Origin of the sequence: Herbidospora yilanensis, from assembly GCF_001570565.1 — a bacterium.
Classification (GTDB): domain Bacteria; phylum Actinomycetota; class Actinomycetes; order Streptosporangiales; family Streptosporangiaceae; genus Herbidospora; species Herbidospora yilanensis.
Genome location: NZ_BBXE01000021.1, coordinates 1 through 54,432 on the forward strand (window position 1 = coordinate 1; position 54,432 = coordinate 54,432).

Sequence of the window (54,432 nt, forward strand, 5' to 3'; positions counted from 1 at the left end):
AGTCGAGGCCGTCCTTGCCCCGGTATTCGGCGCGGTCCCACGATGCGGTGCGGCGGGCGGCGAGTTCGGCGTTGACGTCGATGGTCTTCGTTCCCTCCCGTGGAATCAGCCAGAGGAGGACCGGGCAGTCAGGGGTCCAGCGCATTGCGTTGTTGCCGTGGTGGCCGGACTCGTCCATGTCGGCGATCTCGGTCCTGATGCGAGCGAGGGCAGCGCGCTCCCGGGCGTCCTCACTCGGGACGGCGCGGAAGGCCTCAGGCAGGACCGCCAAGGATCGACGCGGTCGACGGACGCTGGCGTGCCCCAGGCGGGGGATGTCCTTGATCGGGACTCCCAAGTCGGAGAGCGGCGAGACGAAGCTGTGCCATCTCGCGCGGCGACCAGTCGCGTTCCGGGAGACTGATGACCCTGCGGAAGTCGCGCCTCACGTTGTGCGCTGTGAGGGCGTTTCCCGTCTTCGTGCGGAACGAGATCCGAGGCGCCGGATGGCCGGCCTGTTCCTCGTGGAGAGCCTTGAGGGCCTCCACGCACAGGCGCGGTCTTGGTGTCTCCTTATCCCGGACGGACTGCCGGACGTAGATGGCGAGCTGCTCGTACCCCCGCCGGATTCGGCTCGGCACCCGGCCGAAGGCCACTTCGCCGAGACGACCAGCGGACGCGAATGCGGCCCTCGCCCAACGAGGCGAGGGCCGCGAATCAGGGCTGACTAGTGCTTCTTGTCCTTGTAGGACGGCTGCGTCTGCACGTTGAAGTCGTCCATCTTCACGCTGTTGGCCTGGTTCGTACGGGGGTCGTTGATCTTGAGCACATCGAAGCCCCGGGTGAACTCGGAACCGTAGATGTAACCGTTGTAGTAGTAGGCCGACCAGTAACCGTCACCGAGGTTCTCACCGGGACCGCGCTCGAAGTAGCCGATCTCGTGCGGGTTGGCGGAGTCGGTGAAGTCCCAGATCGAGACACCTCCCTGGTACCAAGCCTGAACCATGATGTCGCGGCCCTTGACCGGGATCAGCGAGCCGTTGTGGGCCACGCAGTTCTCGGTGTCGGCCTGGTGGCGGGCGATCTTGTAGTAGCTGCGGAAGGTCATCTGACCGTCCGCGATGTCGAAGATGGCGTTCGCGCCGCGGTTCGGTCCGATCGCCTCGTTGCAGGTGGCGGCGCTGCCGCCGCCCAGCTCGTCGGTGAAGATGACCTTGTCGCCCTCGTTGTTGAACGTGGCGGAGTGCCAGAAGGCGAAGTTCTCGTCGTCACGAACGACGTCGAGAACGGCGGGGGCCTCCGGGTTGCGGATGTCCAGCAGGATGCCCTCGCCCATGCACGCGCCCGCCGCGACACCCTTCTCCGGGTACGCGGTGATGTCGTGGCAGCCGCTGGTGGCCGACGTGCGGTAGGGGTAGGGGAGGCTCTCGCCCGGGTTGCCACCGTCCGGGAACAGATTCGGCGTGGCGACGACCGAGGCGGCGGTCGGGTCGTTCAGCGGCACCTTGACGATCGAGATCAGGTCATGGGGCGGCTGGCAGTCCGGGAACGACGCCGACGGGCTGTAGGAGGAGACGTACAGGTAGACGCTCGCCTTGTCCGTGCCGGGGACGAGCGTGTGGGTGTGCGAACCGCAGTTGGTCTCGATCGACTTGACGTAGCGCGGGTTGGCCTTGTCGCTGATGTCGAAGACCCGGATACCCTCCCACGACGCCTTGTTCGCGGCCGACTGGCTCACGCTGGTGCAGGAGTCGTCGCTGCGGGAGGAGTCAACGGAACCGAACAGCAGGTTGCCGTAGACGGAGATGTCCATCTGCGACCCGGGACACAGCACCGAACTGACCAGCTTCGGCTTCTTCGGGTGCTTGATGTCGTAGATGGAGAAGCCGCCGTAGTTTCCGACGTAGGCGTAGTCGCCCTGGAAGGCAATGTCGGTGTTGATGGTGGTGAGCAGGGAGTCGGGTCGCGGCAGGTTCGCGACGTGCTGAACGTTATCGCTCATGTCGATAGCGCCAGGGGGCAGGATGTCAGCGGCCTGAGCCGGTGTCGTGGAGAGCGTAAGCGCTCCGGCGGCACCGAGCACGGCGAGTAAACGCCCAACTCTGCGGAGGGGGGACATTGAGGGAACCTCCGGGTAAAAGGTTGCAAACACCCCTGATGGTTTCTTGACCCGGGCTCCCAAGCAAGTCGTCAATATGTCACATATTTCCTACGATCCGTCTCCTTTACTGTCACAAGCCCAGGCCATAGGTTCCTCAGGAGGACCGAAAGGGGGACGGGTGCGCACATCTCCCCTCATCATGACCAGGCACAATCGCTCCGCGACCACAGCCGAAAGGACCGAAATGCGCAGAGCTCCCGCCGTCATCACGAGCCGCGTTCCCGCCCCGGGCGCCGATCCCCATGTGCTCAGAGCTCTCCCGCTCCGCCAGGCCGGGACCACCGCGGTCAAGGCTCTCCTGAGCATCGCGGGGGCCACCCTGCTCTTGACTGCCTGCTCGTCTCCCACCGACCCGCCCAAGGTCATCACCGACGCCCCGGTCATCGTCCCCGGCAAACCGGGCGAGGTCGCCGCCACCCTCACCCCCGGCCAGACCTTCGCCCCCCTGCCCTCCCCCACGATCAACGCCACCGACGTCCGCTACGTCCAAGACATGATCGTCCACCACCGCCAAGCCCTCGAAATGGCCGCGCTGGCCCCCGACCGCGCCCAATCCCCCCGCCTGAAGTCCCTGGCCGACCGCATCTACGACGCCCAGGGCCCCGAAATCAATGCCATGACCACCTGGCTCGAAGAAGAGGGTCTGCGCGAACCCGACCACCACGCCGACCACGCCACGATGCCCGGCATGGCCACCCCCGCCCAGCTCACCGACCTCCGCAACGCCAAGGGGGAATCCTTCGACACCCTCTTCCTCACCCTGATGATCGCCCACCACAAGGGCGCCATCACCATGGCCGAAACCCAATTGATCAACGGCTCCCACGACCGCGTCCTCACCTGGGCCCAGGACGTCGTCGCCGAACAAAGCGCCGAAATCACCCGCCTCCAACGCCTACTCGGCTAGAAGGCCGCTGAAGATCTTGTCGGCGTGTGGCGCCCTGCACCTGTGCTGACCTCGGTTCCTCAGACGGGTGCCCGAGGGGCTTTCGGTTTCTCCCGCCTTGCACAGCTCAGTGAGTCCTCGCCTTCGACCTTTCTGAACTGGTCAGGTTCTCCGAGGTCTGAGGTGCCTTGACCGAACGCTCGCGAGCCGGAGATCAGGTCCGACAGGATGCAGGAATACGGCATGTCCGCAGGTCAGCGACCCAACAATCTGGTCTCCCAGGATGGCCGAGGTAACCCGGCGAAGCGCACCATCCGTCACAGGAACGTTCCGACTTCCCGATCTCCGGAGCCGCCGATGACTCAGCCGGCCCCTTCGACCCAAACCAGCCACAGCCCCAGCAGTGGCAGCAGCACTACCCGCCGCCGGGATACGGGTACCCGCCCCCTCCGCCGCCGCCCAAGCGGAGTAAGACGCCCGCCATCCTCATGGTCTCCGCCGTGGTGTTCGTGCTGCTCGTCTTTGCCAGAGAGAAGGGCGAGTGGACGATCCCGTAGACGGTCGCAGTGGCCGTCAACAGACCATCCGTACGGCTCCGCGCCGTCTCAGTGGACCTCGCGGGTCCGTCCGCCCGGGTCGAAGCGGAGCCGTATCAGGACGGGCAGGCGTTCCAGCCCCAGCGCGCTCCGCAGATCGGGCAGCGCCTCGTCGTGCAACCGGGTGATCAGGGCGTCCGGATGCGCCGGATCTCCTGACGTCACCCGCAGGTCGAGGGCGGGCGCGTCCGGCTTCCCGCGCAACGAGGCCCGCGCGTGCCGCACGCCCTCGTAGGCGCTCACCTGACCGGCCAGGGTTTCGCCGGCCTGCCTGCCGTCGATCTCGGTGACCCCGGACGGGCCGGACTCCAGCCGCATGCGACGCAGCCGGTCGAGTCGGAACTGAGCGAGCAGCCAGCTCAGCCCGATGGTGCCCACCACGACGCCCCCGACCGCGACGGCCGGCCAGAGCCAGGGGGTGGAGCCGGCGAAGGTGGAGACGGAACCGGGCAGCAGGGGCGCCCGGGCCGCGTTCGCGCCGAAGACTCCCAGGCCGCGCGCCAGGGCGGCGGCGCCCGCCGCCAGAAGGATCAGGCCGAGCAGCACCAGGCCGGTTCGGTTGCCCCACGCGATGCCCCGGCCGAAGGGCCTGCCCGATGTCATGACGCACCTCTCACCTTGGTCTTGACCGTGTAGCGGCCGACCGGCGCGAGCTTGGCCAGCTCGCCCTCCACGGCGTCCCGTACACGTTCGCGCAGTGCGGCCGTGTCGCGCAGGTCGGTGCCCGCGTGTACGGTCACCCGCCGCCCGCGTACCCGTGCCCGGGCCCGGCGCACACCGTCTACCTGAGCCGCGACCGTGCCGAGCACCCGGGCCAGCATGCGCCGTGGCGTGCTGATGATCATGTCGGGGTCGCTGCTGCGCAGTGCCACCAGCCGGGGTCGCCCGGAGACCGTCCCGATCAGGATGAGCAACAGTCCCACGATCCCCATGGCCCCGGCCCACGCCATGACCGCATTGTCCTGCCAGGTCGCGGCCCGAGCCCAGTCCGCCACCCGGTCGTACGGCACGATCCGTGCTGAGCGGCCGAACAGCGCCGAGATCGTTTCCACCGCGATCAGCAGCCCGGTGGCGAACAGGACGAGCGCCGCGATCGCCGCGGGCACCTTCCGCTTGGGGCGCAGGAAGCGCGCCGAGCCCCTCCCGCGCACGGACGCGCGGGAAGAAGCCGGTTCAGGGGTCTCCCCCTGGATTCGACGGGGTTCTGGGGATTCAGCTCCCGTGTGGAGAGTCGCCATAGCCGCTCCTCGGTTCTGACACGAGCCGGACGTCGACGTCGACGTTCTCGACGGCGATGCCGGTCAGGTCGCACACCCGGCTCATGAGCCGCTCGCGCGCCTCCGCCGCGACCTGACGCACGGGCGCCGGGTAGCGGACGGCGATGCCGAGACGCACGGCGGCGACGGTTCCGCTGACGGACGCCGCCACTCGTGGCTTTTCCGCGAGCCGGTCGTCGGCGGCGGCCACCTCTGTCGCGATCTTCACGAACGCTCGCTCCGAGACCATGGTGGCGCCGTGCCCGGCCGTGGTGGTCACTGCCGCCTTGCCCGAAGCTTGGGCACCTGGATGCCGCCTTCGAGGGCGAGCCCGACGAAGAAGCCGACGACCCCCAGGACGAGCACGATGAGGAAGGCGTTGAGGCCGCCGAAGGCGCCCACGATTCCGAGGATCGTGCCGAACACGAGTCCGACGATGGACCAAACTGGGAACTGGTTCATGATGAACCTACCTTCCTGGCTTCTTCGGTGTTGGTGACGTCTTCGACCATCACGTCCACACGCCTGTCGCCGGACAGCGGGCTTACGGCCTCGCGAACCTTGGCCACGATCTCGGGTATCGGCCTGCCGTACCGGACGGCCACATGAATCTCGATCGCCTCATCGCGCAGGCACACCCCCGGCACGGATCCGCCGGGAAGATACGTGGCGACCGTCCCGAACGGGCCGCGGGTGAGCGCGGCGACGCCGGGACACGAGGCCGCCGCCTCGGCGATCCGCCCTGCGTCCGGACGGGGCCGCGTGACCCCCGGGTTCGGCGGAGCCGCCGGATCGAACCGGGGGGCCGTACGGCCCCTGCGCCTGGTCATTGGACCCGCGCGCCTTCCCTGACGCCCGAGGACTCGTCCTGGCTCGGCAGGTAGACGTCATCCACCGCGACGTTGACCTCGGTCACTTCAAGCCCGCACATCTGCCCGACGGCCGTGATCACGTGGTCTCGGACCGCTGCCGCGAGGTCCGGAATGGCCACGCCGTAGTCGACGACCAGATCGATGTCCACGGCCGCCTGGCGCTCGCCGACCTCGACGGCGATGCCGCGGGTGACGCCGTCCTCGGCGCCGAGTCTGCCCTTGAACGCGCCGAACGCGCGGGCCGGGCCGGTGCCGAAGTCGTGCACCCCGGAGATCTCCCGGGCGGCCACGCCGGCGATCTTCGCGACGACGTCCCCCGCGATGGTGGTGCGGCCGTGGTCAGGGGCACGCTCTCGCGAGACTGGCAGGCCCTGGGACGACAGCGTATTGGTCTCCGCCATTTGAATCCCCCCTTTGACCTTTTTGACGGCCAAATCGGCTTATAGCCGTCTTCCTCCCTTAGTACCCCTTTTAATGAAGAATGGGATGAAGGCCAGGGTCAGGTTGCGTCACGGGCCTGCCTCGACTTGCCAAAACGTCTTCTTCGGCCAGACGTGCCACGGGCGATGCGGGCCGGGTGGCAGGAATCCGCGCGCTCGACAGGCAGCGGCTCGCCCGTCAACTGGGAGCCCCCCTGCCGCGTCTCCCTCACGTGTCCACTCGCTGGTTCGAGATCATGTTGCTCGCCGTAGCCGTGATCGGCCTGCTGGCCCTCGTGGCTTTGGTGGTCGCCGGACTCAGGGTCATGCTCAGCCCTCCGGCCGCCGAGCCCACCAAGCCTCACGTCGTCGTGTCCACGGCCCAACCGGATCGGGAACGCCGTTAAGAAGAGTCCCGGAAGCGACAAGACCTTGTCACCGGGGCCGCTTGCCCTTCCCCTTACGGCTGGCCGGCACGGCCCGGCGGGCGGAGCCGTTCTGGGCGGGTTTCCGCGCCTGCCGCTGTGCCGGTTTCTCCGCGGGGGCGGCGGCACGGCCCCGTGAGCTGTTCACCGTCCGGCCCCGGACGACGCCGATGAAATCCTCCACCAGGTCGGTGGTCGCGTCCGTTGGCCAGGCCAGCGCGACCTGGGACTGCGACGCGTCCCGGACCGGCCGGTAGGTGAGGTCCCTGCGGTGGTGGAGGCGGGCCAGCGACTGCGGTACCAGGAGAAGCCCGCTGCCGGCCGCGACGAGCTCGACCGCTTCCCCCGTTGTGGCCGGGCGGGTGAACGCGGGCAGCCCTGGACGGGCCGTCCACTCGATGGTGTCGTCCAGAGGATGGAACACGTCCTCGTCGGTCAGGTCGGCGACGTCCACCTCGTCGGCGGCGGCCACCGTGTGGTCCTTCGGCACGACGACCACCGTGGTCTCCATGTAGAGGGGGATCACGCTGAGCCCGTCGCGGTCGACCGGCAGCCGGACGAAACCGGCGTCGGCGCCGCCGTCGCGCAGAAGTGCCACCACCTCGGCCGCGGGGACCGCGAGCAGGGTGATCGGTACGGCCGGCATCCTCTCGGTCCAGACGTTGACCCATTTCGCGGGTGTCACCCCGGGCACGTACGCCAGCCGGAACGCCCTGCCGGTCTCCCCATCAGTCACTTCCACAGGGTATCGATGTCGGGGAGACCCGTTCCGACTGACTATTCTCAACGCCATGACCTCGTCCAAACCGAAGAACGTCCAGACGATGAAGCCCGAGACCGCGGCCAAGAAGCTGGACGTCCTGTTGTCGGCCACTCCCGCCGAGTTCCAGGAGGGCGTCGTCTCCAGGGACGAGCTGAACACGCTGCAGTCCGCACCTCCCGCCTGGCTGGTCGAGCTTCGGCGCAACGGCCCGCATCCCAAGCAGGTCGTGGCCGCCAAGCTCGGGGTCTCCATTTCCGGCCTGATCAGAAGCGGGATCACCGAGCCGCTCACCACTGCCGAGATCGATGCGCTGAAGGCGGAGAACCCGGCGTGGCTGGAGCGTGAGCGGGCCGTCCAGAAGGAGGCCCGCAAAGAGGCGCTTCGCCTCAAGCAGCGGTAGTCACCTGATCGTCCGCATCCGCGTCAGCAGGCGGTGTCGGTGGCCGGGAGTTCACCGGTGGTGAGGTAGCGGGTGACAGTGGCGTTGAGGCAGGCGTTCCCGTAGTGCGGGAACGGGGCGTGGGTGTGGGCGTCGATCGTGACCAGGCGTGACCCGCGGATGCGCGCGGCCACCGCCCTGCTCACAGACGGCGGCACCGCCACGTCCCGCAGGGCCGCGACGACCAGGGCGGCCGGCGCGCGGTTGCCGTCGAGCCGCACCGTCTCGTCCTTGGCGGGCGGCCAGAACGCGCAGGGGTTGATGTTGGCGTTGCCCGGGCCGAACAGCGGGTGGCGGTCCCGCTGGGAGGCGATGTCGCGCAGGTAGACGCGCGGGTCGCGCGGCCAGGGGGCGTCGGCGCAGCGGTAGGCGATGTTGGTGGCGGTGTGGTGGTCGGCGGGCACGCCGGGCACGCCCTCGGGCCGCGGAGGGCCGATGGGGAAGGGCAGGAACGGCTCCCGTCCGGCCGCGACGGCCGCGAAGGCCGCGGCGACGACGCCGAAGGCGCGCTCGTCGTAGATCCCGGCCACCAGCAGGGCACCCAGCTCGCCGGCGGTCCAGGCGTGACCGCCGATGACGATGGGCGCTCGGGCGGCCCGGTCGAGGATCCCGGTGAGCGTGGCGTGCACCTGTGCGGTGGTCTCCCCCAGACCGTATTCGGCGTGCCGGACGGCGGCCCAGGCGGCGAGGGCCACCGTTCCCTCTTCGAACGCGGGGGTGCGGCCGATCTCGTAGGGCCGCCAGATGGTGTCGGCGTTCACCGGGCTGTCGAGTACGAACCGGTCCACGCGGTGCGGGAACAGCGTGCCGTAGACGGTGCCGAGCAGTCCCGCGTACGAGCCTCCCAGGTAGGAGATCTTCTCCTCGCCGAGGGCCGCGCGGATGAGGTCCATGTCGCGGGCGGCATTCGCGGTGGTGGCGTGCGGCAGGGCCCAGCCGGAGGCCCGTACGCAGTCCTCTGCGTACCGCCGGGCCTCGGCGGCTTCGGCGGGGAAGCGTCCGGGGGTCGCGGGGCGTACCCAGAACCCGCCGGGCTCCTCCTCGGGCTGCCCGCAGCCGATGGGCGTGCTGCGCTCGACGAATCTCATGTCGAACCCGATCAGGTCATACCGGGCGCGGACCTCGGCGGACAGCGCCGGGGCGAGGCTCACCGGCAGCGGGACGCCCGGCCCGCCGGGTCCGCCGCCGGTCGTGAGCAGAACGCCCCGGCGCCGCGCCGGGTCGGTGGCGGGCAGCCGGGAGACGACGACGGAGATGGTGCGGCCGCGCGGGCGGCGGTGGTCGAGGGGGACGGTGACCCGTGCGCATCGCAGGTCCGGCGTGCTCACCCCGGCGCACGCCTCCCACCGCAGCCCCTTGTCACCGGTGGCGGCACCGGGTGTGGCCACCGCGGGGGCGGCCAGCGCCGCGGCGGCGACCGGTGCGAGCGCGGCGGCCGTCACGGCACGGACGAGGCGTGCGAACCGGCCCCGCCCGCGTGCCGGGTCGGCCGGGACCACGCTGCCCTGCCTGCGGCGGTCCGCCACCGAAGCCGCGGCCGCGTGGTCGGAGAGCCGTGTCACCCGGGGCGGGCGAGCGCCGTCTGGGGAGTCGCCCGTGGTGTCCGTCATGTCGTCACTCTCCGTCCTGCGTGCGTGCACGTCCCTGCCGTGAACGGGCGGTTCGCGAGCGGCACCCGGGAGGCCGGGCCCTGACGATCACCTGGCGGGCGGGCCGTGTCAAGCCGGCGGCGGCGGTCCGATCATGTCGGCCTGGTCAGGCGGATCGCCGCCCCTGATCGTTTTCAGTGGGTTTTCACGGCGGCCGCCGGTGGGCGGGGGTCGCGGTCGTACAGAGACGACCATGAGAGATGCATCCTGCGGCAACGTCATGTTGGCCTGGGGTTCAGGTGAGGCTCCAAAGCTCTTCCGGTCGGGGACACACCGCCTGGCCGTACCGCAGGAGTTACCAATGAGCATTTCTCGCCGCCAGATCTTTTCCGGAAGCGCCGCCACCGCCGTCGGCCTCGCCGTCGGGGGCGTGCTGCCGACCCTTGGCGCGACCCCGGCCTCGGCCGCGTCCAGCACGGGGACCGCCGGGCGGCCGCTGCGTCCGTTCCCGCCGCTGAAGGACGACCCCAACGGCATCCTCGCGCTGCCCGAGGGCTTCTCTTACAAGATCGTCACCCGTGAGGGGCAGACCGACATGTCGTTCGGCCAGGGCAAGACGCCCGGCATGCACGACGGCACCGGTGTCGTGGGCATGAAGCACTCCGGCCTGACGTTCATCCTGAACCACGAGTCGGCGCCGCACGCGGTCCCGCACGGCGTCCCGCACATCCCCGGCACCGTCTACGACCCGGGCGCGCCGAACGCGGGCGGCTGCACCGTCGTCACCACCGACCCCAACGGCAACCTGACCGGGCAGTGGGTCGGCATCTCCGGCACGGTCCGCAACTGCGCCGGCGGCGTCACCCCGTGGGGCACCTGGCTGACCTGCGAGGAGTCGTCGAACCGCGCGGGCAGCACCTGGTCGGGCGGCGGGCAGACCGGCACCTACCAGAAGGACCACGGTTACGTCTTCGAGGTCTACCCGGACCCCTCCGGCGCGCAGCTCCCCAAGCCGATCAAGGCGTTCGGCCGCTTCGACCACGAGGCCCTCGCCGTCGAGCCGAAGCAGCGCCGCGTATACCTCTCCGAGGACGCCAGCGGGCCCAACGGCCTCTTCTACCGGTGGACGGCCAGCCAGGGCCGCCTGGAGAAGGGCATCGCCGACCAGCTCGGCGACACCGAGGGCACCCTTGAGGCGATGCAGATCCGCCTGGACGACGGCAGCATCGTCCCCGACGTCGCCTACATCACCTCGGCGCAGCTCGGCCGTCCGTTCAACGTGACGTGGACGCCGGTCCCCGACCGTGACGCCAAGACCACGCCCACCCGCCTCCAGTTCGCCGACGGCACCGTCACCCGGGGCAAGAAGTTCGAGGGCGTCTGGAGCAACGGCGACGGCTGCTACATCGTCAACAGCTACGCCTACGCCACCGCCGACCTGCCCCCGGACGCGGCCAAGCACGACGGCATGGTCTGGTTCTACGACTACAAGGACGAGACGATCACGCTGGTCACGTACTTCCCGCACAACCCCTTCTCCGAGGGCGAGGGCGTGAACCCCAAGTACGCCGACATGACCTTCGACGGCCCCGACAACGTGACCGTCACCCCGTGGGGCACGCTGGTCCTGGCCGAGGACGGCGCCCGCGCCTCCCACGTCCTCAGCTCGATCCCGGGCGGACCCACCTACGCGATCGCCCGCAACCAGCTCCAGATCGGCACCAGCAACGGCGCGCCGACCTACTCGGAGTTCACCGGCCCGACCTTCTCCCCTGACGGCAAGGTCCTGTTCGTGAACATCCAGACCCCCGGCATCACCCTCGCCATCACCGGCCCGTGGCAGGACTACCTGCGCTGACGCGCGGCCTGACCACGGTCGAACTCGTCGGCGGCGCGGACGTCCGCGCCGTCGGCGGCCTCCGGTTATTCTGTGCGGTGACCGACGTACAGGATGAGGCCGCGATGGTGGCCGAGGTGCTGGCCGAACTGGCCGAACTCGAAGATCCGAAGACGCGAGCGGTGAACGAGCGGCACGGCGACGACCACGGCGTCAACCTCGGCAAACTGCGTGCGCTCGCGAAGCGGCTGAAGACGCGGCACGACCTCGCCTGCCGCCTGTGGGAGACCGGCGACACCGCCGCGCGGCTGCTGGCGCTGCTGATCTGCCGCCCGAAGGCGTTCGGCGCGCCCGAACTCGACACCATGCTGCGCGAGGCCCGCGCCCCCAAGGTCCACGACTGGCTCGTCAACTACGTCGTGAAGAAGAGCCCCCACGCGGAGCGACTGCGCCTGTCCTGGACGGCCGACCCCGACCCGGTCGTCGCGAGCGCCGGCTGGGCGCTCACCACCGAGAACGTGACGAAGAAGCCCGGCGTCCTCGACCTGCCCGGCCTGCTCGACACCATCGAGGCCGAGATGAAGCACGCCCCCGGCCGCCTGCAGTGGGCGATGAACCACTGCCTGGCCCAGATCGGCATCGACCACCCCGGACTCCGCACCCGCGCCGTCGACATCGGTGAGCGCCTTGAGGTGCTGAAGGACTACCCGACGCCTCCGGGCTGCACGTCGCCGTTCGCACCCATCTGGATCGCCGAGATCGTACGCAGGCAGTCCGCGCAGTAGCTCGTGTACGGCCCTGGTCGTCCCGGTGGGCGCGGGACTCGTCATGGGCCAGCGCAGCCGCGCTGGGGGCGCTGAAGACGGGAGGGGCGGCGCGCCCCGGCCAGTGCCGTGATCAAGAACGTGGCGGCCAGACCGTCGGGTCGCTCCAGACCGAGGACGCCGGAAACGGCGGCGCCGTATCCCAGCGTCGCAGCAACGCGGCAGCTATAACGAGCGTTTTTGAATCCGTCTTCTGCGGCGCCGTCACGATCGGCACCCGCTGGTTGTGCCTTCGTCGGGGAAGCGCGCATCCTGCTGGCCATGAGCAGCGGAGATTTGTTCGGGCGGTGGGGGATGTGGTGGCGTTCTCTGATCGGCATCGCGGCCGATATCGCCCGGCCGGGCGCGACCACCGGGGCCGTGGTGAGGGTCCCGGTCATTCCGGGAGTGATGGAGCTGGTCGCTCTCCAGCTCGGGTTCGAACATGGCCTGATCCGGATCGCCACCTCGGAAGAATGAAGGCCTTCCCCGCGCGGGGAAGGCCTTCGAGTGAGATCGTGATCAGGTCCGGGCCGACGCTGCCAGCCTACGCTTCGCGTCGCTGCGGCCCGACGCCCTCCGGTATGCCCGTGTGCAGGTGCGGAATGTACACGAGCTTCTGCGTGCGGCCGTCGAGCACGGTCGACTCGACGAGCTCGAGGTCGAAATCCGGGCCGTCGTGGAACAGGGACGCGTAGCCGGCCTTTCCGGTGATCGCGGGGAAGACCATCACCTCGAGGAAATCCACGAGCCCCGCCGCAAGCAGGGAGCGATTGAGAGAGATGCTGCCGTGGGATCGCATAGGCACGTCGGTCTCGCGCTTGAGCCGCTCCATCGCGGTCACGGCATCGTCCGAGATGACGGTCGAGTTCGACCATCCGAGCGGCTCGCTCAGCGTGCTCGAGAACACGATCTTCGGTAGTGCCGTGAGGCTGTCGTAGTAAGGCTCGTCGTACTCAGCGACGAACTTACGGAACTCGCGGAATGTCGTTGCTCCGTAGACCAGCACCTGGTCCTGCGCGTACTTCCGCACCAGGTAGTCCCGGAGATCGGGGCCCTCCTTGCCCCAGTACCCGGGCCAGCCGCGCGCCGAGCCGTTGCCGTCGAGGCTGCTGAAGAAGTCGACCGTCAGGGTGGCCATTAGATGCTCTCCCGTTCGCCGGTCCTGGTGGTAGTCATGTCGGTACTCCACATCCGGGTGGTCTGGTCGACCGCCGCTCAGTTAAGCCACGAAGGCCGCGACCCGTATCCGACAGGTCGCGCAGCTCCGTTACGCCTCATGTGTGCATAGTGGACGTACTGGGCGTCCTGTGGCAACAAGGCGTGCTGAAACGGCAACAGTGCGCCGCAGTTGACCGGCCTTCTCCGGATGGCCCAGAGAACGTTGATCCTGTCCGCCTGGAAAGGCATGCTGTTCTAGCAACATCGTGAGACGGAAGGGCAAGAGATCGAGCATGGGGGACGAGCTGTCCGCGGTCGGTCCCCGGTTGCGTGCGATCCGGGAGTCGCGGCGCATGACCATCAGGTCGGTGTCGGATGCCACGGGCATCTCGGCCAGCACACTCTCCCGGCTTGAGTCGGGGAACAGGCGCCCCCAGCTTGAGCTGCTGATGCCGTTAGCGAGACTCTACCGGCTGCCGCTTGACGACCTCGTCGGCGCACCTGCCCTCGGAGATCCCCGGATCCACCCGCGTCCGCGAGTCCGGGACGGGGTCGTCACGATGCCGCTGTCCAGCGGCTCCGGGGCGTGGGAGGCCTTCAAGCAGGTGCATCCGCCAGCGCCGGGGAAGCCGATCAGGCAATGGGTCCACCCGGGATGGGACTGGATCTACGTGATCGCCGGACGGATGCGGCTCCTCATCGGCGAAGACGAGTTGATCGTCGACGCCGGCGACGCCGTCGAGTTCGACACGCGCGTGCCGCACGGCTTCGGCAACCCCGGGCCCGAGGTCCTCGAAGTGCTGTGCATGTTCAACCCCGACGGAGCGAAGCTGCACAGCCGGGCAGTCGAGATGGGAGAGGAACCGGACGATGCCGGCTGAATATCCGGCCGTGCGGTCGGGCGGTCTCAGTGAGAAATAACCCCGGAGATGTGCGACACGAAGTTGCGCGTAATGAGTGAACATGCTGATGGGAGGCTCGGCTGATGTCGTAGGCGTGGCCCAGGCCAGTGTTCGAGGCCTGTCCTCATCCGACGTGCGGCCGTGCAGACAACTTCCGAATCGACAGCTCTTCAAGCTCCAATACGCTCGCCAAGCGATGCAAGGCTTACTGCGGTAGTGCGGCGATCTGCGTCTGAGCCGTCGGGCCCGGCTCGCCGATCACGTACTGGCCGGCCCCTCGCTCGGCGAGCAACTCGCGCCACGTCTTGCTCCCGCGGGGCGGGGCTTGCCCCGCCGCCGTCAACTCCTGGACCCGGGCCGCTCGCTCGTACATCTCCCGGCGGCCCACCGGATCTCTGACCGAATCGCAGGCGATCAGCCACCACGTGTGGATGAACTCGTTCAGCCGCCCGAGATCCAGGCTCGCCCGCACTTCGGTGAGGACATGGTCGAGCCCGACGTCGAAACCGTCCCGATCCTGCGGCACGACCAGAGCATGACGGATGGCGCGCAGGTTCTTCTCCGGGAGAGGGGACGACTCCTGTGGCTGGGCGCTCATGGCTCGAGTTCATGTACGCGCGGCCGGCGCGCCGGCGGCTTTGCCGAAACCGGTCCTTATGCGCTCTTAACAACTAGGCTCCTAAAGTACTAGGAGACTAGATAAATGGAGCGCTCAGTGATCGAGTTCCACCTGGACGGCAGGTCCGGCGTCTCGTCCTACCTGCAGCTCGTCCACCAGGTCCGTCAGGCCATGCGCCTCGGCCTTCTCCGCGAGGGAGACCAGCTCCCCACCGTCAAAGAGGTCGTCGCCCAGCTCGCGATCAACCCCAACACCGTCCTCAAGGCCTACCGCGAGCTCGAACACGAGGGCCTCGCGGCGGCCCGTCCGGGGGTCGGCACGTTCATCACCAGAACCCTCACCGACGCCTCCAGCCGGGCCGCGCAGGCGCCGCTCCGCCAGGACCTGCGGCGCTGGCTCACCAAGGCGCGCAAGGCGGGGCTCGACGACGAGTCGATCGAGGCCCTCTTCATGACCACGTTCCGTGCCGCGGCACAGGAGGACATCGCATGACCCCCGTCCTGCAGGCCCGGGAACTGGGCAAGAGGTACGGCAGACGCTGGGCCCTCCGCGACTGCACGCTGGAGATCCCCAAAGGCCACGTCACCGGCCTGGTCGGCCCCAACGGAGCGGGCAAGACGACGCTCCTGAAGCTGGCCGGCGGCCAGCTCACCCCGTCGGAGGGCGAGTTGCGGATCCTGGGCGAGAAGCCCGGGACCACCCTCCCCAAGGTCGGGTTCGTCGCCCAGGACACCCCCGTCTACGCCGGCCTCACCGTCGGAGACCATCTCACGCTCGGCGCCCGGCTCAACACGACCTGGGACGCCCGGCTGGCCGAGGACCGCATCGCCCGATTAGGCCTGGACCCCGGGCAGAAGGCCCGCAGGTTGTCGGGCGGCGAGCGGGCTCAACTGGCCCTCACGCTGGGCCTGGCCAAACGGCCGGAGCTGCTGATCCTCGACGAGCCGGTGGCCTCGCTCGACCCGCTGGCCCGCCGCGAGTTCCTCCAGGCCCTCATGGAGGCGACGGCGGCCGACGAGTTCGGCGTCGTCCTCTCGTCCCATCTCATCGCCGACCTGGAACGTGTCTGCGACTTCGTCATCGTGCTGGTCGACTCCCGCGTCCTGGTGGCGGGAGAGGTCGACGTGCTGCTCGGCACCCACCACCGCCTGACCGGGCCGCGCCGCGACCCGGACCGGCTGCCCTCCGATCAGTACGTCGTCTCCGCCCGGCACACCGACCGGCAGAGCACCTACGTCGTCCGTACCGAGGAGCCGATTCTCGACCCGGCCTGGGTCGTCACCCCGCTCACGCTGGAGGATCTCGTCCTCGCCTACATGGAACGGCGTCCCGTCGCCGGCCGCCGGGCCGGGCTGGAGGTGCTGCGGTGATCTGGCTGACCTGGCGGCAGTTCCGCGGCTCGGCCGCGATGACGGCGGCGCTGGTCGCCGTCTGCGCCGCGGTCCTGGCGCTGACCGGGCCCGGTCTGGCCGACCGCTACGCGCGGGGCGTCACGGCGTGTGTGGCCGACGGCACGTGTGACCGTTTCTTCGACCGCTTCTTCGACGAATACCACCTGCTGTTCGTCCTGGTCGGCTTCGTGCTGCTGGCGCTGCCGGCGTTCATCGGGCTCGTCTGGGGGGCGCCGCTGATCACCCGGGAGCTGGAGGCGGGCACCCATCTGCTGGTGTGGAGCCAGGGCGTCAGCCGGGTGCGCTGGCTGGCCGTCAAGCTGGGGCTGATCGGGCTGGTCGCGGTGGGCACCGCCTGCGTGGCGGGGCTGGTGGTCACCTGGTGGTCGCGGCCCCTCGACGGTTCGGCGGTGCCGGAGCTCGCGCAGATGACCCCGCTCGTCTTCGGCGCGCGCGGCGTGGCGCCGATGGGGTACGCCGCGTTCGCGTTCGCCCTCGGGGTGACGGTCGGCATGCTGGTGCGGCGCACCCTGCCCGCCATGGCGCTGACCCTGGTCGTCTTCGTCGCCGTGCAGGTCGCGATGCCGATGCTGGTCCGGCCTCACTTCATGGCGCCGGTCACGGCGACGCACGAGCTCGGCCGCGCCAACGTGGGCGGGCTGTCCGTCCAGCAGGGCGGCGGCGAGGTCCGGATCGCCGTGCAGGCGGCCGTGCCCGGGCAGGCCGGCGCGTGGGTCTTGTCGAGCAGGCTGCTCGATCCGTCCGGGAAGGTGGTGTCGGCCGACGGCCAGGACACGCCGGTCGCGGTGTCGGGGACGTCGGGGCCCTGTTCGCCGCAGGGCGCCGGCGCGGGCATGGACGCCTGCTGGGCCGAGCTCAACTCACTGGGCTACCGGCAGCAGGCGGTCTACCACCCGATCGGGCGGTTCTGGTCGTTCCAGTGGATCGAGACCGGCCTCTACGCCGCCCTCACCCTGGGTCTGACCTGGCTCTCCTTCTGGCTGATCCGGAGACGGCTGTCATGACCAGAGCCGTGGCTGCGGGGCTGCTGCTCCTGCTGGTGGTCGCCTGCACGACCCCCGAACCGCCCCGCGCCCAGGCGGGCGCCCCCGAGAGCACCGCCTGCGCGCCGCCCCAGGGCCCGCCCCGCGAGCAGGCCCCCACCACGATCGACGTCGTCGAGCAGGCCTACTTCTGCATCCTCGACCGGTACTACCGGGCGCCCGTCATGGACCCCCGTGACCTGCTCGTCGCCGGGTTCGCCGCGCTGACCCGGGCGATGCCCGAAGCGCCGCTGTCGCTGCCGGCGCTGACCGGCGACCGGCGGGCCGACTGGGCGGCGTTCGAGACGGCGTACCGGAAGATCACCGACCGGGAGGACCTGGCCGTGGTCACCCTGGAGGCCATCGTGGCGGCGCTCGGCGACGACCACGCCCGCTGGGCGCGCGACCCCGGCCGGCCGCCCGGCTACTACGACGGCGACGGCTACGGGCTGGGCTTCCAGGTGGCCGGCGACGATCCGCTGTTCGTCTCGGTCGTGGAGGGCGGCGCGGCGCGGAAGGCCGGGCTGCGGCCGGGCGACGTCATCGAGAACGTCGGCGACCCCGAACTGCTGCGGCCGGGATATCCCGACGCCCGGCCGGTCGAGCTGCGCCTGCGGCGCGGCGACCGCCGCTGGAGCGTCACCCTCACGCCCGGCCTCTACCCGCGTGACCCGGCCACGCTCCGGACCGTCCAGTCGCGGGTGATCGACGACGCGGTGGTCTACGTACAGGTGCGCGGCTTCTCTCCCGACGCGGCGAACCGGGTGTTCCGGGCGATCGCCCGCGCGCGGGCCGGCCGGAGCGTCAGCGGGATCGTGCTCGACCTGCGCGGGAACGGCGGCGGCAGCCCGGCGGAGGCGACCCGGCTGGTGAGCGCGTTCGTCCACGGGAAGGTCACCTCCTACCTGTGCACGGTCGACGAAAGATGCGAGCCCGGTCAGACCGACGACACGGTCCCGCTGGTCGGCCTGCCCGTCGTGGTGCTCGTCGACCGGGGCTGCGCCTCGGCGTGCGAGCACTTCAGCTCGGCGGTCAAGGACCACGGGGCCGGTTCGCTGGTCGGCACCCGGACGGCCGGGCTGATCTCCGGCCCGGCGCAGCCGTTCCTGCTCCGCGACAACACCCTGCTGAGCTTCCCCACCCGGCGTCATCTCGGCCCGAACCGGGAGGTCGTCGACCGGATCGGGGTGGCGCCCGACCATTTCGTCCCGCCGACCCCCGAAGACGCGGCGGCCGGGCACGACGCCGCGCTCGCCAAGGCCCTGACCCTGCTGGACGGATGATGAGACGAACCCTCGCGGCCCTGCTCCTCCTGACCGCCTGCTCCGCCCCCGCCCCACCCCGCTCGGCCGCCCCCTCTCCGCGCCCGCCCGGACCCGCCACGCTGGCCGCCCCCACCGGGGAGCACCCGGTCGGCACGACGGTCCTGCACCTGACCGACGCCTCCCGCCCCGACCCGTGGAACCTCGACGCGAAGGCCAGGGAACTCAGGGTCACCCTGTGGTATCCGAGCGGGCGGGGGGAGGGCGAGCGGGCGGCGTACATGAGCCCCCGCGAGTCGGAACTCACGCTGACAGGCTCCGGCGCCGGAGGTGTCCCGCCCGACCTCCTGAGCAGAACGGTCGTGCACGCCACCACGAACGCCCCCGCGAAAGGCCGCTTCCCCCTGGTGGTGCTGTCGCCCGGCTTCACCAAACCGGTCAGCACCCTGACGTCGCTGGCCGAAGACCTGGCCAGCCGGGGCTACGTCGTGGCCGGCGTCGACCACGCCTACGAGAGTTACGCCACGACCCTCGCCGACGGCGAGGTGGCCGAGTGCCTCGCCTGCGACAGCGACACCGACCCGGGCTTCGGCACGGGCGTCGTCGCCACCCGCGCGGCGGACGTCTCCTTCGTCCTGGACGAACTCCTGGCCCGCGAACCCGCCCTGATCGACCACACCCGGATCGCGATGGCCGGCCAGTCGATCGGCGGTGCGAGCACCCTGGCCGCCATGGCCGCCGACCGGCGGATAGCCGCCGGCGTCAACCTCGACGGCACGACCTACGCCCGCCTCCCCCGCGGCTTCGCCCGCCCCTTCCTGTTCGTCGGCACCCCCGAGCACGCCCCCGGAGGCCGCGACAACTCATGGGACCGCGACTGGAAGCTGCTGACCGGCTGGAAACGCTGGATCGTGGTGACCGGCACCGACCACCAGTCGTTCACCGACCTCCCCCAGCTCCAGCCCGCCCTCGGCCTGAAACCGCTGCCGGGCGCACCGAGCGCCGCCCGCCTGGCCGAGATCACACGCACATACGTGGCGGCGTTCCTGGACGAACACCTCAGATCACGCCCCCAGCCGCTGTGGAAGGGCCCGTCGGCCCGCTATCCCGAGGTGACGTTCCAGGGCGCCGCGCCGGGCCCGCCCTCTGGTACTACGGATGGATGACGCGCAGCCGCAACTACCAGGTTCTCGCCGCCGCCAAGGCCGTCGCCCGCGCGCTCGGCCACGATCCCGCCGACGCGAACCTCCTCGCCGTCGAACTGGCCGCCGAGGGGCGGCTCGACTGGGAGAACAGCGAGCTCCTGCTGCTGGCCCTGGAACGCCTCGCCGACCTGGTCGGGCCGGCGGGCGCGGCCGGGCTCCTCGGCGTGCCGCCCGAGGAGTTCCGCGAGCTGGCCGCACGTCCCGATTTCCCGCCCGCCCTGTACGACCTGGCCTCCGGCCGCCTCTGGGCGAGGAACGACGTCACCGCCTGGCCTCACGCCGAGGGGTGAACGTCGTCGTCCCGGTCGAGGAACACGGTGCCCACCGTGTTGTCCCTGACGATCCTCCCGAGCAGGTCGGCCAGCATCTCCCGCTCCCCCGCCCCGAGACCCCCGGACACCTTGGCGACGCGGTCGCACGTCTCGGCGTGGAAGGTCGCCGCGGCGGCGGCGCCCTGGCCGGTGAGCGCCACCAGCACCGCCCGGCCGTCGGACGGGTCGGGTTCGCGCCTGACGAGCCCGCGCTGCGACGTGCGGTCGACGAGTTCGGTCAGGCTCGACTTGGCCAGGCGCAGGGTCGCGCCCAGGTCGTTCATGCGGTAGGGGCGGCCCATCAGAACGCACAACAACTGGCCCTGCTGCGGGGTCAGGCCGTGGTCGCGGGCCGATTCGGCGTAGACGGCCGAGATCAGGAACGAGGCCCGCACGAGCGCCGCGACCATTCCGAGGTTCTCTTCCCGACCACCCATGCGGGCCAAACTAGTACGGAAAGGAGAGAGGAGGCTGCCGGCCCACGCCGCCGCAGGGTGTGCAGGTCACCCACACCTCTTCGCCGCCCTCGCCTCTGCACGTCCGGCAGATCGGCGGCAGACGGAAACTTCAGGCGGCCCGCCGCAACGGTTCGGGGCGCGCGGCCCGGGTCATCCGCCACGTCGGCCCGGGGGCCGGGGCGCGGGCCGGCCGGTAGAAGTGGTGGGATCCGCCGAGTTCCTCCCGCTGGCAGGCCCAGCACCGGCCGTCGTACCAGGCGAACCGGTTCTGCCGCTCGCCACACTCGACCAGCCAGCACGACCCCACCGGCACATGCCAGCTCGCGGCGTCGCCCGGCCCCGGCGCTTCGAGCACGACGACGTGGACCTGCTCCCACCATCCGGCCCCGCCGGCGACGGCCAGGGTGGCCCGCAGCTCCACGGGTTTGGCGAGCCGCTCCCAGTGGGGGCCCTTCACCTCGGCCCAGGCGTTCAACGCCGGCAGGTAGAAGTCGGGCACGTAGACGGCGCCGCTCGGCAGCCGGAGGGCGAGCGGTTCGTACTGCCAGTAGATGCCCAGGGCGTCGAGCGTGGCCGCCCAGTCGGCCTCCAGGGTCGAGCGGAACATGACCCCGTCGTAGACGAGCGGCACCGCGCTGATGTCCATCCCGGCACCCTGTCACCGCCGCGACCGGCCGCGATCGATGCCGGAGCCTCCTGTGGACAACCACATGATCGATACCCACGCTGCGCATGTGGGAGACGAGGCTAGAGTGGCCGAGTTCTCCAGGAAAGGATCATCATGCTCAGCATTGTCCGGCGTTCTGCCCTCGCAGGCGCGCTCGCGATGAGCCTCGCCGTGGCCACCGTCGGCTTGGCACCCCCCTCGGCCGCGGCGACACCGCCGTACGGACTCCTCAAGCTGGTCTTCAGGTGTGCCCACGTGGGGGGTGTGTCGGTCACGGTCAAGGGTCCGGGCGTCGCGGCCAGCGCGCGGGACGACAACGGCACGTACTACTTCCGGGGCCGGCCCGGCGCCTACCGGGTGAAGCGCCTCGCGAACGGACGGATCGCACCGAGATCCAGGCTCATCCAGATCCCCAAGTTCTCGACCCGCACCGTCAATGTCTGCTCCCTCAAGTGGCCCGGACGCCCCTGACCCTGGGCCGCCTTTCTTACGTCGGGCCCCTCCGGCCCCAGCCCTTGGGGTCACTCATCTAGTCGGAGACCTCCAGCCGGACGCGCCGGAACCCCCTGCCCTTGCTCTCGATCTTGGCCACCCGGACCCGGCCGATCTGCCTGGTGGAGGCGACATGGGTGCCGCCGTCGGCCTGGCAGTCGAGCCCGACGATGTCGACGATCCGCACCTCGTCCACGTCGTCGGGCACCAGGTTGGTGGCGGTCCGGATGATGTCGGGGATGGCGAAGGCCTCGGCCCTGGGCAGCACTCGCACGTCGATCCGCCGGTCGGCCTCGATCTCGGCGTTGCAGGCGGCCTCGACGGCCTCCTTGAAGCCGGGGGGCACCTCCGGCAGGTTGAAGTCCATGCGCGCGGTGCCGACCACGCCGGGGGTGGCGGCGACGTCCATGTTGCCGCCGGTCACCAGCGATCCGTAGTCGCGGAACACCACGCCGCACAACACGTGCAGGCCGGAGTGGGTGCGCATCAGGGCACTGCGCCGCTCGTCGGCCAGCGCGGCCCGTACGACCGTCCCGACGGCCGGCAGCGGATCGCCCTCGGCGGGGATGAGCACGAGGTCGTCGCCCTTGCGCACCCCGGCGATGCGGGTCTCCACGCCCTGCCACAACAGGGTGCCCTGGTCGGCGGGCTGCCCGCCGCCGCCCGGGTAGAAGGCCGACCGGTTCAGCACGATGCCGTCGGGAGTGGCGTCGAGCACCGTGGCCTCCCAGTCGCGCAGGTCCTGGTCGGTGAGTTCGAGCCGTTCCGTCCGCATGCGCGGCAGCCTAGTGCGTCATCTGCGACAACACGGCTCCGAGCGACTCCTCCTCGTACGCCAGATGTGCCAGGAACCGGTCGGCGAGCGCGTCGAGGGCCTTGACCAGCCGCGCCCGGTCGTCGTCGGCGCGGGCGGCGGCCTCGACCTCGCCGAGCAGCCCCGACACGGCGGCGTGGTCGGCCTCCAGCCGGTCGACGGCCGCGTTCAGTTCGGGCGCGAGCACCCGGATGCGCGGGAACAACGTGGCACTCTCGATGCCGTGATGGGTGTGCACGATCGAGCAGTAGCTCAGGCAGTTGGCCTTGAGCTGGAACAACGGCCCCCGCGTGGCGAGCTCGCGCAACCCCTGGCGGACCTCGGCCAGGTCTCCCCCGGCGGCGGCCGACTCGGCCATCCGCCGGATCGTGGCGAGGTCGCGGCGGAGCATGTTGTGGACGAAGGTCAGTTCGGACAGCAGCGACATCGTTCGGGCCCCCGGGTCGGATGCCCTCCAGACAATCAGAGCGGCAGGGCCGACGTCATCTCCGAGAGCCGCCGCTCGTCGGGCTCGGGGTAACGCTCGTCGAGCACCTCGGCCCGGGTGATGCGGTCGAGCCGGAACACCCGGACGTCCTCGCGTAACCGGCACCACGCCACCAGGTACCAGAAACCGCCGCGCCCGCCCAGCATGATGCTGGGCTCCACGTCGCGGGTGCTGACCTCGCTCTTGCTGTTCAGGTAGTCGATCCGCAGGACCCGGCGGCCGGTCAGCGCCCGGTCGACGGCGCGTTTGACCTCTTCGGCCCCGTCGATGGTGTAACCGCCCGGGTCGAGCCGGATCGGCACGCCCTCGCCCTGGAGCCTGGCGATGTCGCGGATCACGGTCCGTCTGCTCACCCCGAGCCGGTCGGCGAGGTCGGTGGCCGACAATCGCCCGTTGCTCCGTAACTCCTCTACCAGCGCACGTCGACGGTCCATAACGCCGACGTTACGTGCCGTGAACGACAAATCCTGGTATTTCGCACCTAACTCAGCGGCCATACACCCGTATTGACCACACGTTCCGGTTCCACACCACACAGGGCGGCGCGCTCACATCCGTACGCGAGCCAGTCGAGCTGCCCCGGAGCGTGGGCGTCGCTGTCGATCGCGAACAGGCAGCCCATCTCGTAGGCGAGGCGCAGCAGCCGCTTGGGCGGGTCGAGCCGGTCGGGCCGGGAGTTGATCTCGACCGCGACCCCGAACCGCCGGCACGCCTCGAAGACGATCTCCGCGTCGAACCGCGACTCCGCGCGCAGCCCGCCGCGTTTCCCCCCGGCCTTCACGATCCGGCCGGTGCAGTGCCCGAGCACGTCGACGTTGGGGTCGGCGACGGCGGCGACCATCCGGCGGGTCATCTCATCGGCGTCCATCTTCAGCGAGGAGTGCACCGAGGCGACCACGCAGTCGAGCCGGGCCAGCAGGGCGGGGTCCTGGTCGAGCGACCCGTCGGCGAGGATGTCGACCTCGATGCCGGTGCGGATCTGGAAGGGCGCGAACCGCTCCCGCAGCCCCTCGATGACCTCGATCTGCTCGGTCAGCCGCTCGGCCGACAGGCCGCGCGCCACCGTGAGCCGGGGCGAGTGGTCGGTGATCGTCAGGTAGGAGTGCCCGATGGCCCGCGCCGCCTCGGCCATCTCCTCGATCGGCGACCCGCCGTCGCTCCACGTGGTGTGGCTGTGCAGATCGCCCTGCAACGCCTCCCGTAGCCGGGCGGCGGCCTCCGGCAGGTCGGTCCCGGACGTCGCCTCCAGGCGGCGCAGGTAGGTGGGCGTCTGACCGGCCAGCGCCTCGGTGACCGCCAGCGCGGTCACCTTGCCGACGCCGGGCAGCTCGGTCAGCGTCCCGGCGAGGGCGCGCTCCTCCAGTTCCGCACGCGGCAGCTCCTCGACGACCTTGGCGGCGCCCCGGAAGGCGCGGACCCGGTAGGTGGGTTCACCGGCCCGTTCCAGCAGGAACGCGATTTGGCGCAGGGCGTCAAGAGGCTCCATGCCGAAGACGTTATCAACCGGCCAGAATTGATGTTTGTACCGTTCAAACAGACACCGATAGGCTTGCCCGACCTCAAGGAATCATGGAGCCTTATGGCCGCCTCACCCCCACCAGCGGGACCGCCGACGTTCCCCATGGCCGGCGGTCCGCCGCCGAAGAAGAACAAGAAGGCCTCCACCGCCGTCAAGCTGGGCGCCATCGGCGTGTTGTCGGTTCTGGTCGTGGGTTTCTGCGCGGCCGTCGACGACGACTACGAGGAGGTCGACGCCGACTGCGTCGACATGAACAACCCGCTGCCCGACGGGTCCTACCCGATCGTCGACGACGACCTGTGCGACGACGACGGCCGGGTCTACCACGGCTCCCACGGCGCCTACGGGTGGTATTACGGCGGCGTCCGCAGCGGCGCGCACATCCGGGGCGGCACCACGCTGCGCCCGGCGAACGCGCAGATCTCCACCCGGTCCGGCAAGGTCATCCAGCGGGGCGGCTTCGGCTCGCGCAGCAGCGGCGGCAGCTGACCCGTGCGCAGGGAACGGTCCGCACCCCGGCACGGCTGGGAGACCACGGTCGAGAGCCACGGCCTGGCCTACCACCGCTCCGCCCACCCGAGCGGAGTCGACCGGCCCTACTGGGACGAGAGCGTCCACTACGTCTTCTCGATGGACGAGGTGCTCACGCTGGAGGCCCAGGTCGAGGAGCTCCATCGCATGTGCCTGGAGGCGGTCGACCACGTCGTGGCCACCGGCCGCTTCCACGACTTCGCCGTGCCCCCCGAGTGGACGCAAGCGATCAAGGACTCCTGGTATCGCCGCGAACCCCACCTGTTCGGCCGCTTCGACCTCCGCTACGACGGCTCCGGCCCGGCGAAGCTGCTCGAATACAACGCCGACACCCCGACCAGCCTGCTAGAGAGCTCGGTCGTCCAGTGGTACTGGCTGAAAGACGTCTTCCCCGACGACGACCAGTGGAACTCCATCCACGAACGCCTGGTCGACCGCTGGAAGGCCATCGCCGCGACCCTCCCGACGGGCCCCTCCCACTTCGCCTGGACGAGCCTCGACACCTCCGGCGAGGAGGCGATGACCCTCGGCTACCTCCAGGAGACCGCCACCCAGGCCGGGCTGGCCACCGTCTCCATCGCCATGGAGGACATCGGCTGGGACGCGCTCAACCGCCGGTTCGTCGACGTCGAGGAGCGGGTCATCCGGTCGCTCTGCAAGCTCTATCCGTGGGAGTGGATCGTGCACGAGCCGTTCGGCGCCCACGCGCTGCGGCTGATGCCGTCGATGACCTGGATCGAACCGGCGTGGAAGATGCTGCTGTCGAACAAGGCGCTGCTGGCGGTGCTCTGGGAGCTCTACCCCGGCCACCCGAACCTGCTGCCCGCCTACCTCGACGGCCCCCGTGACCTGGCAGGATTCATCCGCAAGCCGCTCTTGGGCCGCGAGGGCGCGTCGATGACGATCCTGTCGCCCGCACACTCCCTGGAGACCGGAGGCTCCTATGGCGCCGAAGGGTTCGTCTTCCAGGAGTTCCAGGCCCTGCCCGACTTCGACGGCCAGCGGCCCGTTCTGGGCGCCTGGGTGGTGGAGGACGAGTCGGCCGGGCTCGGCATCCGGGAGACGGCCGGCCTGATCACCGACGACACCTCGTCGTTCGTCCCCCATCGAATCAACGGTTAACACCCCCCAATAGGAGCAGGGTCAATGGACACCACTTCGTTCGGCGAGGTCCTCGGCAACGGCGCCCTGGCGATCGCCGCCTACGCCGTCCTCGGCGTGCTGCTGCTGATCGTCGGTTTCTACGTCATCGACATGGCCACGCCGGGCAAGCTCAGCAAGCTCATCCGGGAAGACCGCAACCCCAACGCGACCGCCCTCACCTCGGCGGGCCTGGCGGCCGTCGGGCTGATCGTGGCCGCCTCGATCTTCTCCTCCGGCGGCCGGCTCCAGGAGGGGCTGATCGCCACCGCCGTGTTCGGCGTGCTCGGCATCGCCGTGCAGACACTCGGCATGTTCGCCTTCGACAAGGTGGCCGGCATCTCCATCCGCGCCCTGGTCGCCGAGCCGACCCTCCAGCCCGCCGCCGTCCTGCTCTCGGTCACCCACGTCGCCATCGGCCTCATCACGGCCGTCGCGGTCATCTGACCCCGTCCGATTCCTTCAAGACGGTCCCGTACGCGGTCTCGTACCGTCGGACCATGGCAATTCAGTTCAACGTCATCGGCCTGGTCGTCAGCGACATGGGCCGGTCGCTCGCCTTCTACCGCCGCCTCGGCCTGGACCTCCCGGCCGAGGCCGACGGCGAGCCCCACGTCGAGGTGACCCTGCCCGGCGGCTTCCGCCTGTGCTGGGACACCGAGGAGACCATCAGGTCGTTCGACCCCGAATGGACCCCGGGCCCCGGCCGGACCGGCCTGGCGTTCCAGTGTGACGGTCCGGCCGAGGTCGACAGGACCTACGCCGCGATGGCGGAGTTCGGCCACCTGCCGCCCTGGGACGCCTTCTGGGGGCAGCGCTACGCCGTCCTGACCGACCCCGACGGCATCAGCGTCGATCTGTACGCCCCACGAGATCCGTCAGCGTGACCCCGGTCAGCGCCCGCACCTCCCGCGCGAGGTGGGCCTGGTCGGCGTAGCCCTCGTCGTGGGCCACCTGGGCGAACGCGCCCCCCGACCGGGCCCTCTCCAGCGCCCGGTTCATCCGCAGGATGCGGCCCAGCGTCTTCGGCCCGTAGCCGAAGGCACGCAGGCAGAGCCGGTGGAAGCGGCGCTCGCCCAGATCGAGCCGGCCGGCCGCGGCGGCCACGCCCAGCCCGCCGCCGATCAGCCCCACGGCGGCGCGCACCACCGGATCGGGCCGCAGATCGGCGGCCACGGCCTCGATCCCCCCGCCTCCGCGCAGCCGGTTCTCCAGGGCCCGCACCCGGCCCGCCGTCCAGACCTCGTCGAGCGGGACCCGGCGGTCGCGCAGCTCACCGGCCGGCACGCCGAGCAGCTCAGGCAGGTCGCCGGGGGCGAACCGCAGGCCGGTGTAGTCGGCCCCCGGGGTGATCGTCGTCTGGTAGGCGACCGAATCCGGCCCGGCCACGACGAGGCGGCCGGACGTCCACAGCAGGTCCATGCAGCCGTCGGGCAGGACCCGGCGCGCGGTCTCGGCTGCCACAGCGGGCGTGTGCCACACGACCGCGCCCGGAATGACCGACGGCCGTTCCCGGTACACCGTCCCAGCTTGCCACGGCCCCACCGTTGGCGAATCCGCACAGGCGACCTGGCACGCTATAACCGTGAACGACAGGGTGCGTGAAGACACGGCGCGGCGGCTCGACCGCGCCATGGGGAGTCTGGGCACCGCCGCGATGGCCCGCATGGAGGAGCAGCTCGCCTGGTACCGCGCCCTGTCGGCCGAGGACCGTTCCTGGGTCGGCCTGGTCGCCCAGGCCGGGATCGCCGCCTTCGTCGAGTGGTTCGGCCACGCCGGGCAGGGCCGCCCGACCCCGAGCATCGAGTTCTTCGGCACCGCGCCCCGCGAGCTCAAACGCAGCGTCTCCCTCCAGCAGACCGTCGACCTGGTCCGCATCGTGGTCGAGGTGGTCGAGGCCGAGGTCGAGGAGCTCGCCGCGCCCGGCGGCGAGGAGGTGCTGCGCAACGCGATGTTGCGCTACACCCGCGACGTCGCCTTCGCCGCCGCCCAGGTGTACGCCCGCGAGGCCGAGGCCCGGGGGTCGTGGGACGCCCGGCTGGAGGCCCTGATCGTCGACGCGCTGGTGCGGGGCGAGGTCGACGACGGCCTCCACTCCTGGGCCGCCGCCCTCGGCTGGACCTCCGCCCCCGTGGTCGTCTTCGCCGGCCACGCCCCGGGCGACGACCCCCAGAGCGTCATCGACGGCCTGCGCGACCGGGGCCGGCGGGCGGGCCACGACCTGCTCGCCGGGGTCCAGGGCGACCGGCTGATCGTGATCGTCGGCGGGGCCGACAGCATGAAGGAGGCCGCCCGCCTGGTCGTGCCGAGGTTCGCCGCCGGTCCGATCGTGATCGGCCCCGAGGTGCCCGACCTGCACGCCGCCGCCCGGTCGGCGCGGGCCGCCATCGCCGGGCTGCGGGCCGCCGCGGGGTGGCCCGACGCGCCCCGGCCCGTGCTCGCCGACGACCTGCTCGCCGAACGGGCCATCGACGGCGACGAGGACGCCCGCGCGGCGCTGGTCGAGAACGTGTTCAAACCGCTGGCCGGCACCCCGCTGCTCGACACCCTCGCGACCTACCTCGAACAGGGCACCTCGCTGGAGGCGACGGCGCGGCTGCTGTTCGTCCATCCGAACACGGTGCGTTACCGGCTCCGGAAGATCGCCGAACTGACGGGCTACACGCCGACGGAGGGGCGGTCCGCATTCACCCTTCAGGTTGGGTTGATACTCGGTCGACTGACCGTAATCTGACCGCCGCATATTAATTGCGGAGAAACCGGAACTGTAGGGATTCCACAACAGAGGCGGGCAGAAGTTCGTTCGGATCCCCAGCTCTGTGTCGAAGGGCTACAGGGCAGGGTGGTACCGTGCTCGTCATCGTCGCGCCGGGACAAGGCGCCCAAACTCCAGGCTTCCTGAGTCCGTGGCTGGAGCTCCCCGGATTCCGTGACCGTCTGTCAGCATGGTCGGAGATCGCGAAGCTCGATCTCGTCGCCTACGGCACCACCGCCGAGGCCGAGGAGATCCGCGACACGGCCGTCGCGCAGCCCCTTCTGGTGGCCGCCGCGCTGGCCGCCTTCGAGGAGCTCGGCGTCACCGCCGACCTGGTCGCCGGCCACAGCGTCGGTGAGTTCGCCGCGGCCGCCCTGGCCGGAGTGATCACCGCCGACCAGGCCGTCTCGCTGGTCGCCGAGCGCGGCCGGGCGATGGCCGAGGCCGCCGCCGTCACCGCGACCGGCATGACCGCCGTCCTGGGCGGCGTCGACGTCCTCGACGCCCTCGCCAAGCACGGCCTTACCCCCGCCAACAACAACGGCGCCGGTCAGATCGTCGCGGGCGGCACGCTGGAGCAGCTTGAGGCCCTCCAGGCCGACCCGCCGCAGCGGGCCCGCCTGCGTGCCCTCGCGGTCGCCGGGGCCTTCCACACCCACCACATGGCTCCGGCCGTCGAGCGGCTGCGCGCCGCCGCGGCCGACGTCACCCCGGCCGACCCGGCGATCCGGCTGCTGTCCAACGCCGACGGCGCGATCGTCATGTCGGGCCGCGACGCCGTCGACCGCATGGTCAACCAGGTCAGCAACCCGGTCCGCTGGGACCTGTGCATGGAGACCATGGCCCAGGAGGCCGGCGACACCCCCGTCACCATGATCGAGCTGCTGCCCGGCGGCACCCTGACCGGCCTGGCCAAGCGTGGCCTGCCCGGTTCCGTGACCGTCGCGCTGAAGACCCCCGCCGACCTGACCCCGGCCCTCGACGCCGCCAAGGAGGCGATCAAGTGAAGCTGCCCGCGGGGGCGCCGGGCGCCAAGGTGCTGGCCTTCGGCCACTACCAGCCGGCGAACGTGGTCACCAACGACGATCTCGCCAAGATCATCGAGACCAACGACGAGTGGATCCAGAGCCGGGTCGGCATCAAGGAGCGCCGCTTCGCCGGTCCCGAGGAGTCCGAGATCGATCTGGCCGTGCAGGCCGGCGGCAAGGCTCTGGCCGCGAGCGGCCTGGCGGCCGCCGACATCGACCTGGTGATCGTCGCCACCTGCACCCCCGAGGCCCCGATCCCGAACCTGGCCGGGCGGGTCGCCCACCGGCTCGGCGTCCAGGCGCCGGGCGCCTACGACCTCAACGCGGCCTGCGCGGGCTTCTGTTACGCCCTCGCCGCGGCCAGCGACTCGATCCGCGCGGGCTCGGCCAGGAACGTGCTGGTCATCGGCACCGAGAAGCTCACCCAGTGGGTCGACGTCAACGACCGCGCCACCTCGGTGATCTTCGCCGACGGGGCCGGCGCGGCGGTCGTCGTCCCGTCCGAGACCCCGGCCATCGGCCCGGTCGTGTGGGGCAGCGCGGGCGACAAGGCCGACGCCATCATGATCCAAGACCGGTCGTCGTCCCTTCACCAGGAAGGTCAGACGGTGTTCCGCTGGGCCACCACGGCCCTTCACCCGGTGGCCAAAGAGGCGTGCGAGCGTGCGGGCGTGGCCCCCGCCGACCTGGCGGCGTTCGTGCCCCACCAGGCGAACCTGCGCATCATCGAGGCCATCGCGCGCAAGCTCGGCGCCGACAAGGCCGTCGTCGCCCGCGACATCGTGCTGGCCGGCAACACCTCGGCCGCGTCGATCCCGCTCGCGCTGTCCCGCATGATCGAACAGGGCGAGGTGCCCTCGGGCGGCCTCGCGCTCCTCCTGGGCTTCGGGGCGGGCCTGACCTACGCCTCCCAGGTCATCGAGATCCCTTAATGCCTGTACGGTCTTCGCCGTACGAAAACCCAGAAACACCACTCAAAGGAGAGACATGGCAGTCACCGAGCAGGAGATCCTGGCTGGCCTCGGCAAGATCGTCAACGAGATCACCGGTATCCCGGCCTCCGAGGTGACCCCGGAGAAGAGCTTCGTCGACGACCTGGACATCGACTCGCTGTCGATGGTCGAGATCGCCGTGGCGGCCCAGGACGAGTTCGGCGCGGAGATCCCCGACGACCAGCTCAAGCACCTGAAGACCGTCAAGGACGTCATCAACTTCATCCAGAACTGAGTTCCCCAGCGCAACCGTTCGACCGTAGAGGAGTGCAGCCAAAGTGAGTACCAACCGGGTGCGAGTCGTCGTCACCGGACTCGGCACGACGACGCCCCTTGGTGGAGACGTCGCCTCGACCTGGGCGGCGCTCCTCGACGGGCGGTCGGGCATCCGCACCCTCACCGAAGACTGGGTCGACACCGTCCCGGCGAAGTTCGCCGGCGTCGCCGCGGTCGACCCCGGTGAGGTGCTGCCCCGACCCGAGGCCAGGCGTCTCGACCGCTACGAGCAGTTCGCCCTGATCGCCGCCCGGCAGGCCTGGCAGGACGCCGGCGCGCCCGAGGTCGAGCCGACCCGGCTCGGCGTGGTCGTCGGCTCCGGCATCGGCGGCATCAACACGATCCTGCAGGCCTACGACACCTACCGCGACAAGGGGTGGAACCGGCTCTCGCCGTACACCGTCCCGATGCTCATGCCCAACGGCGCCGCGGGCTGGATCTCCATCGACCTGGGCGCCCAGGCGGGCACCCACGCGGCGGTCAGCGCCTGCGCGACCGGCGCCGAGTCGATCGGCCAGGCCATCGAGATGATCCGCTCCGGCCGCGCCGACGTCGTCGTCGCCGGCGGCAGCGAGGCGGCCATCCACCCGCTGAACATGGCCTCGTTCGCGGCCATGCGCGCCATGTCGACCCGCAACGACGAGCCCCACCGCGCCTCGCGCCCCTTCGACAAGGGCCGCGACGGGTTCGTGCTCGGCGAGGGCGCCGGCATCGTCGTCCTGGAGTCGGAGGCCCACGCGAAGGCGCGCGGCGCGAAGATCTACGCGGTCGCGGCCGGCGTCGGCATCACCTCCGACGGCCACCACATCTCCGCGCCGGAGCCGAGCGGCATCGGCGGCAAGACCGCGATGCTGACGGCCATCGCCGACGCGGGCATCAGCGCCGCCGACGTGCGCCACGTCAACGCCCACGCCACCTCGACGCCCGTCGGCGACGAGATCGAGGCGCGGGCCATCCGCGAGGCGCTCCCCGGCTCCCCGCTCGTCACCTCGACCAAGTCGATGACCGGTCACCTGCTGGGCGGCGCGGGCGGCATCGAGTCCGTCTTCACGATCCTGGCGCTGAGCGAGCGCGTCGTGCCCGCCACCGCGAACCTCGACGACCCGGCCGACGGCCTCGACGTGGACATCGTGCGCGGCGAGCCGCGCAAGCTCCCCGACGGGCAACTCGCCGCGATCAACAACTCCTTCGGCTTCGGCGGCCACAACGTCGCCGTCGCCTTCACCACTGCTTGATCAGCCGTCTGAGAGGGACGCAATGACTGTCGTTGACAACAGGGTGGTGACCGCCGCCTCCGACCAGGAGGCGGCCGACCCCCGCGATCCCGTCGTCCGGCTGGGCCACCTGCTCGACGAGGGTTCCATGCGGCTGATCTCGCCGCAGGACAAGAGCGGGGCCCTGGCGGTCACCGGCCGCGTCGAGGGCGTCCCCGTCGTGGCGTTCTGCAGCGACGCCCGCGTCCAGGGCGGCGCGATGGGCGCCGAGGGCTGCGAGCACATCGTCCACGCCTACGACGTGGCGGTCCGCGAGCGCGTGCCGATCATCGGCGTCTGGCACTCGGGCGGCGCCCGCCTCGCCGAGGGCGTGGAGTCGCTCCACGCCGTGGGCCGCGTCTTCGCGGCCATGACGAAGGCGTCGGGCATCGTGCCCCAGATCTCCGTCGTGGTCGGCGCGGCGGCGGGCGGGGCGGCCTACGGCCCGGCGCTGACCGACATCGTGATCCTCGCCGACGAGGGCCGCATCTTCGTGACCGGCCCCGACGTCGTCCGTTCCGTGACCGGCGAGACGATCGACATGGCGTCGCTGGGCGGCCCCGAGCCCCACAGCAAGCGCAGCGGCGTGGTCCACATCGTGACCAAGTCGGAGCCCGAGGCCCTGCTGAAGGCCCGCCAGGTCGCCACCCTGCTCGGTCACCAGGGCCGGGTCCGGCTGGGCGAGGTCGGCGAAGTCGACTTCTCGACCCTGCTGCCCGACAACGTGCGCCGCGCCTACGACGTGAAGCCGCTGGTCAACGGCCTGCTCGACGAGCCGGGCGTGGAGCTCCACCCCAAGTGGGCGCCCAACATCGTGACGTCCCTGGGCCGTCTCGGCGGCCGGACCGTCGGCGTCATCGCCAACAACCCGATGCGCCTCGGCGGTTGCCTCGACTCGACCTCCGCCGAGAAGGCGGCCCGGTTCGTGCGCATGTGCGACGCGTTCGGGGTGCCGCTGGTCGTGCTGGTCGACGTGCCCGGCTACCTGCCGGGCGTCGGCCAGGAGCACGACGGCGTCGTCCGCCGCGGGGCCAAGCTCCTCCACGCGTTCGCCGAGGCCTCGGTGCCCCGGGTGACGCTGGTGACCCGCAAGTCCTACGGCGGGGCCTACATCGCGATGAACTCCCGCGCCCTCGGCGCGACCCGCGTGTTCGCCTGGCCGACGGCCCAGATCGCGGTCATGGGCGCGGTCGCGGCGGTGCGCATCCTGAAGCGGCGCGAGCTGGCCGCCGTCCCCGACGAGGAGCGGGCCGACCTCGAGAACCGCCTGGCCGAGGAGCACGAGAAGATCGCCGGCGGCCTCGACCGCGCGGTCGACCTGGGCGTGGTCGACGAGGTCATCAAGCCCGAGGAGACCCGCGGGGCCATCGCCAAGGTGATCGCCCGCGCGACGCCGGCACGGGGCGCCCACGGGAACATCCCGCTCTAGTTCTCCGCACGTCCTGAGCGCCGCTCCCGCCGCTGGCGGGGGCGGCGTTCCGGCGTTCCCGGCTCTATTCGGAGCGTTTCCTGCGGGGTGCGGCCGAGCGGGGCGGCAGGGCGCGCATGTGGCCGACGCCGGGACCCTGCGCATCGACGTCGCCGGCCGCTGACCGACCTGGCCGCCGTCCACGACGAGGCGGCCACCGGCAGGCTCACCCGGCAGGACCGTTCTGTTCCCGGTCTGAGGACTGGGGTGGCGAAAGGGTGAGCCTCCCGTCACCTACATCCCCAGGCGTGGATCCGCAATCGGGCGGGCGTCTGAACCGAAACGCTTCCGCTTGGCGAGAGAAGTCCCGAACCGACGGGGATGCGCGGGCATCTGAAACCGTCACACGGGGAGGCGGCGCCTCCGCCGGGCACCTGGTCCACGTGGCGGAAGGCTCGGGCGGTCCAGGCCGATGGGCACCCAGCGCCCGGTGTGTCGCAGAAGCGGGCAGAACGCCGGGCGGCATGCGGCACGGGAGGTGGCGGCCGGGTGAGGCGGCCCCGGCCGGTGGGCGTGGTGGAGGGCGGGTGGGCGCGCGGCCGGGGGGGGCGCGCGCCCTCGCTAGACGGCCGCGTGGAGCCAGCGGACCGGAGCGCCCTCGCCGGCGTACCGGAAGGACTCCAGTTCCTCGTCCCACTGCTTGCCGAGCAGTTTGTCGAGTTCGTCTTCCAGCACCGCGCGACCCTGGCTGGCCATCAGCATGACGTTCCGGAGGCGGTCCTCCGGGATCAGGATGTCGCCGTTGACGCCTATGGTCGCCGTGAAGGCGCCCAGGGCGGGGGTGTACGCGTGACGGGAGCCGTCGCTGCCCGGCGACGGGTCTTCGGTGATCTCGAAGCGGATGCGCTGCCACCCCATGAGCGAAGAGGTGATCTTGGCGGCGACGCCGGCGGGCCCCTCCCATTCGGCCTGGGCGCGCAGGGCGCCCGGCGCAGCGGGCTGGGGCGTCCACGTCAGGTCGACGGGAACGCCAAGAATGCCTGCGACGGCCCACTCGATGTGTGGGCACAGCGCAGGCTGAGCCGAGTGGACGTACAGGACGCCACGAGCAGCAGCCACCGGACCTCCCGATTCGTACGAGGTGCGCCTTCCCCAACGGCCTCATACTGGGATGATCACAAGTGACTCTAGGAGAGACTACCGTCCGTCGCGGCGGGGCACCAGAGGAGGGTCATACCGATTCCCGCTTGGCCGCCAAGCGAATCGGTCTCTCCTGAAGGCGTAAATCGGCGCGATCGTGGAAGTTGGCCGTCCTTCCGGAATTCCGCGATCTCACCGGGCCGCGCCGGACACCATGGTTAGAGTTGCTCACGCAACGCTCCTCTGTCAGCACCGTCGGTGAGGTCGGTGCGGAAAGGGTCAGTGACGCGTGCTTTTCGAGGTCCACGACGAATCGATCCCTCTCGATCTGCTCGACGACCACGCATGGTCTGAGCTGGTCGCCAGTTTCAACGGTCAGATGTGGGCCGTGGCGCGGGCGGCGGGTCTGGGGGCGGCGGACGCGGCCGACGCCGTACAGGGAGCGTGGCTCCGGCTGGTCGAGAGCGTCGACCGCATCCGCGACCCGCGGGCGGTCGGCGCGTGGCTGATGACGACGACGCGGCGCGAGGCGTTGCGGCTCGGCCGCCGGGCCGGGCAGGAGTTCCCGGCCGACCCGCCCGACCTCTACGAACATCCCACGCTGGCGGCGCCCGACCCGACGACCGAGATCGTCGACGCCGACTACGGGCGCACCCTCTGGTCGCGCGTGTCCCGGCTCAGCGAGCCGTGCCGGACCATGCTCCGGCTCTTCGCCCTCAACCCCGACGTGCGGTACGCGCAGGTCGCGGCCCGCATGCACCTGCCCCTGGGCAGCGTGGGGCCGACCCGGGCCCGGTGTTCGGCCAAACTCCGGAATCTGCTCGCGGAGGATCCCCTTGAGTGCTGACGAGGCGGCGCTGGAGACGTACATGCTGGCCGCGATGCGTCTGGCGGCCCAGGCCGACCCGGTGCCCGGACGCCTGGCGGCCGACGCCATGGCCGCTCTCGCGATGCGCCTGCCGGGCTGCGTCGTCGCGACCCCGGCCGACCTGGCAGCCGCCTCGGGCGCACGGGCGGGCGGAAAGCCGCAGATGCACCGGTTCGCGGCCGGCGACACGACCCTCGACGTCGAGACGACCATCAACGAGGGCCGCCTGGAGATCGCCGGCCAGGTGAGCCCGCCGCCCGCGCCCAGCGCCTACGTGGAGGTCCGCACCCCTCACGTGACGAAGGTCCGGGTGCCCTCCGCCGACGGCCAGTTCGCCGTTGCCGGGCTCCCGCCCGGCTGGGTGAGCGTGGCCTACCACCGCCCGAGCGACGCCCCGGTGGTCACCCGCTGGCTGCGTGTCCGCGCCTGAGTCCTACGGCCCGTTCGCGGCGGCCCGCCGCGCCGACATCCTGGCGGCGTTCGACGTCCATCTGACCGCCGAGGATCGCCTGTACGAGTCCCCGGAGCGCCTGGCCCTCACCCGAGCCGAGTTCGCCTCGGCCCTCGTCGGAGCGCGCCTCCCGGGCGAGGCCCGGATGCTCCTCGAACTGGCCCTGCCCGACCTGGCCTCGACCCGCCCGGCGACCGCCCACGCCCGGCTGCTGCTCGCGACGGTCGAGTTGCTGACGGGAGACGTGCGGCGCGCGGAGGACACGGCTTCGACGGCCCTGACGGAGTTCCGGCGGCTGGGACGGGCGACGTGGGAACCGAGAGCGCGGGACGTGTTGTTGCGGGCACGACTGGCCCAGTGGTCGGAGATCGGGCACGAGCCCGGACCACCGACACGCGTGGGCGAGAGTGGGCACGAGCCCGGACCACCGACACGCGTGACCGAAAGCGGGCACCAGCACGGGCCACCGACGCCGGCGGCCGAAAGCGGGCACGAGCACGGACCGCCGACGCCGGCGGCCGAGAGCGGGCTCGAATACACACCGCCGGCGGGGCGGCCGAATCAGGCGGGTGAAACCGGGCTCGACGACGGGTTTCTCGGCGAGTGCGCGGCCGGGGCCGACGGGCTGGAGGTTGCGGGGTGGCGGTCGGAGGCCGACGAACTGCGGTTGTTCGCGGTGTCGGCGTTCGTGCGACGGTGCGGTCGCGGGCTCGGCGGGCTGGTGGTGGCGCAGCGGATGCTGGACCGGGTTCGGGACGGGTCCGCGTGTGCGGCCACGCGGTTCCACGCGGAGGCGGTGCGGCGATGGGCGGGCGGCGATCTCGGCGAGGCGCTCGAACTGACCCGGCTGGGGTTCGCCGAGTCGCTCCGGGAGATGTCCCGGCTGGCCTCGGACACGACTCCCGGGCACCCGGCTCCTGAGCCGCCTGCCTCGATGACGACCGAGGGAGATCCGCCCGGCCTCCGCCGCGCCACGCCGCCACCGATCCCGGAGCCCGGCCCCGCCATTCGCACGTCCCGAAATTTCGGGACATCGACGCTGGGTGCCGTGCCGCACGTGAAGCGGCTCGCCGACGAACGCTGGCGGGCCTCCCGGGTGGCCGAGGAGATCGCGACGCTGGGGCTGGAGCTGTCAATCAGGCAGGAGAACGCCGGCAAGGTGCTGCTCTGGTCGGAGCGGTGGCGGGCTCTCGTCAGCGGTGCGGAGCCGGTGGCCGGGCGGCCCGAGGTGCTGGTCGAGCTGGTACGCGACCAGGACGCCCTCCACGCCGTGGTCGCCCACGCCGACCGAATCTCCCTGCACGGCCTGGGTTCGTTGTCGGCGGTCACCGAGGCGATGGTGCGGATCCGCTACAACCTGCGCAGGAGGAACCTCCGCGACACCCGGCCCGAGGGTGAGGAGGGGCTGTCGCCCGGCCTGCTGCGGGAGTTGTCCGCGCTCGACGAGGCACTGGTCCGGCCGCTCGGGCTGCCGCCGGGGGCCGTCAGCGTGGTCCCCACCGCCGCGCTGCACTCCCTGCCCTGGTCGCTGCTGCCGTCGCTGCGCGGGCGGGCCGTGTCGGTCGCGCCCTCGGCCGCGCTGGCCGTCGCGCGCCGGGAGGCCGACGGGCCCGTGGTGGCGCTCGCGGGGCCCGATCTGGCCCATGCGGAGCAGGAGGTGGCGGCGGTGGTGGGCGTACACGAGAAGGGAGAGCGGGTGCCCGCCACGCGGGGCGCGCTGCTGGCGGCCCTCGGGCGGGCGGGCATCGTGCACATCGCCGCGCACGGCATCTTCTCCGGGCGGCGGCCGATGATGTCGAGCATCCTCCTGGACGACGGTCCGCTGCTGGTGCACGAGTTCTTCCGCCTGACGCGGGTGCCGCCCCTGGTGGTGTTGTCCTCGTGCGACGCCGGAATGGCCTCGGCTCCCGCCGACGGTGCGGCGTTCGGGCTGGCGGGAGCCTTCCTCGACCGCGGGGCGCGCACGGTGATCGCGGGCATCGTGCCGGTCCGCGACGACGAGGCGGCCCGCCTGATGGTGGAGTTCCACCGGCTGCTCGCCCGGGGGCGGTCCCCGGCTCAGGCCCTCGCGGCGGCGGCCACGGCCACCGATGTGCCGGGATTCGCCTGCTTCGGTGCCGGTTGAGAAGCCGGTTGAAGCGTGTTCAGCTCGCCGGGCCGGGAAGCTCCAGGTCCGCGAAGACGCCCTTGTGGTCGGTGCCCGGGAGGAGGTGGACCGAGAAGGCGTGCACCGCCGTCCGGTCGTCGGCCAGGACGTGGTCGATGGCCACGGGCGGGATGGGCAGCCCGTGAAGGTCGCGGGGAAGGGCCGGCCAGGTCGTGAGAAGCCCGTCGCCGGTCGCCTCGGCCGCGTCGCGGTAGCCGGAGGCGAGCAGGTCGCGGACTCTGGCATGGTCCACCGTCGCGTTGAAGTCGCCGATCAGGATCCTGGCCGGGCCGCCGGGTCTGGGAAGCGCGTCGAGGCCCTCGCCCCAGCACCGGTGCAGCCTCCCCGTGTAGGGCGCGCACGGGTGGACCGACACCATGTCGACGACCACGCCGTCGACGTCCAGCCGCCCCATGAGCTGGCCGAACCCGCCGAAGTCGAGCAACCCCACGCGGGTCACCGGGAAACGCGAGTAGATGCCCGACCCGCGGGTGCCCGGCCGGTCTTCCGTCACCCGGTGGGGCAGCAGGGCGTCGATGCCCGCGCGCCCCATCGCCTCCACCGCGGAAGGGGTCAGCTCCTGGAAGGCGACCGCGTCGGCCCGGAGCTCCCGGACCAGCCGCACGATCTCCTCCGCGGGCGCCCCGCCCGCGAGCAGGTTCACCGCCAGTACCCGCAGCCTGGGCCCTCCCCCACCGGAGGGGCTCTCGCCGACCATCCGAGGCACGACGATCACCGCGAACACCAGGCACACCACCAGCGCGGCGCCACCCGCCGCCCATCGGCGGGTCAGCAACGCCAGGACAAGGGCCACCGGCGACGCCAACGCCGCATAGGGGGTGAACGCCACCAGTTGCACCCACACGAACGCCACGTCGCCGGGGAAGAGCCACAACCCCGCCCACACGGCGAACACCGCGACGATCACCCAGACGGCCACCGTCACCCATATCCGCCGTCGAGCCGGGGAAAAGGCCACGGGATCGGTGTCGATCAGGGCCTCTCCACCGGACGGCCGGGGTCGGTGATCCACTCGGACCACGATCCGGCGTACAGGGACGCCGTGATGCCGGCCGACTCCAGCGCCAGCACCTCGTGGGCCGCCGTCACGCCGCTGCCGCAGTAGGCGCCCACCGGCACGCCCTCGACGACGCCGAGGGTGTTGAAGCGCTCGCGCAGGAACTCGGGCCGGTGGAAACGGCCGCCGGGCTCCAGGTTCTCGGTCGTCGGCGCGTTGACCGCGCCGGGGATGTGCCCGGCCACGGGGTCGACCGGCTCCACCTCGCCCCGGTAGCGCTCGGGGGCGCGGGCGTCGAGGAGGACGCCGTCGTCGGCGAGGATCGCCGCCTGGGCGGCGGTGATCAGCGGCATGCCGCCGGGGCGGGCGGTGAAGTCGCCGGGGGCCACGTCGGGCGTGTCCTTGGACGACTCGCCCGTCCAGGCCTTCAGTCCGCCGTCGAGCACCCGGACGTCGGGGTGCCCGAAGTAGCGCAGGCACCACCAGGCGCGGGCGGCGGCCAGGGCGTTCCAGTCGTCGTACACGACGACCGGACGGCCGCCGGAGACGCCGAGGGCCCGCATGGACGCCTCGAACGCGGCGGCGGAGGGCAGCGGGTGACGCCCGCCCGCGCCCGCCGGGGCCGCGAGGGCGGTGTCGAGGTCGCAGTAGACCGCGCCGGGGATGTGGCCGAGGGCGTATTCGGCCGGGCCGGGCGGGCCGCCGAGACGCCAGCGCACGTCGAGGACGGTCACCCCGCCCAGGTCGTCGGCGAGTTCGGCGGCGGTGATCAGTGGGCTCATCGGCGGATCTCCAAGAAGGGCACGTTCTGTTCGGCGGGGGTGACCGACCCGTGATAGCCGGTCATCGACCACTCCAGCGGTTCTGTCCGGGACGACGCGATCACACACTCCCCGCCGGCCACGGCGACGACGTCGCCGACCCGGCCCAGCAGGGCGGGGTCGACCGGGCCGAACCAGCCGGCGTCGACCGCCTCTTCGCGGGTGGCGACCCCGGCCCGGTCGCCGAGCACCGAGCGCCACGTCTGGAGCACCGCGCCTGCCGCGCCGGGGACCGTGTAGAGGTGGCGCAGCCGGGCCTCGCCGCCGACCAGGGCGACGCCCTCGGTGAGTTCGGGGTGGCGGTCGAGGTCGACCTTGTCGGTGGCGTTGACCATGCCGTGGTCGGCGGTGACGTAGAGGACCCCGCCGGGCGGCAGCGCCGCGGCGAGCCGTTCGGCCAGGCCGTCGACGATCTCCAGTTGGTCGAGCCATTCGGGCGAGCCCCAGCCGGTCATGTGGCCCATCGCGTCGAGCTCGCCGTAATAGCAGGTCACGTAGGCCCTGGGGGTCGCGCGCAGGGCGGCGTGCACACCCGCGACCCGTTCGTCGAGGGTGTCGGCCGGGATGTAGCGCACGCCCCGGTAGACCGCCTCGGTGAGGCCGGTGCCATTGAAGGCGGCGGGCGCGACGTAGGAGGAGGCGACGTCGAGGCGGGCCAGCCGCTGGAACACGGTGTCGACGGGCTGCCAGGTCAGCGGGTCGACGGGCGGGCCGTCGGTCTTCCAGCGCAGGCAGTTGAGCAGGCGGTTCTCGCCGGGCACCGCGACGGTGATGCCGAGCATCCCGTGGTTGCCCGACAGGACGCCGGTCCCGATGGTCGCCAGGCTGGTCGGGGTCGACGACGGCAGGCCGGCCGTGAGCACCCGGGCGAGGGCCGAGGACAGGAACGGCGCCCGGGACGGGTGGGCGGCGAGCAGGTCGGCGCCCATGCCGTCGACGATGAACAGGCACACCTTCTCGGCCGGGTCGAGCCCCAGCGTGCCGCCGCCGGCTCCGTCGAAGGTGGCGTGGACGGAACCGGCGATGTCGGCGAGGGTGGCCATCACGTGCGCGCCGTCGCCTCCGACAGGGCACGGGCGAAGGCCAGGACGTGGCGCACGGCCTCGGGGCCGTCGGCGGCCTCGCTGACGCGGAGCTGGAGGTCGTCGGCGGTGATCGAGCCGGTGTAGCCGTGGTCGGCCTCGCAGTTCTCGTCACCGCAGGTGGCGGGTTCGAGGTCGACGTGGGAGATGGCGCCCCAGCCGATGGTGAGCGTCACCTCGCTGGGGGCGACGCCGGGCGAGTAGGACGCGGGGTCGGGGACGAGCCGGGTGAGCGCGACGGACTGGACCCGGCTCAACCGGACCGCCTCGGTCGTCGTGGACGCGTGGGAGGCGGGGTTTCCCTCGGCGGGCGGGTGTTCGTCGGTGTGGCAGACGAGCAACCGGGTGGGCGACAACACCAGGACCGTGACATGCCGGCGCACTTCCATGGCCGGGTCGAACGTGGCCTCGTGGTGGACGACGTAGGCGCTGACGCTCTCCTTGCCCAGGGCGGAATCGACGGCGTCGGCGACCAGGTCGGGGTAGTAGCCACTTCGGTCGATGGCCTCGCGCAGACCTGCAGCCGAGACTCGGGTATCCCTCATGGGACCATCCTGCCCTGTCACCCACCCTGATTTCACCGGGGTGATAACACGGGGCTGTCAGGATGGGAGCCGCCGGGGGCCGACGTCCGGGCGCGGCCCGGTGACGGCCTTCAGCACCGCCCGTGCGCCCAGCACGTGGACACCGTTCTCACCCACCAGGACGGGATCGAGGCGCAGCGCCGCGACCTGCGGATGCGCGTCGGCCAGCCGCCCGATCCGGCACAGCAGCTCCTCCAGATCGGCCACCGCCACGGGCGGATAGCCGTGCGCGCCGAACAGCAGCGGCGCGGCCTTGGGCGCCCGGACCAGCCCGGCGGCGTCTTCAGCCGTCAGCGGAGCGAGCCGGTAGGCGTCGTCGCCGAGCAGCCGGGCGGCGATCTCGCCCAGCCCGAACGACACGACGGCCCCGAAGTCGCGGTCCTGCACCGAGGTGACCACGGTCGGCACGGCGGGCTGCGGCGCCATCCGCTGGACCGCCAGCCGGGGCCCGAGAACCCCTTCCAGGTCCGTGTACGCCCGCGCGACCGCCCCTTCGTCGGGCAGGGCCAGGCGGACCGTCCCGGCGCGGCCGGTGCCGTCCCACTTGACCACGACGGGAAAACCCAGCCGCCGGGCCGCCGCGACCGCCTCCTCGGGCGAGCTCACGGTCTCCGAGGGCCAGACCTCCACGCCGTAGGCCCGCAGGAGATCGGCGGCGTCGATCTCGACCGGCTCCTCGGCCGCCCGGCAGACGATCTCCCGGGCGGCGACCACGTCGATCCCGCCGAGTTCGGGGATCGTGCCCTCGTCGCCGCGGCGCCACTGCGCGTGGCGTACCGCCAGAGCCAGGGCCCTGACCGCCTCCTCGGGCGCCGGATAGGACGGGATCGAACCCCGCGCGGGACCCTCTCCCGGCGCGCGCAGCGCGGCCGGGACCCCGGCCTCGCCCCGGAAGGTGGCCAGCACCGGCTTGCCGCTCTCCCCCGCGACCCGCACCAGCTCGGCGGCGACCTCGGCGTCGGGGCCGGGACCCGGCGGCATGTAGACGACCACGGCCGCGTCGACGTCCGGGAGGACCGATGAGAGCGCCGCGCCGAACTCGGCGGCCCCGGCGCGGGCGCCGAGGTCGGCGGTCGACGGGGCGAGGCCCGCGCTGACGCAGGCGTGGGCGGCCAGCCGGGCCAGGGCGTCGGAGTTGCTGACGATCCCGACGCGCGGCCCTTCGGGGAGCGGCTGGCAGGCGAGCAACTGGGCGACGTCGAAGAGCTGGGTGAGGTCGTCGACCCGGATCACGCCGGCCTGCTCGAACAGCGTCGACACCGCGCCGTCGGGCAGCCCGAACTCGGTGGCCTGCGACTTCACCGCCACGATCGGCTTGGTGCGGGAGATGCGCCGGGCCAGGCGGGTGAACTTGCGCGGGTTGCCCATCGACTCCAGATAGAGGAGGACGACCTCGGTCGCGGGGTCCTCCTCCCAGTACTGGAGCAGGTCGTTGCCGGACACGTCGGCCCGGTTCCCGGCGGAGACGAAGGTGGAGATGCCCAGGCCGCGCTGGTCGACGCGGTGCAGCAGGGCGGTGCCGAGTGCGCCCGACTGGCTGAAGAAGCCGATGCGGCCGCGCGCGGGCAGCCGTTCGGCCAGGGTGGCGTTGAGCTTGATCGACCGGTCGGTGTTGGCGATGCCGAGGCAGTTGGGCCCGACGACCCGCATGCCGTAGGCGCGGGAGATCCGCACCAGTTCCTGCTCGCGCCGCCGCCCCTCCTCACCCGTCTCGGCGAAGCCGCTGGAGACCACGACCAGGCCCTTCACCCCTTTCTGGGCGCACTCCTCGACCACGTCCAGCACGCTCTCGGCCGGGACGGCCACGACCGCCAGGTCGACCTCCTCGTCGATCGCGGCCATGTTCCTGTACGCCCGCACCCCCGCGACCGCCCGCACCTCTCTGTGCACCGGGTAGACCGGCCCGGTGAACTCGGCCCGGAGCAGGTTGCGCAGCACGGTCTGCCCGATTCCGCCCGGCTCCCGGCTGGCCCCGATGACGACGACCGACTCGGGCTTGAGCAGCCGCTCGATCGACCGGGCCTCGGCGCGGTGCTCCCGCCCGGTCACCACCTCGACCGAGTCGGGGGTGCTCGCGAGGTCGAGGGTCATCCGGACGACGCCGTCCTCGAACGTGCTCTGCGCCGTGTATCCGGCCTGCCGGAACATCTGGGTCATCCGGTGGTTGGCGGGCAGCACGTCGGCGATGAAGGTCCGGATGCCGCGCTCGCGGGCGGCGGCGCGCAGGTGTTCGAGCAGCACCGCCGCGAGCCCGCGCCCCTGGTGGGCGTCTTCGACGAGGAAGGCCACCTCGGCGTGGTCGGCGGGCTTGACCCGGTCGTAACGGACGACCGCCACCATCTCCGTTCCGATGGTGGCGATCAGGGCGAGCCGGTCGTTGTAGTCGACCGTCGTGAAGCGGGTGACCTCCCGTTCCGAGAGGCGCGGACGGGGGCCGAAGAAACGGAAGTAGATCGACTGGGCGGAGAGGCGGGAGTAGAAGGAACGCAACGGTTCGGCGTCATCGGGGCGGATGGGCCGCAGGTGAGCGGTGCCGCCGTCGGCCAGGACGACGTCGGCCTCCCAGTGCGGCGGATACGCGGGTTCCACCTTTCGAGGGTATCTGTGCACAAACGCGGGGGTTGGGCAACGGATGTGCATCGACTGTGTACGAGTGTCCGCCTCACCCCCCACGAAGCTTGCAGAAGCTGTTAAGTTTCCGGGGTCAGCGTCGATTTGCAGTAAGCAAGGTGGTGACATCATGACGCGGGTCGTCGTGGTGGGCGATCTCATGACCGACGCGGTCGCCCGCGCCAGGTATCCGCTCGCCCGGGCTAGCGACACTCCGGCCGTGGTGACCATGCACGGTGGCGGCTCCGGGGCCAACATCGCCTCGTGGCTCGCCGTCGAGGGCTCCGAGGTCGCCTTCATCGGGCGTCGCGGCGCCGACATCACCGGCCGCAACCGCGACATGGAGCTGATGGGCTACGGCGTCGACGCCCGGCTCGTCATGGATCCCGAGCGCCCCACCGGCACCTGCGTCGTCCTGGTCACCCACAAGGGCGAGCGCACGATGCTCTCCGACCCCGGCGCCAACGCCGCGCTGTCGCCGGAAGACCTGCCCCGTGACCTGTTCACCCAGGGCGGTCACCTGCACATGTCGGGTTACACGCTGATCTGCGAGGGCTCCCGCGATGCCGGTCTGGCCGCCCTCGACCTGGCCCGCCGCGCCGGCATGTCGATCTCGGTCGACTGCGCCTCCTCCGCGCCGGTCGAGCGCACCGGCGCCGAGCCGTTCCTCGAATGGACCCACGGCGCGAAGTTGCTGTTCGCCAACGCCGACCAGGCCAAGGTGCTGACCGGCCGCGACGAGCCCGAGGCGGCCGCCAAGGTGCTGACCGCCTGGTTCCCGCAGGTCGTGATCAAGTGCAACGCCGACGGCGCGCTCTGGTACAGCAACAACCGGTCCGACGCCGTCAAGGTCCCGGCCGAGCAGGTCGAGCGGGTCGTCGACGGCACCGGCGCGGGTGACGCGTTCGCCGCCGGGTTCCTGCCGAGCTGGCTCGACGGCAAGCAGCCGGCCGACGCCCTGGCGGCGGGCAACGCCCTGGCCGCCAAGTGCCTGGCCAACCTGGGCGCGCGCCCCCGGCTCTAGCCGAAAGTACGCCCGATCGCCGGCCGTTGGAACGATCAGGCCGGGGCCGTTGGCGCGATGTGAACGGGCGCCCCCGACCGCGACGATCTGAGGCATGACCGTCAGACGTCTGTGGATGTTGCCCACCGGGCTCGTGCTGCTCGCCCTCGTCCCCTCACTGGCCGGTGGCCTCCGGCTGGCCGAACTCTCCGGCGGCGGCCCCGTCACGCCGGACAACGTCCGCTTCTTCGACATGCCGCTGCCCGTCGTGGCCCACATCGTCGGCGCGGTGATCTACGCCCTGCTGGGCGCGTTCCAGTTCGTCCCCTCACTCCGGCGCGGCCCCTGGCATCGGCGGGCCGGGCGGGTGCTGGCGGTGGCCGGGCTCACGGTGGCCCTCAGCGGGATCTGGATGGCCCTCTGGTACGACCTGCCGGAGACCGACGACGGACTGCCGATGACGATCATGCGGGTGGGCGTCGGCGGGGTGATGGCCTTCGCCGTCGTGTACGCCGTCGTGGCGGTCCGCCGGCGGGATTTCGCCACCCACCGGGCCTGGATGATCCGCGCCTACGCGCTGGCGATGGGCGCCGGCACCCAGGCGTTCACCCATGTGCCGTTCGCCGTCGCCGGGATCACCCCCGACGACACCGGGCGGTTCGTCGCGATGGCCGCCGGGTGGGCGATCAACCTCGCCGTGGCGGAATGGGCGATCAGGCGTTCCTGATCCGGCCCGTCTCGTAGGCCCACATCGCGATCTCGACCCGGTTCCGGGCGCCGAGCTTGGCCATGAGGCTGGCGATGTGGGTCTTCACCGTGCTGACCGAGATGTGGAGCTCGTCGGCGATCTCATGGTTGGTCCGTCCCCGGGCCACGGTCGTGATGATCTGCTCCTCCCGGTCGGTCAGCGGCTCGAACGGCTGGACCGGGTCGGCCGTGCCGGCGAAGGCGCGCAGCAGGCGGGCGGTCACGTTCGGCGCGATCAGGGCGTCACCGCCGGCGGCGGCCCGGACCGCCTGCGCGAGCAGCGCCGACCCGGCGTCCTTCAGCAGGAAGCCCCGCGCGCCCGCGCGCAGCGCGGCGTAGACGTACTCGTCGAGGTCGAAGGTGGTGATGACGACCACGGCGACCTCGCCGGACAGCTCGCGGGTGGCCTCGATGCCGTTCATCCCGGGCATCCGGATGTCGAGCAGGCACACGTCGGGCCTGAGCCTGCGCGCCAGCTCGACCGCGCGGCGGCCGTCGGCGGCCTGGCCGACGACCTCGATGTCGTCGTGGGCCTCCAGGATCATCACCAGGCCGGTCCGGACGATCTCCTGGTCGTCGGCCACGATCACGCGAATGGTCATGCGGTCCTCGGGAGCACGGCGGTGACGGTCCAGCCACGGCCGGGGGCGGGGCCCGCCTCGCAGGTGCCGCCGAGGAGGGTGGCCCGTTCGGCCATGCCGAGCAGACCATAACCCGTCGCCCCCGGTTCGGGGGACTCCCCGTCGTCGGTGACCCGCAGCCTGACCCGGTCGCCGTCGGCGGCGACGAGCACGTGGATGCGGGTGGCGTGGCGGGCGTGCCGCCGGGCGTTGGTGACCGACTCCTGGGCCAGCCGGAAGATCGCGGCGTCGGTCGGGGGCGGGAGCTCCCCGAGATCGCCGAGCACCTCGACGTCGACGGGCACGCCGGAGCCCTTCTGGAGTTCCGGCAGATCGGCGACGCCCCGGGCCGGGTCGAGGTCGGCGGGGTGGCGCAGCACCCGGACCATGGTCCGCATCTCGGCCAGCGCCCGGGACGCCTCGGCCTCGATGACCTTCAGCGCCTCCACGGCCGCGTCGGGGTCCTTGTGGGCGCGGGCCAGCCCGGCCTGGGCCCGGATCGCCATCGCCGACACGTGGTGGGCGACGGTGTCGTGCAGGTCGCGGGCCAGGCGTTCGCGTTCGAGCAGCTTCACCCGCTCGCGGTCGCGCTGCTGGACCCGGACCCGGAACCTGACGGCGATCCCGGCGAGCAACGCGATCGAGACGACGGCGAGGGCCCCGACCAGGTCGGTGGCCGCCGGGACCGACAGGGCGACGTTGCCCAGCACGACCGCCGCGCCCGCCAGGACCTCGCGCCCCGACCCCCACCGGCCCAGCGTGTAGGGCAGGATCAGCAGGAACGCCGACGTGTGGGTGTCGTCGGGGCCGCCCATCAGCCGGTCGGCCACGAGGGTGCCGCCGAAGGCGACCACGACCACGAGCAGCGGATGGGCCCGCCGCCACCACAACGTCGGCACCAGCGCGAGCGTCAGCGCCACCACCGGCCAGGGCAGCTCAGGCCGCAGCACCCCTTCGAGCACGACGGCCGGGGCCAGCAGCGCGATCAGCGCGTGGTCACGCCAGACCCGCTTGGGGGGAGGCGGAAGAGGACGCGGCTCGTTCCACACGCCGTCATGGTACGAGTTCGCACTCGATCGCGGATCGGCCTGAAGTACTACCGTTTCCGAGGGTGACCGTGCCCGTCCGGCCCTGGTGTTCGATCGTGTACGTCCCCCGGAAGCCCCGCAGCGGGAGCCGGCCCTCCTCGTCGGTCCTCATGGTCGTCTCGGGCAGCCACCACTCGCCCCTGACCAGGTTCCGCAGGGCGTGGTAGGAGGGCTTGGGGGTGCCGTCGGCCCGGACGAATCCGCCGGGCGCGCCCAGCCAGGCGCCGTCCTGGAGGCCCCAGTAGGTGATCGCCCGCACGGCCGGGTGGCCGACCAGGGTGCGGTAGTGGCGGACGATCTCGTCGGCCTGCCGCTCCTCGCCCTCGGGCGTGGAGGGCCAGTCGTCGATCTGGTAGTCGTTCAGGTCGACGATCTCGGGCGGCATCAGGTGCCCCGACACGATGGTCGTCTCGGTGAAGTGGATCGGCAGGCCGTACCGGGAGAAGCGGTCGAGGGTCTCCAGGGTGCGCTCCTCGCCCCAGTAGCCCTGGTGCATGTGGCTCTGCAGGCCGAGCGCGTCGACGCGGACGCCCGCTTCGAGCACGCCCTCGATGAGGCACTCGTAGGCGGCCGACATGTCGAAGTCGTTGAGGAGCAGGGTCGCGCCGGGGTTGGCGTGGCGGGCGGCCTCGAACACCATCCGGATCATGGGGATGCGGCCGATGTCGCGGCACAGGCGGGTGATGCCGTTGTCGTACTTGTCGAAGATCGGCATGATGACGACCTCGTTGATCACGTCCCACATGTCGATCACGCCGGCGAAGCCGGTGACCTCGCGGGTGATGCGGGCGACCTGGGCGGCGGCGATCTCGCCGTTGTTGAGGTCGAGCAGCCAGTCGGGGGCGAGGGTGTGCCAGGCCAGTGGGTGGCCTTTCACCGGCACCCCCCGGTCCGTGAAGAACCTGGCCATCTCCATCAGCTTCTCGGTCTGCGGGCTGCCCATCTCGCCCTCGAACTGGGCCCAGTAGAAGGGCAGCGTGGCGAAGTTGAACAGCTCGAACCACTGGTCGGCCAGGGGGATGTCGCGTTCGAATCCGGTGCAGCCGAACAGGAACTCGTGATCGGTCTGCCGGACGAGCACGTCCTGCCCGGCGACGGGGTTCTGGCCGGCGGTGACGGTGACGAGGGCGTCCGCGACGCGGTGGGAGGGAAGCACCCCTCCCCTATACCTACGTCGTGGCCGCCAACACCAGGGGGAGCACGACCGGTGCGCCCGCGTGGCGGATCTGTGCGGCGGCCAGCGTCAGCGTCCAGCCGGTGTCGGACCGGTCGTCGACCAGCAGGACCGGACCCCCGGCTTCCGCGATCTTCGCGGCGAGTTCGCGGGGCATGGCCAGGGTTCCCCTGATCGCCTGGACGCGCTGGTTGCTGTTGAACCGCCTGCCCGGAGTGCCGTTGCGGTAGCCGAGTTCCCCCAGGTAGGACAGGCGGCCCACCTGCGCGAGGCGCTCGGCGAGGCTGCGTACCAGCCGGGGTTTGGAGACCGAGGGGACACTGACGACGGCGACCGGCCGCTGCTCCCAGCCCCACTCCTTCAGCACCTCGACGACCGCCCCGAAGACGTCGTCGGGCACATCCTGGTCGGGGCCCGCGAGGAGCTCCCTGAGACGGGTGCCCCAGCCGATGTCGGTCAGCCGGCCGAGCGCGCGGCCGGTGCCGGCCGAGAGTTCCGGCTTGATGCGGCCCTTGAGGTCGTCGAGGCCGGTAGGCCACTGGCGGCGGGGTTCGAGGTCGACGCCGGGCCGGACCAGCCGGTCGCGGGCGCTCTGCACAGCGGTCTCGGCGACGCCGGCGTCCCACCGGGCGCCGGTGCAGTTGTCGCACCGGCCGCAGGGGGTGGCGGTGTCGTCGTCGAGGTGGCGGCGCAGGAACATCTCGCGGCAGCCGTCGGTGGTGAGGTAGGCGAGCATGGCCTCCTGCTCGGCGGTGCGCTCGGCGGCGACCCGCTGGTAGCGGTCGGCGTCGTAGGCCCACTCTTCGCCGGTGGCCTGCCAGCCGCCCTTGACCCGGCGGACCGCGCCGTCGACGTCGAGGACCTTGAGCATCATCTCCAGCCGGGTGCGGCTGAGGTCGACCCGGCTCTCCAGCGCCGCCGTCGAGAGCGTCTGGTCGCCGAGCGCGGCCAGCGCGGCCCTGACCTGCTGTTCCGGCGGAAACGCCAGCGAGCCGAAATAGGCCCAGATGTCGCGGTCTTCGGTGCCGGGCAGCAGGACGACCTCGGCCCGCGCCACCCCGCGCCCGGCGCGGCCGACCTGCTGGTAGTAGGCGACCGGCGACGGCGGCGCCCCGACGTGGACGACGAACCCGAGGTCGGGCTTGTCGAACCCCATTCCGAGCGCCGAGGTGGCCACCAGCGCCTTGACCCGGTTGGCGAGCAGGTCGTCTTCGGCGGCGAGCCGCTCCGACGGCTCGGTCTGCCCCGAGTAGGCCACCACCGGGAACCCCTGGTCGCGCAGGTAGGCGGCGATCTCGGAGGCGGCGGCGACGGTCAGCGTGTAGATGATCCCGGAGCCCGGCAGCTCCCTGAGCGCGGTCGCCAGCCAGGCCAGCCGCTTCTCGGGTCCTCCGGGGGTCACGACCGACAGACGCAGGCTGTCGCGTTCGAGCGGCCCCCGGAGCACGAGCGCGTCGCCGAGCTGCTCGGCGACGTCACGCGTCACCCGCGCGTTGGCGGTGGCGGTCGTGGCCAGCACCGGCACGCCGGGCGGCAGCTCCTCGAGGAGGGTGCGCAACCTCCGGTAGTCGGGCCGGAAGTCGTGGCCCCAGTCGGAGATGCAGTGGGCCTCGTCGACCACCACGAGCCCGGCCGACTCGGCCAGCTCGGGCAGCACCTGGTCGCGGAACTCGGGGTTGTTGAGCCGCTCGGGGCTGACCAGCAGCACGTCGACGAGCCCCTCGGCGACCTGGCCGTAGATCTTCTCCCACTCGCCCGGGTTGACCGAGTTCACGCTGACGGCGTGGATCCCGGCCCGCTCGGCGGCGGCGATCTGGTTGCGCATCAGCGCCAGCAGCGGCGAGATGATCACCGTCGGGCCCTCGCCGAGCTCGCGCAGCAGCGCGGTGGCGATGAAGTAGACCGCCGACTTGCCCCAGCCGGTCCGCTGCACCACCAGCGTGCGCCTGCGGTCGAGGACCAGCGACCTGATCGCCGTCCACTGGTCGTCGCGCAGGGTCGCGTGGTCGCCCGCGAGAGCCCTGAGGCGCTCCTCGGCCTCCTCGCGCAGCATCTCCTCTTCGCTCACGGTGTCCTTAGTACCAGTAAATTCCTCATGTGGACGTCACCACCTGGTACCTCGAACAGACCTCCCCCTCCGATCTGCGCCCGGCCCGGCCCCCACGCGACGATGTCGACATCGTCCGGGCCGAGATCCCGTCGGCCGATTTCCACCGGTTCCTCTACTCGGCCGTGGGCGGCGGCTGGCAGTGGACCGACCGTCGCGACTGGACCGACGAGCAGTGGCTCTCCTGGCTCGGCCTGGGCGTGGAGACCTGGGTGGCCTACCTCCGTGGCACCCCGGCGGGCTACATCGCCCTGGAACCCCAGGGCGCTTCCGTGGAGATCGCCTATTTCGGGCTGATGCCCTTCGCGATCGGCAAGGGGCTCGGCGGCCACCTCCTGCACCACGGCACCGCCAAAGCGTGGACGTCGGCCGAACGGGTCTGGGTGCACACCTGTTCACTCGACTCCCCGGCGGCCCGCGGGAACTACGAGGCCAGGGGATTCCGCCTGTACAAGACGGAAGTCTCGAAGGTCTGAGTCGCGGGTGTCGGCGGGGACCGGCAAAATGTTCGACATGGCCCGACGAACCACCAGCCCCCCGCCCGACGAGGACTTCGAGGAGCGGATCGTCGACATCGACGTGTCCGCGGAGATGCGCACCAGCTTCCTGGAATACGCCTACAGCGTCATCTACCAGCGTGCGCTCCCCGACGCCCGCGACGGGCTCAAGCCCGTGCAGCGCCGCATCCTCTACTCGATGAACGAAATGGGGCTGCGCCCCGACCGGGGCCACGTGAAGTCGTCCCGCGTCGTCGGCGAGGTCATGGGCAAGCTCCACCCCCACGGCGACGGCGCGATCTACGACGCGCTGGTCCGCCAGGCCCAGCCGTTCTCGATGCGGCTGCCGCTGGTCGACGGCCACGGCAACTTCGGCTCGCCCGACGACCTGCCGGCCGCCATGCGTTACACCGAGGCCCGCCTGTCCGACGCGGCGATGCTGATGGTGCAGTCGATCGACGAGGACACGGTCGACTTCAAGCCCAACTACGACGGCCAGGAGACCGAGCCCTCGGTCCTGGGCTCGGCGTTCCCCAACCTGCTGGTCAACGGCTCGACGGGCATCGCGGTCGGCATGGCCACCAACATGGCCCCCCACAACCTGGTCGAGGTCGTGGCCGCCGCGCGGCACCTGCTGAAGCACCCCGACGCGACGCTCGACGACCTGATGAACTTCATCCCCGGCCCCGACCTGCCCACGGGCGGCTACGTCAACGGCCTGTCGGGCATCCACGATGCCTACCGGACCGGCCGGGGCACCTTCAAGATGCGGGCCACCGCGACGATCGAGAACGTCACCCCGCGCCGCAAGGGCCTGGTCATCACCGCGCTCCCCTACAACGTGGGCCCCGAGCGCGTCGTCACCAAGATCAAGGAACTGGTGACGGCCAAGAAGCTGACCGGCATCGCCGACCTCAAAGACCTCACCGACCGGCACAAGGGCCTCCAGCTGGTCATCGAGATCAAGAACGGTTTCAACCCCGAGGCGGTGCTCGAGGAGCTCTACCGGCTGACGCCGATGGAGGAGACCTTCGGCATCAACAACGTGGCCCTCGTCGACGGCCAGCCGCGCACCCTGGGGCTGCGCGAACTCCTCTCCGTGTACGTCGAGCACCGCCTCGACGTCGTCCGCCGCCGGTCCCTCTACCGGCGGCGCAAGCGCGAGGAGCGGCTCCACCTGGTCGAGGGCCTGATCGTCGCCCTGCTGAACATCGACGAGGTCATCCAGGTCATCCGCACCTCCGACGACTCGGCGGCGGCCCGCGGCGGCCTGATGGAGCGCTTCTCGCTCAGCGAGATCCAGGCCAACTACATCCTCGACACCCCGCTGCGCCGCCTGACCCGCTACGACAACCTGGAGCTCGACAAGGAGAAGGCGACGCTGACCCGCGAGATCGCCGAGCTCACCGAGATCCTCTCCTCCGACCTGAAGCTCCGGAAGGTCGTCTCCGACGAACTGGCCCAGGTCGCCAAGACCTACGGCACCCCCCGCCGCACCCTCCTGCTCGAGGGCGGCGTGGCCGCGGTCGCGCCGGTGCCCCTGGAGGTCGCCGACGACCCGTGCCTGGTCCTGCTCTCCTCCACCGGCCTGCTCGCCCGCACGGCCGACGCCTCGCCGCTGCCCGCCGAGGGCGAGCGCACCGTCCACGACGTGCTCGTGTCGGCCGTGCGCTCGACCGTCCGGGGCGAGGTCGGGGTGGTGACCTCGCTCGGCCGCATGATCCGCGTGAGCGTGGTCGACCTGCCGACCCTGCCGGCCTCGGCGAACCCGCCCTCCCTGGCGGGCGGCCACCCGGTGGCCGAATACGTCTCCCTGGCCGCCGACGAGACCGTGGTGGGCATCGGCTCCCTCGACCCCGACGGCCCCGGCCTGGCCCTCGGCACCGAACAGGGCGTCGTGAAGCGGGTGGTCCCCGACTACCCGGCCAACCGCGACGAGTTCGAGGTCATCACCCTCCGCGACGGCGACACGGTCGTGGGCGCGGTCGAGCTGACCTCCGAAGACCACGACCTGGTGTTCATCACCTCCGACGCCCAGCTCCTGCGCTACTCAGCGACCAACGTCCGGCCCCAGGGCCGCCCGGCGGGCGGCATGGCCGGCATCCGCGTCGAACCCGGTGCCAGGGTGATCTGGTTCGGCGCGATCGACCCGTCCCGCGAGTCGCGTGTGGTGACCATCGCGGGTTCGTCCACCGCCCTGCCCGGCACCCAGATCGGCGGCGGCAAGATCTCCGACTACGCCGAGTTCCCCCCGAAGGGCCGCGCGACGGGCGGCGTCCGCGCCCAGCGTTTCCTGAAGGGCGAAGACGTCCTCCTGCTCGCCTGGGCCGGTCCCGGCCCCGCCAAGGCCGTGTCGTCGGTCGGCAAGCCGGTGCCCCTGCCCGAGGAGATCGGCCGGCGCGACGGCTCGGGCGTGCGGCTGACCCACACCGTGGCGGCGATCGGCGGCGCCTTGTGACCGAGATCCTGGAGGCCGCCGACCGCCTGTGCGCGGCCATCCGGGCTCACGCCGAGGCGCTGACCAGCACGCCCCGCCTGTCCACGGTGGTGGTCCCGGCAGCCGTCGAGGTCGCCTGCCGGGATCGCCGACGCCGGGTGGCTTCGCGTCAGGACAGCTTGGTCTCGTAGGCGTCGTGGAGGTCCTGCCAGCCGTGGGCCAGGGCGTCGTCGCCGACGGCGCGGCCCTGCGGGGTGCCCGCCAGGAGGAGGTCGGCGGTGTCGAGGCAGACGTGCCAGC

At 71.4% G+C, this 54,432-nt stretch carries 60 protein-coding genes (1 of these 60 only partly in view); 31 read left to right on the plus strand and 29 right to left on the minus strand.

Annotated features, from left to right (window positions below):
• Together AW273_RS15175 and AW273_RS15180 are read right to left on the minus strand one after the other, a co-directional pair.
• A partial coding sequence (locus AW273_RS15175) for a hypothetical protein (RefSeq protein WP_157555823.1) occupies positions 1–271 on the minus strand: 271 nt, incomplete at its 3' end.
• Between the two features lie 435 nt (positions 272–706).
• Positions 707–2,098, minus strand: a complete 1,392-nt coding sequence (locus AW273_RS15180) for an LVIVD repeat-containing protein (protein WP_062348971.1) — start codon at positions 2,096–2,098, stop codon at positions 707–709.
• Between the two features lie 226 nt (positions 2,099–2,324).
• Between AW273_RS15180 and AW273_RS15185 the strand changes: the two genes are divergently transcribed.
• The gene (locus tag AW273_RS15185) at positions 2,325–3,047 is read left to right on the plus strand and encodes a DUF305 domain-containing protein (RefSeq protein ID WP_083949782.1); all 723 of its coding nucleotides are present in this window, start codon (positions 2,325–2,327) and stop codon (positions 3,045–3,047) included.
• Positions 3,048–3,631: 584 nt separating this feature from the next.
• Here the strand turns inward: AW273_RS15185 and AW273_RS15190 are convergent.
• From AW273_RS15190 to AW273_RS15215, 5 genes are all read right to left on the minus strand, one after another.
• The gene (locus tag AW273_RS15190) at positions 3,632–4,225 is read right to left on the minus strand and encodes a hypothetical protein (RefSeq protein WP_062348973.1); all 594 of its coding nucleotides are present in this window, start codon (positions 4,223–4,225) and stop codon (positions 3,632–3,634) included.
• The gene (locus tag AW273_RS15195) at positions 4,222–4,773 is read right to left on the minus strand and encodes a DUF6286 domain-containing protein (protein ID WP_062348974.1); all 552 of its coding nucleotides are present in this window, start codon (positions 4,771–4,773) and stop codon (positions 4,222–4,224) included. Before AW273_RS15195 ends, AW273_RS15190 begins: the two co-directional genes overlap by 4 nt.
• A gap of 61 nt (positions 4,774–4,834) precedes the next feature.
• Positions 4,835–5,107 (minus strand): Asp23/Gls24 family envelope stress response protein, encoded by a 273-nt coding sequence (locus AW273_RS15200; protein ID WP_157555824.1) that lies wholly within the window; start codon positions 5,105–5,107, stop codon positions 4,835–4,837.
• A 47-nt stretch (positions 5,108–5,154) separates the two neighbouring features.
• Positions 5,155–5,304, minus strand: a complete 150-nt coding sequence (locus AW273_RS15205; protein ID WP_439648633.1) for a hypothetical protein — start codon at positions 5,302–5,304, stop codon at positions 5,155–5,157.
• Between the two features lie 400 nt (positions 5,305–5,704).
• Positions 5,705–6,151 carry an Asp23/Gls24 family envelope stress response protein gene (locus AW273_RS15215; protein WP_062348977.1) on the minus strand — a complete coding sequence of 149 codons (447 nt, stop codon included), beginning with the start codon at positions 6,149–6,151 and terminating at the stop codon, positions 5,705–5,707.
• Positions 6,152–6,402: 251 nt separating this feature from the next.
• On the opposite strand from AW273_RS15215, the gene AW273_RS37210 reads away from it, so the two are divergent.
• Complete coding sequence (locus AW273_RS37210; RefSeq protein WP_157555825.1) at positions 6,403–6,576, plus strand: hypothetical protein; 174 nt, start codon at positions 6,403–6,405, stop codon at positions 6,574–6,576.
• Between the two features lie 28 nt (positions 6,577–6,604).
• On the opposite strand, the gene AW273_RS15220 is transcribed toward AW273_RS37210, so the two are convergent.
• The gene (locus tag AW273_RS15220) at positions 6,605–7,330 is read right to left on the minus strand and encodes a LysR family substrate-binding domain-containing protein (protein WP_232327434.1); all 726 of its coding nucleotides are present in this window, start codon (positions 7,328–7,330) and stop codon (positions 6,605–6,607) included.
• A 55-nt stretch (positions 7,331–7,385) separates the two neighbouring features.
• On the opposite strand from AW273_RS15220, the gene AW273_RS15225 reads away from it, so the two are divergent.
• Positions 7,386–7,757: a DUF5997 family protein gene (locus AW273_RS15225; protein ID WP_062348978.1), complete on the plus strand. Its 372-nt coding sequence runs from the start codon at positions 7,386–7,388 to the stop codon at positions 7,755–7,757.
• A 23-nt stretch (positions 7,758–7,780) separates the two neighbouring features.
• Here the strand turns inward: AW273_RS15225 and AW273_RS15230 are convergent, their stop codons facing one another.
• Positions 7,781–9,406, minus strand: coding sequence for an alpha/beta fold hydrolase (locus AW273_RS15230; protein WP_062348979.1), 1,626 nt, complete (start codon positions 9,404–9,406; stop codon positions 7,781–7,783).
• A 340-nt stretch (positions 9,407–9,746) separates the two neighbouring features.
• Here AW273_RS15230 and AW273_RS15235 point away from each other — a divergent pair, with 340 nt between their 5' ends.
• The 3 genes from AW273_RS15235 (at position 9,747) to AW273_RS37215 (ending at position 12,505) form a co-directional block, all read left to right on the plus strand.
• Entirely contained in the window at positions 9,747–11,243 is a 1,497-nt protein-coding gene (locus AW273_RS15235; RefSeq protein ID WP_062348980.1) for an alkaline phosphatase PhoX, read from the plus strand.
• Positions 11,244–11,347: 104 nt separating this feature from the next.
• Positions 11,348–12,007: a DNA alkylation repair protein gene (locus AW273_RS15240; RefSeq protein ID WP_062348981.1), complete on the plus strand. Its 660-nt coding sequence runs from the start codon at positions 11,348–11,350 to the stop codon at positions 12,005–12,007.
• Positions 12,008–12,307: 300 nt separating this feature from the next.
• Entirely contained in the window at positions 12,308–12,505 is a 198-nt protein-coding gene (locus AW273_RS37215) for a hypothetical protein (RefSeq protein WP_157555826.1), read from the plus strand.
• A gap of 67 nt (positions 12,506–12,572) precedes the next feature.
• Here AW273_RS37215 and AW273_RS15245 read toward each other — a convergent pair whose 3' ends face one another.
• A complete protein-coding gene (locus tag AW273_RS15245) occupies positions 12,573–13,166 on the minus strand; it encodes a dihydrofolate reductase family protein (protein ID WP_062348982.1) in 594 nt (197 codons plus the stop codon).
• Between the two features lie 313 nt (positions 13,167–13,479).
• On the opposite strand from AW273_RS15245, the gene AW273_RS15250 reads away from it, so the two are divergent.
• Positions 13,480–14,067 carry a helix-turn-helix domain-containing protein gene (locus AW273_RS15250; RefSeq protein ID WP_062348983.1) on the plus strand — a complete coding sequence of 196 codons (588 nt, stop codon included), beginning with the start codon at positions 13,480–13,482 and terminating at the stop codon, positions 14,065–14,067.
• A gap of 226 nt (positions 14,068–14,293) precedes the next feature.
• Here the strand turns inward: AW273_RS15250 and AW273_RS15255 are convergent, their stop codons facing one another.
• Positions 14,294–14,686, minus strand: coding sequence for a DUF6247 family protein (locus AW273_RS15255; protein WP_063909970.1), 393 nt, complete (start codon positions 14,684–14,686; stop codon positions 14,294–14,296).
• A 105-nt stretch (positions 14,687–14,791) separates the two neighbouring features.
• Between AW273_RS15255 and AW273_RS15260 the strand changes: the two genes are divergently transcribed.
• The 6 genes from AW273_RS15260 to AW273_RS15285 are packed head-to-tail and all read left to right on the plus strand — an operon-like array spanning position 14,792 to position 19,898.
• A complete protein-coding gene (locus AW273_RS15260; protein ID WP_198168159.1) occupies positions 14,792–15,199 on the plus strand; it encodes a GntR family transcriptional regulator in 408 nt (135 codons plus the stop codon).
• On the plus strand, positions 15,196–16,077 hold the full coding sequence (locus tag AW273_RS15265; RefSeq protein WP_062348984.1) for an ABC transporter ATP-binding protein: 882 nt from the start codon (positions 15,196–15,198) through the stop codon (positions 16,075–16,077). Before AW273_RS15260 ends, AW273_RS15265 begins: the two co-directional genes overlap by 4 nt.
• Complete coding sequence (locus AW273_RS15270) at positions 16,074–17,123, plus strand: ABC-2 membrane transporter-related protein (protein ID WP_062348985.1); 1,050 nt, start codon at positions 16,074–16,076, stop codon at positions 17,121–17,123. Before AW273_RS15265 ends, AW273_RS15270 begins: the two co-directional genes overlap by 4 nt.
• Positions 17,120–18,424 (plus strand): S41 family peptidase, encoded by a 1,305-nt coding sequence (locus AW273_RS15275; protein ID WP_062348986.1) that lies wholly within the window; start codon positions 17,120–17,122, stop codon positions 18,422–18,424. Before AW273_RS15270 ends, AW273_RS15275 begins: the two co-directional genes overlap by 4 nt.
• Entirely contained in the window at positions 18,424–19,569 is a 1,146-nt protein-coding gene (locus AW273_RS15280) for an alpha/beta hydrolase family protein (protein WP_062348987.1), read from the plus strand. Before AW273_RS15275 ends, AW273_RS15280 begins: the two co-directional genes overlap by 1 nt.
• Positions 19,566–19,898, plus strand: a complete 333-nt coding sequence (locus AW273_RS15285) for a hypothetical protein (RefSeq protein WP_062348988.1) — start codon at positions 19,566–19,568, stop codon at positions 19,896–19,898. The genes AW273_RS15280 and AW273_RS15285 overlap by 4 nt, the downstream gene beginning before the upstream one ends.
• On the opposite strand, the gene AW273_RS15290 is transcribed toward AW273_RS15285, so the two are convergent.
• Together AW273_RS15290 and AW273_RS15295 are read right to left on the minus strand one after the other, a co-directional pair.
• Positions 19,883–20,356 (minus strand): MarR family winged helix-turn-helix transcriptional regulator, encoded by a 474-nt coding sequence (locus tag AW273_RS15290; RefSeq protein ID WP_062348989.1) that lies wholly within the window; start codon positions 20,354–20,356, stop codon positions 19,883–19,885. The two genes, AW273_RS15285 and AW273_RS15290, sit on opposite strands and share 16 nt — an antisense overlap.
• Before the next feature lie 130 nt (positions 20,357–20,486).
• Positions 20,487–21,023: a PDDEXK family nuclease gene (locus AW273_RS15295; RefSeq protein WP_062348990.1), complete on the minus strand. Its 537-nt coding sequence runs from the start codon at positions 21,021–21,023 to the stop codon at positions 20,487–20,489.
• Positions 21,024–21,158: 135 nt separating this feature from the next.
• On the opposite strand from AW273_RS15295, the gene AW273_RS15300 reads away from it, so the two are divergent.
• Positions 21,159–21,515, plus strand: coding sequence for a hypothetical protein (locus AW273_RS15300; RefSeq protein WP_157555827.1), 357 nt, complete (start codon positions 21,159–21,161; stop codon positions 21,513–21,515).
• 58 nt (positions 21,516–21,573) lie between these two features.
• Here AW273_RS15300 and AW273_RS15305 read toward each other — a convergent pair whose 3' ends face one another.
• From AW273_RS15305 to AW273_RS15320, 4 genes are read right to left on the minus strand one after another with little or no spacing between them, the layout of a single operon-like run.
• Positions 21,574–22,311 (minus strand): alanyl-tRNA editing protein, encoded by a 738-nt coding sequence (locus AW273_RS15305; RefSeq protein ID WP_062348992.1) that lies wholly within the window; start codon positions 22,309–22,311, stop codon positions 21,574–21,576.
• 10 nt (positions 22,312–22,321) lie between these two features.
• A complete protein-coding gene (locus AW273_RS15310) occupies positions 22,322–22,777 on the minus strand; it encodes a hemerythrin domain-containing protein (protein WP_062348993.1) in 456 nt (151 codons plus the stop codon).
• Positions 22,778–22,812: 35 nt separating this feature from the next.
• Positions 22,813–23,271, minus strand: coding sequence for a helix-turn-helix transcriptional regulator (locus AW273_RS15315; protein ID WP_083949783.1), 459 nt, complete (start codon positions 23,269–23,271; stop codon positions 22,813–22,815).
• A gap of 47 nt (positions 23,272–23,318) precedes the next feature.
• Positions 23,319–24,323, minus strand: a complete 1,005-nt coding sequence (locus tag AW273_RS15320; RefSeq protein WP_062348995.1) for a PHP domain-containing protein — start codon at positions 24,321–24,323, stop codon at positions 23,319–23,321.
• Between the two features lie 135 nt (positions 24,324–24,458).
• On the opposite strand from AW273_RS15320, the gene AW273_RS15325 reads away from it, so the two are divergent.
• From AW273_RS15325 to AW273_RS15340, 4 genes are read left to right on the plus strand one after another with little or no spacing between them, the layout of a single operon-like run.
• Positions 24,459–24,845: a hypothetical protein gene (locus AW273_RS15325; RefSeq protein ID WP_062348996.1), complete on the plus strand. Its 387-nt coding sequence runs from the start codon at positions 24,459–24,461 to the stop codon at positions 24,843–24,845.
• Positions 24,846–24,848: 3 nt separating this feature from the next.
• Positions 24,849–26,009 (plus strand): glutathionylspermidine synthase family protein, encoded by a 1,161-nt coding sequence (locus AW273_RS15330; protein WP_062348997.1) that lies wholly within the window; start codon positions 24,849–24,851, stop codon positions 26,007–26,009.
• Positions 26,010–26,033: 24 nt separating this feature from the next.
• Positions 26,034–26,474 (plus strand): DUF350 domain-containing protein, encoded by a 441-nt coding sequence (locus tag AW273_RS15335; protein WP_062348998.1) that lies wholly within the window; start codon positions 26,034–26,036, stop codon positions 26,472–26,474.
• 53 nt (positions 26,475–26,527) lie between these two features.
• Complete coding sequence (locus tag AW273_RS15340) at positions 26,528–26,914, plus strand: VOC family protein (RefSeq protein ID WP_062348999.1); 387 nt, start codon at positions 26,528–26,530, stop codon at positions 26,912–26,914.
• On the opposite strand, the gene AW273_RS15345 is transcribed toward AW273_RS15340, so the two are convergent.
• A complete protein-coding gene (locus AW273_RS15345) occupies positions 26,874–27,548 on the minus strand; it encodes a helix-turn-helix domain-containing protein (RefSeq protein ID WP_198168160.1) in 675 nt (224 codons plus the stop codon). The genes AW273_RS15340 and AW273_RS15345 overlap by 41 nt on opposite strands.
• A 112-nt stretch (positions 27,549–27,660) precedes the next feature.
• On the opposite strand from AW273_RS15345, the gene AW273_RS15350 reads away from it, so the two are divergent.
• The 6 genes from AW273_RS15350 to AW273_RS15375 all read left to right on the plus strand — a co-directional run bounded on the left by AW273_RS15350 (position 27,661) and on the right by AW273_RS15375 (position 33,760).
• A complete protein-coding gene (locus AW273_RS15350) occupies positions 27,661–28,761 on the plus strand; it encodes a PucR family transcriptional regulator (RefSeq protein ID WP_062349167.1) in 1,101 nt (366 codons plus the stop codon).
• A gap of 116 nt (positions 28,762–28,877) precedes the next feature.
• A complete protein-coding gene (locus AW273_RS15355; RefSeq protein WP_062349000.1) occupies positions 28,878–29,789 on the plus strand; it encodes an ACP S-malonyltransferase in 912 nt (303 codons plus the stop codon).
• Positions 29,786–30,742 carry a beta-ketoacyl-ACP synthase III gene (locus tag AW273_RS15360; RefSeq protein WP_062349001.1) on the plus strand — a complete coding sequence of 319 codons (957 nt, stop codon included), beginning with the start codon at positions 29,786–29,788 and terminating at the stop codon, positions 30,740–30,742. Before AW273_RS15355 ends, AW273_RS15360 begins: the two co-directional genes overlap by 4 nt.
• 55 nt (positions 30,743–30,797) lie before the next feature.
• Positions 30,798–31,037, plus strand: coding sequence for an acyl carrier protein (locus tag AW273_RS15365; protein WP_030454584.1), 240 nt, complete (start codon positions 30,798–30,800; stop codon positions 31,035–31,037).
• Between the two features lie 43 nt (positions 31,038–31,080).
• Positions 31,081–32,313 (plus strand): beta-ketoacyl-ACP synthase II, encoded by a 1,233-nt coding sequence (fabF, locus tag AW273_RS15370; RefSeq protein WP_062349002.1) that lies wholly within the window; start codon positions 31,081–31,083, stop codon positions 32,311–32,313.
• A 22-nt stretch (positions 32,314–32,335) separates the two neighbouring features.
• A complete protein-coding gene (locus AW273_RS15375) occupies positions 32,336–33,760 on the plus strand; it encodes an acyl-CoA carboxylase subunit beta (RefSeq protein ID WP_062349003.1) in 1,425 nt (474 codons plus the stop codon).
• Between the two features lie 600 nt (positions 33,761–34,360).
• Here the strand turns inward: AW273_RS15375 and AW273_RS15380 are convergent.
• Positions 34,361–34,858, minus strand: a complete 498-nt coding sequence (locus tag AW273_RS15380; RefSeq protein ID WP_062349004.1) for a DUF3145 domain-containing protein — start codon at positions 34,856–34,858, stop codon at positions 34,361–34,363.
• Between the two features lie 310 nt (positions 34,859–35,168).
• Here AW273_RS15380 and AW273_RS15385 point away from each other — a divergent pair, with 310 nt between their 5' ends.
• Genes AW273_RS15385 through AW273_RS15395 form a run of 3 tightly spaced genes read left to right on the plus strand, consistent with a single transcriptional unit; the run spans position 35,169 to position 38,323 of the window.
• On the plus strand, positions 35,169–35,726 hold the full coding sequence (locus AW273_RS15385) for an RNA polymerase sigma factor (RefSeq protein ID WP_062349005.1): 558 nt from the start codon (positions 35,169–35,171) through the stop codon (positions 35,724–35,726).
• Complete coding sequence (locus AW273_RS15390) at positions 35,716–36,177, plus strand: hypothetical protein (protein ID WP_198168161.1); 462 nt, start codon at positions 35,716–35,718, stop codon at positions 36,175–36,177. Before AW273_RS15385 ends, AW273_RS15390 begins: the two co-directional genes overlap by 11 nt.
• Positions 36,164–38,323: a CHAT domain-containing protein gene (locus tag AW273_RS15395; protein WP_062349007.1), complete on the plus strand. Its 2,160-nt coding sequence runs from the start codon at positions 36,164–36,166 to the stop codon at positions 38,321–38,323. The genes AW273_RS15390 and AW273_RS15395 overlap by 14 nt, the downstream gene beginning before the upstream one ends.
• 19 nt (positions 38,324–38,342) lie before the next feature.
• Here AW273_RS15395 and AW273_RS15400 read toward each other — a convergent pair whose 3' ends face one another.
• Genes AW273_RS15400 through AW273_RS15420 form a run of 5 tightly spaced genes read right to left on the minus strand, consistent with a single transcriptional unit; the run spans position 38,343 to position 44,438 of the window.
• Positions 38,343–39,290, minus strand: coding sequence for an endonuclease/exonuclease/phosphatase family protein (locus AW273_RS15400; RefSeq protein WP_062349008.1), 948 nt, complete (start codon positions 39,288–39,290; stop codon positions 38,343–38,345).
• A gap of 47 nt (positions 39,291–39,337) precedes the next feature.
• Positions 39,338–40,144, minus strand: a complete 807-nt coding sequence (locus tag AW273_RS15405) for a sulfurtransferase (RefSeq protein ID WP_062349009.1) — start codon at positions 40,142–40,144, stop codon at positions 39,338–39,340.
• Positions 40,141–41,226, minus strand: a complete 1,086-nt coding sequence (locus AW273_RS15410; RefSeq protein ID WP_062349010.1) for an alkaline phosphatase family protein — start codon at positions 41,224–41,226, stop codon at positions 40,141–40,143. Before AW273_RS15410 ends, AW273_RS15405 begins: the two co-directional genes overlap by 4 nt.
• The gene (locus AW273_RS15415; RefSeq protein WP_030454595.1) at positions 41,226–41,810 is read right to left on the minus strand and encodes a DUF5998 family protein; all 585 of its coding nucleotides are present in this window, start codon (positions 41,808–41,810) and stop codon (positions 41,226–41,228) included. Before AW273_RS15415 ends, AW273_RS15410 begins: the two co-directional genes overlap by 1 nt.
• 57 nt (positions 41,811–41,867) lie before the next feature.
• A complete protein-coding gene (locus tag AW273_RS15420) occupies positions 41,868–44,438 on the minus strand; it encodes a bifunctional acetate--CoA ligase family protein/GNAT family N-acetyltransferase (RefSeq protein WP_232327435.1) in 2,571 nt (856 codons plus the stop codon).
• A gap of 151 nt (positions 44,439–44,589) precedes the next feature.
• Here AW273_RS15420 and AW273_RS15425 point away from each other — a divergent pair, with 151 nt between their 5' ends.
• The gene (locus AW273_RS15425; RefSeq protein WP_062349012.1) at positions 44,590–45,483 is read left to right on the plus strand and encodes a carbohydrate kinase family protein; all 894 of its coding nucleotides are present in this window, start codon (positions 44,590–44,592) and stop codon (positions 45,481–45,483) included.
• A gap of 94 nt (positions 45,484–45,577) precedes the next feature.
• Positions 45,578–46,189 (plus strand): DUF2306 domain-containing protein, encoded by a 612-nt coding sequence (locus AW273_RS15430; RefSeq protein ID WP_062349013.1) that lies wholly within the window; start codon positions 45,578–45,580, stop codon positions 46,187–46,189.
• Here AW273_RS15430 and AW273_RS15435 read toward each other — a convergent pair.
• Genes AW273_RS15435 through AW273_RS15450 form a run of 4 tightly spaced genes read right to left on the minus strand, consistent with a single transcriptional unit; the run spans position 46,176 to position 51,144 of the window.
• Positions 46,176–46,811, minus strand: coding sequence for a response regulator (locus AW273_RS15435; protein WP_062349014.1), 636 nt, complete (start codon positions 46,809–46,811; stop codon positions 46,176–46,178). The two genes, AW273_RS15430 and AW273_RS15435, sit on opposite strands and share 14 nt — an antisense overlap.
• On the minus strand, positions 46,808–47,878 hold the full coding sequence (locus tag AW273_RS15440; RefSeq protein ID WP_062349015.1) for a sensor histidine kinase: 1,071 nt from the start codon (positions 47,876–47,878) through the stop codon (positions 46,808–46,810). Before AW273_RS15440 ends, AW273_RS15435 begins: the two co-directional genes overlap by 4 nt.
• 4 nt (positions 47,879–47,882) lie before the next feature.
• Complete coding sequence (locus AW273_RS15445) at positions 47,883–49,073, minus strand: endo-1,4-beta-xylanase (RefSeq protein ID WP_062349016.1); 1,191 nt, start codon at positions 49,071–49,073, stop codon at positions 47,883–47,885.
• Positions 49,074–49,086: 13 nt separating this feature from the next.
• The gene (locus AW273_RS15450) at positions 49,087–51,144 is read right to left on the minus strand and encodes a RecQ family ATP-dependent DNA helicase (protein ID WP_062349168.1); all 2,058 of its coding nucleotides are present in this window, start codon (positions 51,142–51,144) and stop codon (positions 49,087–49,089) included.
• A gap of 44 nt (positions 51,145–51,188) precedes the next feature.
• On the opposite strand from AW273_RS15450, the gene AW273_RS15455 reads away from it, so the two are divergent.
• Entirely contained in the window at positions 51,189–51,674 is a 486-nt protein-coding gene (locus tag AW273_RS15455; RefSeq protein WP_083949784.1) for a GNAT family N-acetyltransferase, read from the plus strand.
• 37 nt (positions 51,675–51,711) lie between these two features.
• Positions 51,712–54,153, plus strand: a complete 2,442-nt coding sequence (locus AW273_RS15460) for a DNA gyrase/topoisomerase IV subunit A (RefSeq protein WP_062349169.1) — start codon at positions 51,712–51,714, stop codon at positions 54,151–54,153.
• A 148-nt stretch (positions 54,154–54,301) separates the two neighbouring features.
• Here the strand turns inward: AW273_RS15460 and AW273_RS15465 are convergent, their stop codons facing one another.
• Positions 54,302–54,432 carry the end of an SRPBCC family protein gene (locus AW273_RS15465; RefSeq protein ID WP_062349018.1) on the minus strand. 361 nt of this gene lie beyond the right edge of the window, so 131 of the gene's 492 nt are visible here — the last part of the coding sequence; its start codon lies beyond the right edge, outside the window — the gene reads right to left on this strand; its stop codon occupies positions 54,302–54,304.

Bases quoted from the DNA above. Each gene is read 5' to 3' on its own strand.
- AW273_RS15415 (WP_030454595.1), bottom strand. From the start codon at position 41,810: ATGAGGGATACCCGAGTCTCGGCTGCAGGTCTGCGCGAGGCCATCGAC.
- AW273_RS15425 (WP_062349012.1), top strand. From the start codon at position 44,590: ATGACGCGGGTCGTCGTGGTGGGCGATCTCATGACCGACGCGGTCGCC.
- AW273_RS15305 (WP_062348992.1), bottom strand. From the start codon at position 22,311: ATGCGGACGGAACGGCTCGAACTCACCGACCAGGACCTGCGCGACTGG.
- AW273_RS15365 (WP_030454584.1), top strand. From the start codon at position 30,798: ATGGCAGTCACCGAGCAGGAGATCCTGGCTGGCCTCGGCAAGATCGTC.
- AW273_RS15310 (WP_062348993.1), bottom strand. From the start codon at position 22,777: ATGTCGCTGCTGTCCGAACTGACCTTCGTCCACAACATGCTCCGCCGC.
- AW273_RS15290 (WP_062348989.1), bottom strand. From the start codon at position 20,356: ATGGGTGGTCGGGAAGAGAACCTCGGAATGGTCGCGGCGCTCGTGCGG.
- AW273_RS15180 (WP_062348971.1), bottom strand. From the start codon at position 2,098: ATGTCCCCCCTCCGCAGAGTTGGGCGTTTACTCGCCGTGCTCGGTGCC.
- AW273_RS15410 (WP_062349010.1), bottom strand. From the start codon at position 41,226: ATGGCCACCCTCGCCGACATCGCCGGTTCCGTCCACGCCACCTTCGAC.
- AW273_RS15245 (WP_062348982.1), bottom strand. From the start codon at position 13,166: ATGGCCACCCTGACGGTCGACTTCTTCAGCAGCCTCGACGGCAACGGC.
- AW273_RS15185 (WP_083949782.1), top strand. From the start codon at position 2,325: ATGCGCAGAGCTCCCGCCGTCATCACGAGCCGCGTTCCCGCCCCGGGC.
- AW273_RS15275 (WP_062348986.1), top strand. From the start codon at position 17,120: ATGACCAGAGCCGTGGCTGCGGGGCTGCTGCTCCTGCTGGTGGTCGCC.
- AW273_RS15340 (WP_062348999.1), top strand. From the start codon at position 26,528: ATGGCAATTCAGTTCAACGTCATCGGCCTGGTCGTCAGCGACATGGGC.
- AW273_RS37215 (WP_157555826.1), top strand. From the start codon at position 12,308: ATGAGCAGCGGAGATTTGTTCGGGCGGTGGGGGATGTGGTGGCGTTCT.
- AW273_RS15350 (WP_062349167.1), top strand. From the start codon at position 27,661: ATGGGGAGTCTGGGCACCGCCGCGATGGCCCGCATGGAGGAGCAGCTC.
- AW273_RS15260 (WP_198168159.1), top strand. From the start codon at position 14,792: ATGGAGCGCTCAGTGATCGAGTTCCACCTGGACGGCAGGTCCGGCGTC.
- AW273_RS15375 (WP_062349003.1), top strand. From the start codon at position 32,336: ATGACTGTCGTTGACAACAGGGTGGTGACCGCCGCCTCCGACCAGGAG.
- AW273_RS15460 (WP_062349169.1), top strand. From the start codon at position 51,712: ATGGCCCGACGAACCACCAGCCCCCCGCCCGACGAGGACTTCGAGGAG.
- AW273_RS15325 (WP_062348996.1), top strand. From the start codon at position 24,459: ATGGCCGGCGGTCCGCCGCCGAAGAAGAACAAGAAGGCCTCCACCGCC.
- AW273_RS15335 (WP_062348998.1), top strand. From the start codon at position 26,034: ATGGACACCACTTCGTTCGGCGAGGTCCTCGGCAACGGCGCCCTGGCG.
- AW273_RS15225 (WP_062348978.1), top strand. From the start codon at position 7,386: ATGACCTCGTCCAAACCGAAGAACGTCCAGACGATGAAGCCCGAGACC.
- AW273_RS15315 (WP_083949783.1), bottom strand. From the start codon at position 23,271: ATGGACCGTCGACGTGCGCTGGTAGAGGAGTTACGGAGCAACGGGCGA.
- AW273_RS15320 (WP_062348995.1), bottom strand. From the start codon at position 24,323: ATGGAGCCTCTTGACGCCCTGCGCCAAATCGCGTTCCTGCTGGAACGG.
- AW273_RS15235 (WP_062348980.1), top strand. From the start codon at position 9,747: ATGAGCATTTCTCGCCGCCAGATCTTTTCCGGAAGCGCCGCCACCGCC.
- AW273_RS15435 (WP_062349014.1), bottom strand. From the start codon at position 46,811: ATGACCATTCGCGTGATCGTGGCCGACGACCAGGAGATCGTCCGGACC.
- AW273_RS15280 (WP_062348987.1), top strand. From the start codon at position 18,424: ATGAGACGAACCCTCGCGGCCCTGCTCCTCCTGACCGCCTGCTCCGCC.
- AW273_RS15405 (WP_062349009.1), bottom strand. From the start codon at position 40,144: ATGAGCCCACTGATCACCGCCGCCGAACTCGCCGACGACCTGGGCGGG.
- AW273_RS15240 (WP_062348981.1), top strand. From the start codon at position 11,348: ATGGTGGCCGAGGTGCTGGCCGAACTGGCCGAACTCGAAGATCCGAAG.
- AW273_RS15255 (WP_063909970.1), bottom strand. From the start codon at position 14,686: ATGAGCGCCCAGCCACAGGAGTCGTCCCCTCTCCCGGAGAAGAACCTG.
- AW273_RS15190 (WP_062348973.1), bottom strand. From the start codon at position 4,225: ATGACATCGGGCAGGCCCTTCGGCCGGGGCATCGCGTGGGGCAACCGA.
- AW273_RS15285 (WP_062348988.1), top strand. From the start codon at position 19,566: ATGACGCGCAGCCGCAACTACCAGGTTCTCGCCGCCGCCAAGGCCGTC.
- AW273_RS15295 (WP_062348990.1), bottom strand. From the start codon at position 21,023: ATGGACATCAGCGCGGTGCCGCTCGTCTACGACGGGGTCATGTTCCGC.
- AW273_RS15300 (WP_157555827.1), top strand. From the start codon at position 21,159: ATGCTCAGCATTGTCCGGCGTTCTGCCCTCGCAGGCGCGCTCGCGATG.
- AW273_RS15230 (WP_062348979.1), bottom strand. From the start codon at position 9,406: ATGACGGACACCACGGGCGACTCCCCAGACGGCGCTCGCCCGCCCCGG.
- AW273_RS15215 (WP_062348977.1), bottom strand. From the start codon at position 6,151: ATGGCGGAGACCAATACGCTGTCGTCCCAGGGCCTGCCAGTCTCGCGA.
- AW273_RS15265 (WP_062348984.1), top strand. From the start codon at position 15,196: ATGACCCCCGTCCTGCAGGCCCGGGAACTGGGCAAGAGGTACGGCAGA.
- AW273_RS15450 (WP_062349168.1), bottom strand. From the start codon at position 51,144: ATGCTGCGCGAGGAGGCCGAGGAGCGCCTCAGGGCTCTCGCGGGCGAC.
- AW273_RS15430 (WP_062349013.1), top strand. From the start codon at position 45,578: ATGACCGTCAGACGTCTGTGGATGTTGCCCACCGGGCTCGTGCTGCTC.
- AW273_RS15250 (WP_062348983.1), top strand. From the start codon at position 13,480: ATGGGGGACGAGCTGTCCGCGGTCGGTCCCCGGTTGCGTGCGATCCGG.